This window comes from Massilia sp. IC2-278 (genome assembly GCF_020708045.1).
Classification (GTDB): Bacteria; Pseudomonadota; Gammaproteobacteria; order Burkholderiales; family Burkholderiaceae_D; genus Telluria.
In genome coordinates, this window is the sequence record NZ_JAJFES010000007.1 from 1 (window position 1) to 55,341 (window position 55,341).

The following is a 55,341-nucleotide window of genomic DNA, read 5'->3' on the forward strand; positions in this document are numbered from 1 at the left end:
CGCTTTGCTCGCCAGAGCGTAACCGTGCTACGGCCTGGCGCTTGAACTCGTCGGAAAAGGTGGCCCGCTGTTTAGGTGTCGAGTCCGATGAAGCGGGAACGATCTCCCGCTTCGATGGCAACTGCTTATTTGTCATGTAAATCCTCCAGGGACATATTGTCCACTATTTGGATGTCCATGAATCCCGGACCCTCTCAACCTGACCCCGGCTTGTCAATCCGACGCGAAGAAATCGGTATCGAGCACGAGTTCGCGCAGCGGCTGGCACTTGCGGTCGGCCAGGCTGGCCTTGGCGCGCAGGCGCGCGGCTTCGTCGGGGTTGCCGTTCTTTTCGGCCAGGTCGGCCAGCTGCCCGAGGATCAGGATGCGCTCCTCGATCGCCCTGACCGTCGACCACAAGCGCTGGTCGACCGACGTGTTGACGTCGCTGAGCAGCGACTGGAAGGAATAGGCGTGCCCGGTGTGGCAGCGGAAACGCACGACGCGCCCTTCCTCGATCTGCGCCAGGCCGCCCCCGCACTCGGGGCAGGTATAGGCCGACGCTGTGCCGATCGCCATGATGCCGGCCTCCATGCCCTTCTCCCCACGCGCAATCGCGTTCTCGATCTCGGCGCCCTGCCGCGGTGGCTCTTCCGCTTCCGGCGGCTGCGGCAGCGCTTCGCCCGCCGCCTGCGCAATCCTTGCCGCCAATGCGTCGATCGTGCCCACGAAATCGACATCCACATGCTCGATGGCGCTGTCGGGCATCGACCGGTGCTGGGCTTCTTCCGGGTCCTGCACCAGCGCCAGGCCGTTCCGGTCCTTGATCTGCCATAGCCCCGCGGTGCCGTCGTCCAGGCTGCCGGTCAGCACGACGCCGATCACGCGCTGCCCGAACGCCAGCGCCGCCGAGCGGAACAGCACGTCGGCCGCGGGCCGCGAGCGGCATTCCCTTGGACCGCGGGTGATGCGGATACATTCCCGTTCCAGCATCAGGTGGCGGTCGGGCGGTGCGATGGACACCGTGTCGGGGAGGATGAGCTGGCGGTCGGTAGCGAAGGCGACCGGCATCGGCGTCGTCGCCTGCAGGATACGGTTCAGCTGGCTCGGGTATTGCGGGGACAGATGCAGGACGACGAAGTAACTGATGGATAAACCGGCCGGCAGCCGGGCGAACAGCGTGCGCAGCGCGTCGATGCCGCCGGCCGAGGCGCCGATGACGACGATGTGGCGTCGCTCCTGGTTCAACAGCGCGTCCATGTCGGTCTCCCTTTACGATGTACACCCAGTGTAGGGCAAGTCGGGGCGGCAGGACGCAGGCCTGACCCCGCCCTGCAGGCCTGGAACCCAGCAGTACGGAGCGCCGGATATTTACCGTTTACAATATCGGACCATTTTCCCCTGACCACTATGCCGATCCCGTTTGCCGCGCGCCCCAGCAGTTCCTCCTTTGCCATACTGATCCGCGCGATGCTGGTGGCATGGCTGGCGTCGTGCCTGCTCGCACAGGCTGCGCCGGCGCCGGTACGCATTGGCCTCGACGCCGAGTTCGGCCTCGACAACAGCACCTCGGCCCAGGCCGTGGAACTGGGCCTGCGCACCGCCATCGGCGAGATCAACCGCGCCGGCGGCGTGCTCGGCGGCCGGCCGCTGGAACTCGTGACCAGGGACCACCGCTCGATTCCCGCACGCGGCATCCGCAACATCGAGGAATTCGCGCGCACGCCGGACCTGATCGCCGTGTTCGGCGGACGCTTCAGCCCGGTGGTCATCGAGGAATTGCCGACCCTGAAGGCAACCAAGACCCTGTTCATGGCGGCCTGGTCGTCGGCCGACATGATCGTCGACAACGGCATGCGCCCGAATTACGTGTACCGCCTGTCGCTGCGCGACAGCCTGGCCATGCCCAAGCTGCTGGCCACGGCGCGCAAGCGTGGCCTGCGCAAGGTCGGCCTGCTGCTGACGAACACGTCCTGGGGCCGCAGCAACCTGGCGGCGGCCGAGAAGTTCGTCGATTCGAACAAGGACATCCGCATCGTCCAGACCGCCTGGTACAACTGGCGCGACCAGACCCTGGTGGCGCGCTACAAGGCGCTGCGCGCTGCCGGCGCCCAGGCCATCGTGCTGGTGGCGAACGACGACGAGGCGGCGGTGCTGGTGCGCGAAGTGGCCGCCCTGCCGCCGGCCGAGCGCATGCCCATCCTCAGCCACTGGGGCGTGACCGGCGGCGAATTCACCCGCCAGGCCGGCCCGGCCCTGCACCAGGTGGACTTTTCCGTGATCCAGACCTTTTCCTTTTTTAATGCCGACAAGAAGCCGCTGGCGCGCTTCATGAGCGCCCTGGCGACGGTATCGAAAATCCGCCGCATCGAGGACATCGACGGGCCGGTGGGCGTGGCCCATGCCTACGACATGATGCACATCCTGGCCAGGGCGATCGACCTGGCCGGCACCACCGACCGCAAGGCCGTGCGCGACGCGCTGGAAAAAGTGCGCGACTACCGCGGCCTGATCAAGCACTACGCCCCGCCCTTCTCGCCCACGCGCCATGAAGCGCTGGGCGAACGCGAACTCCTGATGGCGCGCTACCGGAAAGACGGCGTGCTGGTGCCGACAAGCGATTGACCATGTGGACCACGCTCCAGGCCGGCAGCCTCACGCGGCGCTTTGCGATTGCATCGGCGATCCTGACCGCCGTGGCCGTGCTGCTGGTGGCGGCCGCGTCGCTGTGGCTGGTGAACCGCCAGCATGCCGCCGCGGTGGAGCTGCTGCAACAGCGCGAAACCGCGTTCAACGCGCGCACCGTCGGCAACACGCTGGCCACGCTGGCTTCGCGCATGAAGGACGTGGCCGACAGCCCGATCCTGGCCACCGGCCTGGTCGACAGCGCGGGGCGCGAAACCTACCTGGCGCCCTTCCTGAACAGCCTGCGCCAGATCAACGGCATTCCGGTGCAGGTGCTGTTCACCGATTTCGAAGGCAAGCCGATCGCGGGGAACGGCTTCGAGCGTTTCGATAGCGAGCAGCTGGCCTGGCTGCGCACGCGCATCGACGCCGGCGAAGAAAGCGCGGCCATTTTCGACCGCCCCGGCGGCCCGGAACTGGTCGGCGTCAACCTGTTGCGCTATTCGCGCACGAACACGCCCGAAGGCGCGCTGGTCTACAAGATCCGCCTGCAGGACCTGCGCCCGATCGCCTCGTCGGTGCTGGCCTGGGAGGCGCAGCCCGGCACCCATGCGGGCGAAGTGCCGGTGCCGGCGCCGGAGGCATTCCGGCACCTCGGGCTGATGATGAAGATCGACGTGTCCGACGTCGGCCAGCCGCTGGAAACGCCGTGGACGCAGTACGGCCTGATCGGCGGCATGACGCTGGCGTTTGCCGTCATCGTGTTCCTGCTCGGCTCGCGCCTCTCGCTCGGCCTGACCCAGGACCTGCGCCAGCTCGAACAGTTTGCCGGCAAGCTCGGCGAAGAAGGCATCGGCGCGGCGCGCGCCGAACTGGCCGGCAGCAGCGAAACCATCACCCTGGCGCGCTCGATCAACCGCATGCTCGACGGCCTGCACCGGCAACAGGCGCGCCTGGAACGCGAGCACCAGCGCAAGGACGAGTTCCTGGCCATGCTGGCCCACGAGCTGCGCAACCCGCTGGCGCCGATCAGCAGCGCCGCCCAGCTGCTGCGCGTGCTGTTCGCCGACGTCCCGCGCATCAAGGATGTCAGCGGCGTCATCAGCCGCCAGGTCGCGCACATGACGCACCTGGTCGACGATCTGCTGGACGTGTCGCGCGTCACGCGCGGCCTGGTCACCATCAACCAGACCACGGTGGAACTGGGCGCCGTGCTGCGCGAAGCGGCCGAGCAGATCAAGCCCGTGATCGACGCGCGCAAGCACAGCCTAGTGCTGGAAATCGCGCCCGAAGCACTCCCTGTGTGCGGCGACCGCACCCGCCTGGTCCAGGTGGCGGCCAACCTGCTCAACAACGCGGCCAAGTACACGCCCGACGGCGGGGTGCTGCACGTGTCCCTGGCGCGCCAGGACGGCATGGCGGTCTTGCGGGTGCGCGACAACGGCATCGGCATCGGCGCCGACCTGCTGCCGGTGGTGTTCGATCTGTTCACCCAGGCCGAGCGCACGCCGGACCGCGCCCAGGGCGGGCTCGGGCTGGGGCTGGCATTGGTCCAGAAGCTGGTCGAGCTGCATGGCGGCGCGGTCGAAGCGCACAGCGCGGGCCAGGGCCAGGGCAGCACCTTCACGGTGCGCCTGCCGCTGCTGGCGGCGTCCGAGAGCGCGCTGACCGCGCCGGCCGCCGCCGCCGCTCCGGCCTCCCTCGGCCCCCTGCGCATCCTGGTGGTCGACGACAACGTCGACGCCGCGCAGACCCTGGGCATGTTGCTGGAAACAGCCGGGCACAAGGTGACGGTCGAGCATTCGGCGCAGAGAGCGCTGGCGCGGGCCGGAAAGGGACGATTCGACATCATCCTGCTCGACATCGGCCTGCCCGACATGAGCGGGCACGAACTGGCCGGCGCCCTGCAGCAATTGCCGAACTGCGCCGGCTGCGCGCTGGTGGCGGTGAGCGGCTACGGCCAGGAACAGGACCGCCGCCTGTCGCGCGAAGCCGGCTTCGACGCCCACCTGGTGAAACCGGTGCCGCCAGACCTGCTGGTCGACACCATCGCACGCGTGGCAAATGCAAACAGCCCCCGCTGTTAATCCTTGAGCGCGGAAATATAGGCTGGCATCTCGGAAATCGTGTTGTGCCCTGCCCCGCCGATCACGGTCATGGTCGCCACGCCACGTGGGAAGCGTGCCAGCAATTGCCGCGTACTGCTCGCCGGGATGATCTCGTCGTGTTCGGCCGCCAGCAGCAGGGTCGGCGCCGTCACGCGCGGTGCGTAGCGCCAGGATTCGTACTTGTCGCGGAGTAACCAGCGCACCGGAAAATACGGGAAATGCGCGGCGGCGATCTCCTGCAGGCTGTCGTAGGGCGTTACCAGAATAAGTTTTTTCACCGGGCGCCGGCTCGCCACCTGCACCGCGATACCGCTGCCCAGGCTGCGCCCGATCAGCGTTACCTCGCCGTGCTCGGCCACTATCCGGTCGAACAGCGCCAGCGCATCCGCCACATTCGCCTTTTCGCTCGGCTTGCCCGTGCTGCCCAGATAGCCGCGGTAGTGCAGCAGGTACAGTGCGTGCCGGGGAAAGGCCTCGTCCAGCAAGGGCAGGCTCATCGTTACATCCTCGGCATTGCCGCCGAAGTACATCACGGCGCGGTTCCCGGGCCGGGGCCGTTCCGACACCTTCACCTCGGCGCCGGGCACCGCCAGTGTCGCGGTACGTGGCGCCGGGAACATCGGCGTAGCGGGCGGATAATAGATGAAGGAAGCCTGCATCCAATACAGCGCGAGGCAGGCGGCGCCGTACGCGCCGAGGGCAATCAGTAGGAGGAGTCCGACCATTCTTTGCATGCGGCGCTTCCATGGATGCCTGGGCCTGCGCCGCGCCCGGGGCGCGGGGCCGGCAGGCGTTTCAACCGGCCAGGCTGCTCAATCGTCGTCATGATCGGTCACCCACTGCGACAGATCGTCGACCGGCTGTGGCAACCTGCCCTCCAGCCACTCGGCCGCCAGCGCAGGCGTGAATGCCGGATGGGTATTCTCGATGACCCAGGCCAGGAAATCTGCCGGCCCGCCATTCATGTAGGGTGGCGCCGATACAGGCATGAAGCGGCTCGGCAGCGGCTCGTTGAGCGACAGGTAATTCAGTACGTGGCCGAATTCCTGGACGACATGCCAGGCCAGGGGATGCGCGATATCGATGCCGAACTTCACCCACCACTGCCCATCGGGATCGATGTCGCACCCGATGCCGGGCGTAATGCCAGGCACCTTCGCCAGGAAGGCCAATAGCGTTTCGAAGCGCGGATCGTGCTGTTTGCCCTGCATCGTCTAGCCCTCCCTGACCTTGGTCAGCAGCTTGGTCGTCGACCGGTCATGCTCGAAATCGATCGCCACCGCCTGCCCGCCATAGGCCAGCACGGCCTGCCCTTCCGGAATCGCGCTCATCACGTAGTCTCCGCCCTTGGCATAGATGTCCGGACGCGCTTCCAGCACCGTTTCCAGCGCCGTGTCTTCGTCGAACTCCACCACCAGGCTCACCGATTCCAGCGCGGCCAATACCGCCAGCCGGTCGTTCAGGGTATTCAGCGGGCGGTCGTCGCCCTTGCCCAGGCGCTTGACCGAGGCATCGGTATTCGCGGCCACCACCAGCGAGGCGCCCAGCTCGCGCGCCTGCGCCAGGTAGGTCACGTGCCCGCGGTGCAGGATGTCGAAGACGCCGTTGGTCAGCACCACGGGTTTCGGCAGCGCGGCCACGCGCGCCTTGAGCTCGGCGCGCGAGCAGATCTTGTTTTCAAAATTCGGCATACGGGTCAGTCAGGTTGGATTTGCAGGGTCTTCGGGTTCTTCTTCGAGCGCCATCGACAGCGTCGGCGACTTGGCGCCGCCTTCTTCGCCCGGCTCGCGGCGGTCACCCGAGAGCTTGATCTGCAGGCGCAGGCCGTTGGCCGAATCGGCATTGCGCAGCGCTTCGTCGTAGCTGATGTAGCCCTTGTTGTAGAGCTCGTACAGCGCCTGGTCGAAGGTGCACATGCCGAGTTCGCGCGACTTCTGCATGATCTCCTTGATGCTGTGGAAGTTCCCCTTCAGGATCATCTCGCTGATGGTCGGGGTGTTCAGCAGGATTTCGATGGCGGCCTTGCGGCCCTTGCCGTCCTCGGTGCGCACCAGGCGCTGCGAGACGATGGCGCGCAGATTGGCCGAGAGGTCCATCAGCAGCTGGTTGCGCCGCTCTTCCGGGAAGAAGTTGATAATCCGGTCCATGGTCTGGTTGGCGTTGTTCGCGTGCAGCGTGCCCAGGCACAGGTGGCCGGTTTCGGCAAACGCGATCGCGTGCTCCATGGTCTCGGTGTCGCGGATTTCGCCGATCAAAATCACGTCCGGCGCCTGGCGCAGCGTGTTCTTCAGGGCGTTGTGCCAGGAATGGGTGTCGACGCCGACTTCGCGGTGCGTCACCAGGCAGCTCTTGTTCTTGTGGACGTACTCGACCGGGTCTTCCACCGTGATGATGTGGCCGGCCGAATTGCTGTTGCGGTAGTCGATCATCGCCGCCAGCGTGGTCGACTTGCCGGAACCGGTGCCGCCGACCACCAGCACCAGGCCGCGCTTGGTCATCACGACGTCCTTCAGCACCTCGGGCAGTTCCAGCTTCTCGAAGTTCGGGATTTCCGAGGCAATGGTGCGCACGACCATGCCCACGCTCTGCTGTTGCACGAACACGTTGACGCGGAAGCGGCAGACGCCAGGCAGCGAGATCGCGAAGTTGCACTCCATCTCGGCCTCGAACTCGGCGCGCTGGCGCTCGTTCATCAGCGACAGGGCCAGTGCGCGCGTGACTTCGCTCGACAAGCGCTGCTGGCTCATCGGCTTCATGCTGCCCTGGTGCTTCATGCTGGGCGGGAAGTCGGCGGAAATGAAGAGATCGGAGCCGCCCTGCTGGAACATGACAGTGAGCAGCTTGTGGATATAGGCCTGGGCTTCCGCCGGGCCGAAGGGATTGGTCATGCTTGCCTTTCAGATCTGGGCGAGAAAGCGTAAATACGATATCCACCCGCCCGACAATTATATCGACTAAGATTACCGGTAAAATACACTTTCTGTGGCTGACTTCGCCACTTTGGCAGGATATTCATTGCAGACCTGCAATTCGACTACCATACGCCCATGACACTTACCGAGCTGAAATACATCGTCGCCGTCGCCCGCGCCAAACACTTCGGGCACGCCGCCGAATCCTGTTTCGTGGCGCAACCCACCCTGTCGGTCGCCATCAAGAAGCTCGAGGACGAGCTAGGCGTCACGCTGTTCGAACGCGGCGGGTCCGAGGTTTCGGTCACGCCGGTCGGCGCCCAGATCGTGGCCCAGGCCGAGCGCGTGCTCGAGCAGACCGCGGCGATCAAGGAGCTGGCCAAGCAGAACAAGGACCCGCTGGCCGGCCCGCTGCGCCTGGGCGTGATCTACACCATCGGACCCTACCTGCTGCCGCCGCTGGTGAAGAACCTGATCGACAACGTACCGCAGATGCCGCTCGTGCTGCAGGAGAACTTCACGGTCAAGCTGCTGGAACTGCTGCGCCAGGGCGAGCTCGACGCCGCCATCATGGCCCTGCCCCTGCCCGACCATGGCATGCAGATGCAAACCCTGTACGACGAACCGTTTGTGGTTGCCATGCCGCGCACCCACCCCTGGGCAAAGCGCAAGGAAATCGCGGCCGACGACCTGAAGGCCGAGACCATGCTGCTGCTGGGCAGCGGCCACTGCTTCCGCGACCAGGTGCTGGAAGTCTGCCCGGAAATGGCGCGCTTCTCGTCGCCAGGGAACGGCATGCAGCGCACCTTCGAGGGTTCGTCGCTGGAAACGATCCGCCATATGGTGGCCAGCGGGATTGGATTGACGGTACTGCCGCGCGCCTCGGTGCGCGACATGGAAGACCCGAACGGCATGCTGACGTTCGTGCCGTTTTCAAAGCCGGCGCCATCGCGGCGCGTGGTGATCGTGTGGCGCAAGAGTTTTACGCGGCGGGCGGCGATCGATGCGATCGTGAATGCGGTGGCGGAGTGCGACTTGCCGGGGGTGGATATGCTGGCGCTCGACAAGGCGGCTTGACCATTGATGGGCCTGCCGTTGTAGGGTGGGCCGGGCCGCGCTAGGCACCCGTGTCCACGCGGTGCAACGGTTGCATGTCGAGTCTCATGCCTCGTCTGTTCAACCGGTGAGACCGCGTGGACACGGGTGTCCACCCTACCCCCTCCGGCAAGCCGCGCGGAACAGTGCCAGCCGTGTTCCGTTCCAAACCCGTTAAAATCGCGGTCTTGTACACAACAAGACCGCGATTTCCATGAATAAGCTGGCGCTTTATTTTCGGCTGGTCCGCGCCGACAAGCCGATCGGTATTCTTCTCCTGCTCTGGCCCACCCTCTGGGCGCTATGGATGGCGGCCGGCGGCACGCCGCCCTGGCATGTGGTCCTGATCTTCGTCCTCGGCACCGCCCTGATGCGCTCGGCCGGCTGCGCCATCAACGACTATGCCGACCGCGACTTCGACCGCCACGTCAAGCGCACCGTCGACCGCCCGGTCACCAGCGGCCGCATCAAGGCCTGGGAAGCGGTGATGGTCGCCGCCGTGCTGGCCATCGTCTCCTTCCTGCTGATCCTGCCGCTGAACACGCTGACCAAGCAGCTGTCCGTGGTGGCCGTGATCGTGGCCGGCACCTACCCCTACTTCAAGCGTTTCTTCGCCATTCCCCAGGCCTACCTCGGCATCGCCTTCGGCTTCGGCATCCCGATGGCATTCGCCGCCATCCAGGGCCAGGTGCCGGCGGTGGCCTGGTGGCTGCTGGCGGCGAACGTGTTCTGGGCCGTGGCCTACGACACCGAATACGCGATGGTCGACCGCGACGACGATTTGAAGATCGGCATGCGCACCTCGGCCATTACTTTTGGGCGCTACGACGTGGCCGCCGTCATGCTGTGCTATGGCGTGGCCCTGTCGATCGACCTGGTCTGCGGCTGGCTGCTGGGCCTGCGCTGGTGGTTCGTCGGCGGCGTGGCGGTGGCGGCCGGCATGGCGCTGTACCACTACACCCTGATCCGCAACCGCGACCGCATGCGCTGCTTCGCCGCCTTCCGCCACAACAATTGGTTGGGTGCGGCCCTTTTTGCCGGTGTCGCGTTAGACTATGCATTAGGATAATATTGTCCGAAATACAAATCTCCGTTCTGCCGGCAAGGCAGCGGCCAATCACTCCCTATTACGAGGCTAAAACATGATGGAAAAAATCCCGACCCAGACCGGCGCCCGCGACCAGCTCCTGGCCGACCTGAAGACCGTGATCCTGGACGCGGAAGCCTGGCTGCGCCACGGCGGCTCGCTGACCGGTGAACAGCTCGAAGCGGCCAAGGCCAAGTTCGAGGGTGCGCTGACCAGCGCCAAGGAAGGCCTGGCCAACCTGGAAGTCGTCGAGAAATCGAAAGCGGCTGCGAAAGCGACCGACACCTACGTCAAGGACAATCCCTGGAAAGCCGTGGGCATCGGCGCCGTCGCCGGCGTCATCCTGGGCCTGCTGATCAACCGCCGTTGATGGCGGTCACCGAGACGCTGGGCCGGATCGGCGCCACGCTGCTGGCGATGGTGCGCACGCGCCTGGCACTGGCGGCTGTCGAGGCGCAGGAAGAAGCGCAGCGCGTGCTGGGCTTTGCGGCCTGGACCCTGTTCGCGGCTTTCCTGGGCGCCGGCGCCTTCATGCTCGTGGCGCTGTTCGTGATCGTGCTGTTCTGGGATACCCACCGCCTGCTGGCGATCGGCGGCATGGCCGGCCTGTTCGCCCTGGCGGCGGTGTTGATCCTGGCACGGGTGCGTGCGGCGTTTGCTGCGCGTCCACCGATGATGGCGGCCACGCTGGCGGAACTGAACAAGGACATCGCCTTCATCAAGGGCACGGGAGCGGCGCATGAACAGTGAAAAGACGCCACTGGCGGTGCGCCGTGCGCATTTGATTGCCGAATGCGCGCAGCAGCGCGAGGGTATCGCCTACGAGCTGAATCTGCTGAAGGCGCCGGTCGAACGGCTGGGCGGCGTCGGGCAGTCGCTGATGGCCAACCGCAAGGTACTGCTGGCCGGCGGCGGCGTCGCGCTCGGGATGCTGATCGCGCGGCCGAAGCCGGTGCTGGCGCTGGCGGCGACCGGCGTATCGGCGTGGAAGATCGTGCAGAATGTGCTGCCGCGTGTAATGCCGGTGGTGCAGCGGGTGATGCCGCAGGTGATGCCGATCATTCGCGAGCGGTTCGGCAACCGGTTTTAACAGGCGTTCAGGCAGGTGGGTACGAGTACCCACCCTACAACGCCCGCATCTCGAAACGGCGGATTAATCCGCCCCCAACTCATCCCCTAATTCACGCCCGCGCGCCGCTGCGGCCTGCATGGCCGCCATGATCGCCGGCTTCACCCCCGCCGCTTCCATGCTGGTAATGGCCGCATGCGTCGTGCCTCCTTTCGAGGTCACGCGCTGGCGCAGCACGTCCAGCGACTCATTTGACTGCGCCGCCAGCTCCGCCGCCCCGGCAAACGTGGCCAGCGCCAGCGCCTTGCCCTGCTCCGCATTCAGTCCCATCTCCACGGCCGCCGCCTGCATCGCTTCCAGGAAGTAGAACACGTAGGCCGGCCCGCTGCCGGACACCGCCGTCACCGGATCGATCAGCGCTTCGTCGTCCAGCCACACGGTCTGGCCGACCGCGCGCATCACGCTGTCGGCCGCGGCGCGCTGGGCCTCGTTCACGCCGGGCGTGGCCACCATGCCAGTGATGCCCATGCCGATCAGCGCCGGCGTGTTCGGCATGGTGCGCACGATGGCGCCATAGCCGCCCAGCCAGCGCGACAGGTCCACGCTGCGGATGCCCGCCGCGATCGACAGCACCAGCGGCTCCCTGCCCAGCTGCGGCGCCAGCGCCGCCGCCACGTCGCGCATCTGCTGCGGCTTCACCGCCAGCACGACCACGTCGCAGGCGCCGACGGCATCGTCGATCGACGTGGCGGTAGTCGCGCCGAACTGCGACGCCAGCTTTTCCAGCGCCTGCGCATTCGGATCGACCACGTGCACCTGCGCGCCGGCGCCCAGTTCCTTGACCAGCCCGGCGACCAGTGCCGTGGCCATGTTCCCGCCGCCGATGAAAGCGATCTTCATTCCGAATCCTTGTGATAAGTACGTGTGCCAAAAATGGCGCTGCCGACGCGTACGATGGTCGCGCCTTCCAGGATCGCCGCCGCCATGTCGCCCGACATGCCCATCGACAGCGTGTCGACCGGTACGCCATCCGCGCGCAAGGCTTCGCCGAGCTTGCGCAGCCTGGCAAAGGCTGCGCGCTGCAGGGCCGGGTCGGTTTGCGGTTCCGGGATCGCCATCAGCCCGCGCAGGCGCAGGTTCGGCAGGGCCGCGGCCTGGCGCGCGAGTTCCGGCAATTCGTCCGGCGTGGCACCGCTCTTGGTGGCTTCGCCGCTGATGTTTACCTGCAGGCAGATGTTCAATGGCCCCAGCTCCGGCGGGCGCTGCTCAGACAGCCGCTGCGCGATCTTCAGGCGGTCCACCGTGTGCACCCAGCTGAAACTGGTGGCGATCGGTCTTGTCTTGTTGCTCTGGATCGGGCCGATGAAATGCCACTCTACAGGCGTATCCGGTTGCGCGCGCGCCACGGCGGCGATTTTTTCCACGCCTTCCTGCAGATAGTTTTCGCCGAATGCGCGTTGTCCGGCTGCCATCGCTTCGAGCACCGCTTCCGCCGGAAACGTCTTCGAGACAGCCAGCAGCTGGACCATGGAACGGGCCCGGTTGGCGTCCTTGACGGCGGCGGCGATTGTCGCTTCGACAGCTTGCAAGTTATCGGCGATTGTGACCATAATCTTTTCTCTGGGCAATATTCGGGACATGCGAGCACGCTGGCCGAAGCTGCGCCCCTCACGGCACAGGATTATAAATGGACATCTCCGAATTACTCGCCTTCTCGGTCAAGAACAAAGCCTCCGACCTCCACCTCTCCGCCGGCCTGCCGCCGATGATCCGCGTCCATGGCGACGTGCGCCGCATTAATTTGCCGCCGCTCGAGCACAAGGACGTGCACGCCATGATCTATGACATCATGAACGACGGCCAGCGCAAGCAGTACGAAGAGGTGCTGGAGTGCGACTTCTCGTTCGCCATTCCCGGCCTGGCGCGCTTCCGCGTCAATGCCTTCAACCAGGAACGCGGCGCCTCGGCCGTGCTGCGCACGATTCCCTCGAAGATCCTGTCGCTGGAAGAACTGAACGCGCCGAAGATCTTCGGCGAACTGGCCCTGAAGCCGCGCGGCCTGGTTTTGGTGACCGGCCCCACCGGCTCGGGCAAGTCGACGACGCTGGCGGCGATGGTGAACCACCTGAACGAAAACGAGTACGGCCACATCCTGACCATCGAGGACCCGATCGAGTTCGTGCATGAATCGAAGAAGTGCCTGATCAACCAGCGCGAAGTCGGCCCGCACACCCTCTCCTTCAACAACGCACTGCGCTCGGCCCTGCGCGAAGACCCGGACGCTATCCTGGTCGGCGAACTGCGCGACCTCGAGACGATCCGTCTCGCTTTGTCGGCCGCCGAAACCGGCCACCTGGTGTTCGGCACCCTGCACACCTCGTCGGCTGCGAAGACCATCGACCGTATCGTCGACGTCTTCCCGGCCGAGGAAAAAGAGATGGTGCGCGCGATGCTGTCGGAGTCCCTGCAGGCCGTGATTTCGCAGACCCTGCTGAAAACCAAGGACGGCTCGGGCCGCGTGGCCGCGCACGAGATCATGCTCGGCACCCCGGCTATCCGCAACCTGATCCGCGAAGCCAAGATCGCCCAGATGTATTCGAGCATCCAGACCGGCAGCAACGTCGGCATGCAGACCCTGGACCAGAACCTGACCGACCTGGTGCGCCGGAATATCATTTCGAGCAGCGCCGCCCGTTCGGCTGCGAAGATTCCAGAAAACTTCCCGGGATAAGCGATGGAACGCGACCAGGCCTCAAAATTCATGTTCGACCTGCTGCGCCTGATGGTCAGCAAGGGCGGCTCCGACCTCTTCATCACCGCCGGCTTCCCGCCCGCGATCAAGATCGACGGCCGCATGACGCCGGTCTCCAGCCAGCCGCTGACGGCCGCGCACACGGCCGACCTGGCGCGTTCGATCATGAACGACAAGCAGACCGCCGGCTTCGAGCTGACCCGCGAAGCCAACTTCGCGATCAGCCCGGGCGACCTGGGGCGCTTCCGCGTTTCGGCGTTCGTGCAGATGAGCAGCGTCGGCATGGTGCTGCGGACCATCACCACGCAGATCCCGAAGTTCGAGGACCTCGGCCTGCCCGAGGTGCTGAAGGACGTGATCATGGCCAAGCGCGGCCTGGTGATCATGGTCGGCGCCACCGGCTCCGGTAAATCGACGACGCTGGCGGCGATGGTCGGCTACCGCAACGAGAACAGCTACGGCCACATCATCACCATCGAGGACCCGGTCGAATTCGTCCACCCGCACAAGAACTGCGTGATCACCCAGCGCGAAGTGGGCGTGGACACCGACAGCTTCGAGGCGGCCCTGAAGAACTCCCTGCGCCAGGCGCCGGACGTGATCCAGATCGGCGAAATCCGCGACCGCGACACCATGGAGCACGCGATCGCCTTTGCCGAAACCGGCCACCTGTGCCTGGCCACCCTGCACGCCAACAGCGCCAACCAGGCGCTCGACCGCATCATCAACTTCTTCCCGGAAGAGCGGCGGCAGCAGCTGCTGATGGACCTGTCGCTGAACCTGCGCGGCCTGGTGTCGCAGCGCCTGATTCCGAAAAAGGAAGACAAGGGACGGGTGGTGGCGATGGAGATCATGCTGAACTCGCCACTGATCTCAGACCTCGTGTTCAAGGGCGAAGTCCATGAGATCAAGGAGATCATGAAGAAGTCGCGCGAGCTGGGCATGCAGACCTTCGACCAGGCGCTGTTCGATCTCTACGAGCTTGACAAGATTTCGTATGAAGACGCACTGCGCAATGCGGATTCGGTAAACGACCTGCGCCTGACGATCAAGCTCAATAGCAAGCACGCGAAGAACCGCGATTTCTCGGCTGGGACCGAGCACCTGGGGCTGGTGTAATTCGCAGGGTGGACGGAAACCCGTCCACCCTGCCCCGACATGTTGGTATCATCCCGACATGAACGTTTTCGACTTCTCCGCCACCGCCCTCGACGGCACGCCCGTCGATTTGTCGCGCTTCCGCGGCCAGGTTCTTTTGATCGTCAACACCGCCAGCGGCTGCGGCTTCACGCCCCAATACGCCGGCCTGGAAACGATGCACCGCGACTTCGCCGAGCGCGGTTTCGAGGTGCTGGGCTTCCCCTGCAACCAGTTCAAGAACCAGGAACCCGGCACCGAAGCCGAGATCGGCCAGTTCTGCGAGCGTAACTTCGGCGTCAGCTTCCCGCTGTTCGCCAAGATCGACGTCAACGGCGCCAACGCCCATCCCCTGTTCCGCCACCTGAAGCGCGAGGCGCCCGGCATCCTGGGCACCGAGCTCGTGAAGTGGAACTTCACCAAGTTCCTGGTGAACCGCGACGGCAAGGTCGTCAAGCGCTACGCGCCCAAGACCAAACCGGAAGAGATCAGGAGCGACATCGAGCAGTTGCTGGCCCGCTGAATCGCCCCTGCGCGCTCAGCGTTTGTCGAACCACGCCATGAAGGCGTCGAATTCCTTTTGCGCCTCCGGCATCGGCCGGCCATCCGGCACCAGGCTGTGGCCCGCCAGCGGTATGCGCCGCATCGTCACGTCCCTGCCCTGCACCCGCAGCTGGGTGTACAGCACCTCGGTCGACAGGATCGGCACACTGTTGTCCTGCATGCCGGCGGCGATGTAGACGCGCGCCTTCGAGTGCGCCAGGTTGTCCATCGTGGACTGCGCAAAGAAGCTGCTCCAGCGCAGGTAGGGATGGCCCCAGGCGTACTTGGTGGTGCTCTTCGGGTCGGCGGCGATGGCGCCGTAGGTGGCGTCGAGTTCCTGCAGGCGCAGCGCCTTGACCTCGTCGCTGTCGGTCGAGCGGTGGATGTTGGCGGCGAAGTCGAACAACTGCGACGGTCCGTTCGCGCCCAGCAGCACGACGTCGGTGACCTCGGGCAGCGCACGCGCCAGGCCGGCCGCCATCGGCGCCCCTTCGGAGCTGCCGATCACCAGCACGCGGCGCGCATCGACCTCGGGCCGGCGCAAGGCATGGTGCACGGCGGTTGTGAGCGTTGCGAGCCAGGTCTCGTAGGAGAAGTGGGCGTTGAATTCGCCGGCGCAACCGATGGCCGAGCCGAACGGGCCTTCCTGCGGTTGGTCGGACTGATAGGGCTTGTCGACCGCCATCACGGCGTAGCGGCCTTGCTGGGCCAGGGGCAGCCAGGAATAGATGGTCGAGGCGGGCTTGTCGGTGCCCAGGTTCATGAACGGCGGCACGCAGCCGGAGCCCTGGATGTAGAGGACCAGCGGGGCCTTGTGCGTGGGCTTGGAGAGGTAGTAGCGCACTGGCGGGCCGGATTCGGCCGGCAGGGTCAGGCGTGTGATGGAGAGGGACTTGAAGTCGAGGGACTCTTCCTGGGCGCCGGTGTCGGCGGCCAGTGCGCTGCCGGTGAGCAGCAGGCCAGCCAGGAAGGTGATGGAACGTTGAACTGCACTTGCGAGCATGGCGTCTCCAATATGGAATCGATCCGTGATGGTGCCATGGGAAGCAGGCTCCGAATCTAACGAAATTTCACCGACTCCGCGGCAGCGACCGTATGGTGGGCCGGGCCGCGCTAGGCACTCCGTGCCCACGCGGTTACGTGCGCTTCCTTTTTGCGTTAGCGGTGATGTGCCGCTCGAAACGCCAAGCCAGGCCCGTGGCCGTTGCATGCTTTGCGGGCGACACTTTCGCGCCGCTGGCTACGGACACGTGCGTACCGCGTGGGCACGGAGTGCCCACCCTACGGTCATGGCCGCAGGCCACACGAGAAGGCCGCAGGCCACATGCAAAGGCCGCAGGCCGTATCGCCATCAAGGACGATTGCACAGCCGCAGGCCATACCCGCGCCACAGCCCCAGGCCCAGCCTTAACGCACCGGCGAAAACCGGATCGCCTGCCCGCCACCCGGCGCCAGCTGCAGCTGCAGCACGTCCTTCGCCGTCACCCTGCGCTGCTCGACCACCAGGTCGAAGCGACGCTCGCTGCGGTAGTCGGCGGCGTCGCCGTCGCGGTAAATCTCGGCCACGTAGGTCTTGCCCGCATCCAGGAAGCTCAATGGCAGGGCCAGCGCGCGCTTCTCGCCGTCGGTCACGGCGCCCACGTACCAGTCCTGCGAATTACGGTCCTTGCGGGCGATGGTCACGTACTCGCCCACGGCGCCATTGACCACGCGGGTATCGGCCCAGTCGGTCGGCACGTCGCGGATGAACTTGAAGGCGGCCGGGTACTTCTCGTAGTTTTCCGGCAGGTCGGCCGCCATTGCCAGCGGCGAGTAGATCACCACGAAGTTGGCCAGCTGCTTGGCCTGGGTCGAGTTGAAGACCTTGCCTTCCGCGCCCACCAGGCTCAGGACGCCCGGCGTGTAGTCCATCGGGCCGCTCAGCATGCGCGTGAACACCAGCTTGGCTTCGTGGTCGACCGCGTTCGGCGGGTTGCCCCAGGCGTTGTACTCGACGCCGCGCGCGCCTTCGCGCGAGACCCAGTTCGGATAGGTGCGGCGCAGGCCGGTGTCCTTTACCGGTTCGTGGGTGTCGACCGCGATGCGGTATTTCGCTGCCTCGGTCACCGCCTTCAGGAAGTGGCGCACGCCCAGCTGCGAGTCGTAGTGCCCGTAACGCAGCTTGCCGTCCTCGCCCATGAACTGCATGGAACCGGCTTCGTGCACATAGCCCGACTTCACGCTGTCCACGCCGTGCTTCGCATACAGTTTGTAGGCCGCGTCCATCTGCTTTTCGTAGGCCGGCAGGTTGCCGCCAGTCTCGTGGTGGCCGACCAGGCGCACGCCCTTCGATTTCGCATACGCGGCCAGGCCCGGCAAATCGAAGTCGGGGTAGGACTCGGTGAAGCTGAAGTCGGCGCCGCCATGGCCCCAGTCGCTTTCCCAGCCCTTGTTCCAGCCTTCGACCAGCACGCCGCGGAAACCGTATTTCGCCGCGAAGTCGATGTAGCGCTTGGTATTCGCCGTGTTCGCGGCATGCTTCGGACCGGCGTTCCAGGTGCCCGACTGCAGGTGCATCTCCCACCACACACCGACGAATTTCGACGGCTTGACCCAGGACACGTCGCCCAGCTTGTTCGGCTCGTTCAGGTTCAGGACCAGGTCGGACATGTAGAGGCCCGCCGCGTTGTCGGCGATCTGCATGGTGCGCCATGGCGTGGTGAAGGCGCCGTGGCGCACGACGGCCGGGCCGTTCGGCGAGGCCACCAGTTGCGCGCGCAGCTTCTGGCCATCGACCTTGCGCAGCCACATCGAGGCGTAGTCGACCAGGGCCGCTTCGTGGAAGGCGATGTGGGTGCCGTCCTCGAGACGCACGGTCAGCGGCGTGTTGGCGGTGCCGATTTCCGAGAGCGGCGAGGTGCGGATTTCTTCTTCCAGGCCCGGCAGCTCACCGGCCGGAATCCACCAGGCGGTGCCCTTCTGGGCGACGGCGAATTCGGTCAGCTCGTCGATGATCTCGGTGTCGCGCAGTTGCGGCTGGTCCGGGAATTCGTAGCGGAAGCCGATGCCGTCGTCATAGATGCGGAACACGATGGCCAGGCGGCGGTTGCCGCGGTTCTTCTGCTCGACCTCGACACGCAGCTCGCGGTAATGGTTGCGTACGAACTGGCGCTCGCCCCAGGGCTGTTCCCAGGTCGAATCGTGCAGACTGGCCGTTTGCTTGAGCAGCGCAAAGCCGCCGTCCAGCTTTGGCGCGTTCGCCAGGTTGAAGCCCAGGCGCGACAGGCCGATGACCTGCTTGCCGTTGCGCTTCACCGCATAGCCGAGCTTGCCGCCATTCTCGATCTGGACTTCGACGTCGAGCACCTGGCCCGGTGAAGCGGCTTTGGCGATGACTTGTTGGGCCCAGGCGTTGACGCTGAGTGCGAAAGTTGCCGCCAGAATGGCGGCGCTGCGGCGAAGCTGCATCGGTAGTCTCCTTGTCTTCTCTTCCGGCCGGAAGTAGCAAAACTACGCTACTAACCGGGATATTTAAGGAATGATAAGACAAATAATGTAATTCGACTACCAATGGATGAGCTGTCCCCGCAGCGGTGCCTGCCTATGCCAGGCCTACCGTGGCGCTGCGCGGCAGGTGCTGGCGAATCCAGTGCGTGGTATCGGCCAGCACGTCTTCCTTGCCGTAATCGTTGAGCAGGTCGTGGTAATGGCCTTCGTACATCTTGAGGGTCTTGTCCGGGGAACCGGCGTGTTCATAGAAAAACTGGCTGCCTGCCGGCACGGTGGCCTTGTCGACGGTGCCGTGCATGATGAAGACCGGCAGCGTGATCTGGTCGAAGGATTTCTCCAGGCGGTCGTCGGCGCGCACCAGCGCGGCCACGGTGCTGGCCGGCTGCACTTCGCCGGCAATCAGGGGATCGCTGTTCAGGGCGCGCACCGCTTCCGGGTCGCGCGAAAAATCCTCGTTGTGCAGCTTCAGCACCTTCGCATGCGGCGCGATATGGCTCAGGCCCTTGATCAGCGACAGCGCGATGCCGGGCGCCGGCACCTTGAAGGCGAAGCTTTCGCAGATGAAGCCGTCGAGCTCGGCCTGGTGTTCCAGCGTGTAGACACAGGACACCACGCCGCCGGCCGAGTGGCCGAGCAAAAATACGGGCAGGCCGGATTCGCGCGTTTTGGCCAGGTCGACCAGGGTCGCCAGGTCGCCCACGTATTCGTCGATATCCTCGATATAGAAGCGCTCGCCGCTCGACTTGCCGCGCCCGCGCAGGTCGAGCGCGTAGACCACGAAGCCGCTGCCGGCCAACTGGCGCGCCGTCCATTCGTACTGGCCGCTATGGGAATTGACGCCGTGGCAGATCACCACCAGGGCGCTGGGCGGGCCGGGCGGATGCCAGCTGCGGAAGAAAATCTGGTTGCCGTCCTTGCCATTGACGGTCTCTTCGCTCGACTCGATAGCCATGACAACTCCCTGAAGGTAAAGCGGCGCGCGTGCCGCTAGACCCTCAGAGTAGACCGATATTGCGCGTTTGCCGTCAACCTGCGTGCGATGCCTGATGTAGCACAATAAATAGCGATTCAAAGCGGCGATTCAAACACGGACGCGCACGGCAAAAAGCCCGCCGAGGCGGGCTTCTTCCTGGCAGACAGGATTACTGCTGGGTGGTCGGCGTTGCCGGAGTCGGTGCGGCCTGGGTATCGATCGGGGTCATCGGGTTGGTCGGCGGCACGGTCGAGGCCGGCGCCGGCGACATGCCGGTTTCGGTCGGCGCGGTGGTCGGCGGCGTCATCGGTGCCGGCGAGGTCATCGGGGTCGAGCTTGGGGTCGGCGCCATGTCGCTGCCGCTCTGGGTGGTTGCCGAGGTCGAGCTCGAACCGGTGGCGGTATTCGTCGACGAGCCGGCCGTGGCCGTGTTGTCGGTCTGGGTCGTGCCCGAGGCCGTTGCCTTGCCGCTGTCGGACTTGGCGCTGTCCTTATGCGACTGGTGCTTGGCCTGCTTGTCCGACTTGGCCTGCTTCTCGGATTTCTTGCTGGTCGTATCCGCCTGGGCAACGACCGTGTCGTTCTTGGCGTCGGCCTTGACGGTCGACTTCAGATCCTTGTTGTCCACCAACACAGCGGTTTTTGCATCCATTTTCTCTGCGTTGACTTTCGCAACGGGCGTCGCTGGCGACTGGGCAAAGGCAGCACTTGCGAACAGACCGGCGATCAGGGTAGCGATGGTTTTTTTCATGATGCAGCTCCTCTTGGTAGTTTGTCGGTTGACTTGATTGTCACTCCACCAAGAACGGCGTGGCGCACGGGACTGTTGACAGCTTTAACATTCGCTTACAACGCTGGCATTTGCTTACATGTCGCGCAACGCCTGTTGACTGGCAACACCACAAACGGGCTTATGCCACGTTCAGCCCCATCGCCCGCACCAGCTCGGCCGCCTGGCGCGGCGAGATCGTCGCGCCGAGGAACAGTTTCGCATTCGTCAGCTTCAGTCCGCCCAGGTCGGCTTCGCGCAGGTCGGCGCCGTCGAAGCGCGTGTCCCGGATGTGGGCGTCGCGCAGGCCACCGCCTTCGAACACGGCGTCGCGGAAGTCGCAGCCCGACAAGTCGGCATCGGCAAAGTCCAGGCCGACCAGCTTCATCTTGCGGAAGGACATGCGGCGCAGGTCGGCGCCGACCAGCAGGGTATCCTCGAAGGACAGGCCGAGGTAGCTCACTTCCTCGAAGTTGGCGCCGGTGAGCTTGCAGCTGCGAAAGCTGGCCGACGCCAGTTTCGCGCGGCGCCAGCTACTGTTGTTCAGGTCGCAGGAAGCGAAGCGGGCATCGACCAGGTCGGCGGATTCGAAATCGGCCTGCCCGGCGCGGCAGCGCTGCCATTGCGTGCGCGCCAGCCTGGCGGCATACAGCGAGGTTTCGGCCAGCTGGCAGTGGCGGAATACCGCGTCCTGCAGGTTCAGGCGCGACAGGTCGGCGCCGGAAAAATCGCAGTTGTCGAAGACGAGGATGGCGTCGTCGAGCAGGAGCTGCTCGACGCGGGCGCGGTCCGGCGTTTCGCCGGTAATGGTGATGGTTGGTCGTGACATGGAGCGCGGCGTGGGTCGGCTGGGTTGCTGGAACCCGGCAGCATACACGCTCGCCGCGCCTGCCGGAACGGCGTTTGAAGCGGCGCTCTACGCGCCGCTCAGCGGGTTTCGATGCTGGCCGTGCCGTGGATCACGCAGCCGCGGTTGACGTTCTCGAGGAAGCGGATCGCCTCGCCCATCGACAGGCTGGAGGGCAGCAGGCGATTCAGCCCGGCTTCCTCACTGATACGGTCCAGGCCGTAGGCGATGCTGCGCGAGACCTCGCGCGCCGGCTTGCCGTCGCTGTTGTAGAGCGCGTCGTAGACGCCGACCTCTTCCCACAGGGGCACGAAGCCGGGGCTGGTGGAATCCTCGAACACGACGGCGGGCGCGGCGCCGCCCTCTTCGCGCACGAGGCGAAATACAAAACTCATGGCTGTCCCTGGTGAATCATGGATGGGGACGGATGCTAACACGAAAAAAAAGACCAGGCCGGAGCCTGGTCTTTCGTCAAACCGGCTGCTTCAGCCGATCAGAAGGTGTAGCTTGCTGCCACGCCGAGGGTACGCAGTTGCGGCGAGGTGGTGGCCCAGCCTTCGCGCCATGCGATCGGACGCGCTTCGTTGAACACGTTGTAGACATACAGGTTCAGCTTGACGTGCGGGATGCCCGAGTAAGCCAGGGTGTAGTCGACGGTCGTGTTGTGGTCGACGCGTGCGCAGTCAGCCAGGTACTCGGCGGCCACGCGCTGGGTGGCGCAGTAGGTCGGCGACGAGACGCTGTTGTTGCTGTAGCCGCTGGCGTAGTTCCAGGTCACGCCGTGGTCGAAGTCGCCCTGCTTCACGTACAGGCGGGCCTTGACGGTCATGCGGCTGCCGAAGTCGTAGGTGCCGACATAGTCGGGACCATACGAATTGTCGGTGACGCTGAAGTCCTGGTATTTCAGCACGTAGGTGCCGTCCAGCTTCACGCGCCAGTCCATGCCCGAGAACTTGAAGCGGCCGGTTGCGTCGAAGTCGAGGCCGGACACGCGGGTGCGGCCGCTGTTGACGTACGGGTTGTAGACCATGCCCAGCTGGCCAACGCCGCCGTAGTTGACGGTGTTGCTTGGGTTGTACTTGCGTACCAGGGCCAGGAACTCGTTGTCGGCGATGCTGTTGTCGATACGGATCAGCTGGCCTTCCGGCAGGTCGGCTTCGCCGCGCAGGATGTCGGTGGTCGAACGGGTACCGATCTCGTTACGGCGCTCGATGAAGTAGTAATCGATCGCGGTGGTCCAGTTCTTGATCGGCTCCCACACCAGGCCCGCGGTCAGCGAGCGCGAGGTTTCCGGCTTCAGGTCCGGGTTCGACGACACGAAGCTAGGCAGGTTGGCCGAGCATTCCGAATTGCGGAAGCTGTTGCCCTGCGCCTTGTCGGTGGTGGTGGCGCCGGCCGCGTTCTGGATCATGTTGTTCAGCTGGGTCGCGATCGGGCAGCGGCGCGGATCGTTGACGCCGGTGGCAACCGAGCTGCGGCCAAGGCCGTTACCGGTCTCGACGACGTTCGGTGCACGGAAGCCGCCGGTTGCGGTGGCGCGCAGCAGCAGGCTGTCGGTGGCGTTCCAGCGCAGGCCGAGCTTCGGCGACAGGTGGGCGTCGGCGTTCTGGCTCTTGTCGGCGCGAACCGCAGCGTCCAGCGAGACGGTCTTGGTCAGCGGCACGTTGGCTTCGGTGAACAGGGCGTACTGGCTGATCGAGTCGTCGACCTGCAGGCCGAACACGCCGATCAGTTCGCCGCGCAGGACGTTCTCCGAGCTCTTCATCCAGTAGCTGTTCTTGCGGATGTCGGTACCGAATGCCACTTGCACAGGACCGGCCGGCAGTTGGGCCACGGTGCCGGTGATGCTGGCATCGAAGAACTTGGTGTCGGATTCGCCTTCGGTGGTACGGACCGGGAACATCGAGTCGAGCACGGCGTAGTCGTTCTGCTGGCCGAACTTGTAGGTGCCGTTCACGATGGCGTTGGTATAGCCGGCGGCGCTGGCGTTGCGGGTCGCCTTGGTTGCCGAAGACTTCATCCAGCCGCCGGCCGCATTCCAGTCCCACTCGCCCACCGAGCCGCTCAGGGTCAGCATGATGCGGTGCTGGTCCGATTCGGTGCGGTTGAAGTTGAAGCCTTCGCCGGTGTCCATCAGGCGGGTGCGGAACTCGAGTGGGGTCGGGTCCGGATTGTTCGGGTGGCCGACCGGCAGCTTCGGATAGAAGAACGGGCCCACCATACGGTTTTCACGCACGTTGTACCAGATGCTCGACGAGGTCGTCGGCTGCAGGGCAAATGGCGCCACGATGTAGTCGCTGGTCGCGCCGGCAGTGGTGACTTCGAAGTTGGCGTCGATGTCCTTGCCGATGCGGAAGTGCGTGTTGCTGGCGATGGCGTGACGCTTGTTGTCGGTGGTCAGGCCGGTGTACGGATTGATGTCGAACTTGCACAGGCCGTCTGCCGGATCGATCGATTCGGCCGGGCAGCCAGGCGCGCGCGTGATGGCGTTGGAGCCGCGGTAGTAGTTACCGGTCGGCGAGTACGAGCTTGGCGCGTCGTAGGTCGAGCGGCCCGGGGTCAGGCGGTGCCAGGCCGGGTAGTATTCCTTCAGGTCGTCCTGGGAATAACCGTCGCGCTTATAGGCTTCGGCGGTGATGTAGGTGTTGAAGCCGTTCTCTTCGATGTCGCCGAAGCCGACGATGGCCGACAGGTTGCGGCTGCGGTTGTCCTTGAAGTGCTGGCCTTCCTGGTAGCCGCCACGGATCTTGGCGCCCTGGAAGTCCTTGCGCAGGATGATGTTGACCACGCCGGCGATGGCGTCGGAGCCGTAGCGTGCCGATGCGCCTTCCTTCAGGATCTCGATGCGCTCGATGGCGTCGCTGGCGATCGCGTCCAGGTTGGTGAAGTTTTCCTGTGCGCCGTCGGCCAGGCCGTACTGCGCGATGCGGCGGCCGTTGACCAGCACCAGGGTGCTGACCTTGCCCAGGCCGCGCATGCTGACTGCCGACGCGCCGGTGGCGAAGCTGCCCGAGCTGGAGGTAGCCGAGTTCAGGTTGGTGTCGATGGAAGCGGTGCTGGTCAGGATGCCCAGGGCCGTCATCTGGCCGGTTTTCTCGATGTCGTCACGGTTCAGGATCTGGACCGAGCCGGCGGTTTCCGCTTCGGTACGCTTGATGCTCGAACCGGTCACGACCACGCGCTGCATCTGGGCAGCTGGTTCAGCCGACGTTGCGGCTTGTTGCGCGATAGCAAAGGCAGGGAAAGCCATGGTCAGGGCGACGGCAATGGCGCTTTTATTCAAAGTACTTTTATGCTTCACAACGACTCCAGGTGTTGAACTTATTTTAATATTCGACTCCCCTAGCAAGCCGTGTACTACGGTCCTGGCTGGGGGTGCGCATAAACACTTTTGCATAACATTGCTGCGTTGCAAAGGATTAAAGATGAGTTTTCTGGCTGGCAGTCAAATAAGCTTACTTTTGTCGCGTATTTGATACATTCTGTTACTGTTCACAATCGCCATTTCGCGCTGACCGTCACATATTCGTTTTCCACACATGTTTATGCAGATTTATTGCGAAATGTCGACTAGGCGGCTTCAAATTTGTACATATGCCACTTCAGACTTCGGAGATCGAATGTTTCCGGAAGATGACAAAAGGCGGGCAGCAACGTGCCGCCGCCCTTCCAAAAGGGGCCTGTCGACGCAAGGAGACGGCGCAGCCGATGCCTGCCTGGCTGGCAGGCCGGCTGGCCAAAGAGGAAGAAATGGCAGCCGTCAGGCAGCCGCTGGAGGCTCGGCCAGTACCTGGTCCAGCAGCTCGATCCAGTGCGACACCGGTGTACCGGTGCCAGCCTGCAGGTGGCTCACGCAGCCGACATTCGCCGAGACGATTTCAGGCGCCCCGGTCGCCTCCAGGTTGGCCAGCTTGCGGCTCCTGAGCTCGTGCGCGATCTCGGGATGCAGCACCGAATAGGTGCCGGCCGAGCCGCAGCACAGGTGGCTGTCGGCGCACAGCACCACGTCGATGCCGGCGGCGCGCAGCACGCTTTCGACCTTGCCGCGGATCTGCTGGCCGTGCTGCAGCGTGCAGGGCGGATGGAAGGCCACGCGCCGGCCGCCCTCCTGTTCCACCTGCAGCGCCAGCTGGGCTTCGAACTGGGGCAGGATCTCGGACAGGTCGCGCGTCAGCAGCGAGATGCGCGCCGCTTTCGCCGCATAGGCCGGATCGTGGGCCAGCAGGTGGCCGTATTCCTTGACCGTCACGCCGCAGCCCGAGGCCGTCATCACGATCGCCTCCACCTGCTCGACGTAGGGCCACCAGGCGTCGATATTCCTGCGCATGTCGTCCAGCCCGCCGGCCTGGTCGTTCATGTGGTAGCGCACCGCGCCGCAGCAGCCGGCCCTGGGCGCCGCCAGCAGCTGCACGCCGACGGCGTCGAGCACGCGCGCGGCGGCGGCGTTGATGTTCGGCGCCATGGCCGGCTGCACGCAGCCGTCGAGCACCAGCATCTTGCGCGCATGGCTGCGCGTGGGCCAGCGCCCGGCCGCGGGCGCCGGCTGCAGCTTGTCCTGCAGATGTTTCGGCAGCAGCGGCCGCGCCAGCGACCCGGTACGGTGCGCCAGCTTGAACACGCTTGTCCGCGGCAGGAATTCCTTCAGGGTGTTGCGCTTGATGCGGTTACCCAGGGTGCGCGGCACGCGTTCTTCCACCACGCGGCGGCCGATGTCGACCAGGCGCCCGTATTTCACGCCCGACGGACAGGTCGATTCGCAGTTGCGGCAGGTGAGGCAGCGGTCCAGGTGCAGCTGGGTCTTGCGCGTCGGCTCCGCCCCTTCCAGCACCTGCTTGATGAGATAGATGCGCCCGCGCGGGCCATCGAGTTCGTCGCCCAGCAGCTGGTAAGTGGGGCAAGTGGCGGTGCAGAAGCCGCAGTGCACGCAGGCGCGCAGGATGGCTTCGGCCTCGTCGCCGTCCGGCGTGCCCTTGATGAAATCGGCGAGATTGGTTTGCATGGTCTAATACATCCGTCCCGGATTGAAGATGTGCGCGGGGTCGAAGCTGGCCTTCAGGCGCTCGTGAATACGCGCCACGGCCGGCGCCAGCGGCTGGAATACGCCCACGCGCTTGTCGCCGCCGCGGAACAGGGTCGCGTGGCCGCCGGCGGCTTTCACCGTGGCGCGGATGGCTTCGGCGGCGTCGCTGCCTGCCCGCAGCCAGCGCTGCGCCCCGCCCCACTCGATCAGCTGCTCGCCCGTCAGCACGACCGCGCCGGTGGTGGACGGCAGCGACAGGCGCCACAGCGCGTCGTTGCCATCGCCATCGCCGACGCCCGCAAAGAAGGCATGCCGCTGTTCGCGCAGCGATGCCCAGAAGGCCGCGCAGTCCGGCAGCACCTGCCCGCCCAGCGCGCGTACCGCCGCATCCACCGCCGCCTGGGCGCCCGACAGCCGCAGCGCCAGCACGCCGGCATGCCAGCAACTGGCGGACACCGGCAGCGGCTGGCCGCCCCATTCGTTCAGTTTGCGAATCGCCTCGATCTCGTTCATCTCGAAGCGCAGCGTGGTCTCGGCAAAGGGACACGGCAGCACCTTCACCGAAGCCTGTGTGATCAGCCCCAGCGTGCCGAGCGACCCGGCGAGCAGGCGCGAGACGTCGTAGCCGGCCACGTTCTTCATCACCTGGCCGCCGAAGCGCAGCAGCTCGCCCTGCCCGTCCAGCAGCTCGGCGCCGAGCACGAAGTCGCGCAGGGCGCCGCTGTTGGCGCGGCGCGGGCCGGACAGGCCCGCAGCGATCGCGCCGCCAAAGGTCGCATTGTCGCCAAAGTGCGGCGGCTCAAAGGCAAGCATCTGGTTCTGCTCGGCCAGCACGGCCTCGATCTCGGCGAGCGGCGTGCCGCAGCGCGCCGTGATCACCAGTTCGGTCGGCTCGTAGTCGACGATGCCGGTGTGCCCGCGCGTGTCGAGGATCTCGCCTTCGAATGACTGGCCGTACCAGTCCTTGGTGCCGCCGCCGCGGATGCGCAGTGTGGTGCCGCTTGCCGCAGCCGCGCGCACCTGTTCCCTGAATGTCTCGATCATCTGTGTGTTCTTAAAAGCGCGGCAAGTCGGGGAAAGGCAGCACGCCGCCGCTCACGCGCATCTTGCCGAATTCGGCGCAGCGGTGCGGTGTGGGGATGGCCTTGTCGGGATTGAGCAGCATGGGCGCGTCAAACGCGCGTTTCACCGCGAAGAAGGCATCGAGTTCGAGCCGCCCGAACTGCACGCACATCGAATTGATCTTCTCCATGCCGACCCCGTGTTCACCGGTGATCGTGCCGCCGACTTCCACGCACAGCGCCAGGATCGCGGCGCCAAAGGCTTCGGCACGTTCGAATTCGCCCGGCTTGTTCGCATCGAACAAAATCAGCGGGTGCAGGTTGCCGTCGCCGGCATGGAACACGTTGGCGCAGCGCAGGCCGAAGGTCGTTTCCATGCCCTCGATCCCGGTCAGCACCTGGGCCAGGTTCTTGCGCGGGATGGTGCCGTCCATGCAGTAGTAATCCGGCGAGATGCGCCCCGCCGCCGGAAAGGCGTTCTTGCGCCCAGACCAGAAGCGCATGCGCTCGGCCTCGCTTTGCGACACCGCGATGGCGCTGGCGCCGGCCGCCTGCAGCACCGCCGTCATGCGCTCGATTTCCTCGGCCACCTCCAGCGGCGTGCCGTCGGCCTCGCACAGCAGGATGGCGGCGGCGTCGGTGTCGTAGCCGGCGCGCACGAACGGTTCGACCATGCGCGAAGAGGTGCGGTCCATCATCTCCAGCCCGGCCGGGATGATGCCGGCCGCGATCACGCTGGCGACCGCGTTGCCGCCGGTGACCACGTCGTCAAAACTGGCCATGATGACTTGCGCCGCGGCGGGCTTCGGCACCAGCTTCACCGTTACTTCCAGCACGATGCCGAGCATGCCTTCGGAGCCGATGAAGACGGCCAGCAGATCCAGGCCCGGCGCATCGAGCGCTTCGCCGCCGAGCTCGATGACATCGCCGTCGATGGTGGCCACGCGCACGCGCAGCACGTTGTGCACGGTGAGGCCGTACTTCAGGCAGTGCACGCCGCCCGAATTTTCCGCCACGTTGCCGCCGATGGTGCAGGCGATTTGCGAGGACGGGTCGGGCGCGTAGTACAAGCCGTATTGCGCCGCCGCCTCCGAAATGGCGAGGTTGCGCACGCCCGGCTGGACGATGGCGGTACGCGCATAGGCATCGACCTTGACGATGCGGTTCAGGCGCGCGGTGGAGACGACCACGCCGTCATGGATCGGCAGCGCCCCGCCCGACAAACCGGTGCCGGCGCCGCGCGGCACGATCGGCACCTTCAATTCACGGCAGACGGCGAGGATGGCCAGCACCTCGGCCTCGTTCGCTGGCAGCGTGACGATCATCGGCAGCTGGCGGTAGGCGGCCAGGCCGTCGCATTCGTAGGGGCGCGTGTCTTCGGGATCGTGCAGGACCGCGCGTTCCGGCAGCCTGGCGCGCAGGGCTGCGGCGACCTGCTCGCGACGTTCCGGTGGGGCGACAAGAGGGGCTTGGAGAGGGGCGGACATGCTGAGATTGTAAGCACAATCACATCGTTTTGTCGTATCCTCGGGCTATCTTTTTTTATGGTCTGGACATAATCATGGGCAATCGACTTTCTAAAATCGCCACACGCACCGGCGACGACGGCAGCACCGGCCTCGGCGACGGCAGCCGTACCGGCAAGGACAGCGCACGCATTCACGCGCTGGGCGAAGTCGACGAACTCAATTCCTTCGTCGGCCTGCTGCTGTGCGAAGACATGCCGGCGGACACGCGCGAAGAACTGGTCTCGATCCAGCACGATCTGTTCGACCTGGGCGGCGAGCTGTGCATTCCCGGCTACCAGATGATCAAGGACGAACACGTGGCGCGCCTAGACGGTCTGCTGGAAAAATACAATGCCGACCTGCCGATCCTGAAGGAGTTCATCCTGCCGGCCGGCTCGCGCGCGGCCTCGACCGCCCACGTCTGCCGCACCGTGTGCCGCCGCGCCGAACGCGCCATCGTCGCGCTGTCGAAAGAGGACACGATCAATCCGCAGCCGCGTCAATACGTGAACCGTTTATCCGATTTGATGTTCGTGCTGGCGCGCGTGCTGAACCGCTTTGCCGGCGGCAGCGACGTGCTGTGGAACCACGAGCGCAAGCGCGGCTGATCAAGGGATTTGCATGGCGGGCGAGCACGTCTTCAAACTGCGTTTCTACATGGCCGGTGCAAACTGGCCGACCAATCCTTTCCAGTACCGGGGCAAGGGCACGATCGAGATCGGCCAGGACTTCGTGATCCTGCGCGGCAGCCGGCATCGCTCGTTCCGCATGCCGCTGCGCGAGGAACAGCGCCTGCGCATGGTCGACATCGTGGACGTCTATGCCAGCGGCAGCGACGTCACCTTCACGCTGCTCGGCGTGAAGGAAGACCTGACGATCGGCTTCAGCGTGGAAGACGCAGCCACCGCCGACCGCATCGTCGCCCTGCTGCCCACGCGCCAGACACCGGCCCACGCGCAAGCGCACGCCGAGCAGGAGGTCTTCCACGACCGCATCGATTACTGGAGCCCGTCCACGCCGGTGATCTGGGGGCTGCTGGTGGCGAACATCGGCATCTTCGTGCTGATGTGGCTGGCCCGCCAGCGCTACCAGACCTTCCTCGACGGGCCGCTGCGCCAGCTGTTCGCATTGCATCCCGATGTCTCGGCGCTGCTGCACTCCCAGCAGCTGGTCGAATGGGGCTCGAATTACGGCCCGCGGACCCTGAAAGGCGAATGGTGGCGCCTGTTCACCTCGATGTTCCTGCACGGGAGCATCTGGCACATCGGCTTCAACATGCTGGCGCTGTGGCAGGTGGGGCAAGTCACCGAACGCATCTTCGGCAGCGCGCGCTTCGCCGGGCTGTACGTCCTGGCCGGCCTGTCGGGCAGCCTGGCCAGCGTGCTGTGGAATCCGCATGTGAACAGCGTCGGCGCATCCGGCGCGATCTTCGGCATCATCGGCGGTTTGCTCGCCTTTTTGGGACGCAAGGACAGCGGCGTGCCACCCACGGTGGTGGCCGACCTGCGCGGCTCGATGGTTCCGTTCCTGCTGTTCAGTCTGTGGATGGGCTTCATTTATCCGCACACCGACAACGCGGCGCATATCGGCGGTTTGATCGGCGGCTGGCTGGCGGGGCATTTGCTGGCACGGTCGATTCACTTGCCGGAGCGCGCATAAGGATGGCGGACCAGACTTCTACATTGCTCTGACGGCGGCAGGGTCGTACGCTGAGCCTTACCAATCGTCTGCTATCGGCCAGAAGCGGACATTGCATTGGCTGCATCACTCATGAATTCATCGACTTATGGCTAACACTAATTGGCGCGTGACTGAACTCAAGCATTACGCAAACGATATCAATTGGCTGACGGCTGACGAGGCTTTTCGCGCAAATTCGCTAGCAACGTTGTACGCCGCTAAGACTCATTTGGGCCTGGATACCTCGACTGTCGCTGAGATCAAGCGGATTATCTTTGGAGACGACGTGCCGGCGGCGAGGGAATGGCTGGGAGCGCACGTGAACGCTGCAGACCAACTGGTCGTGGTGTTCGACGAAACAAATTGCTTTCGCTGCGACGCTGAATTCTTTCTAAAAAATTGGCAGGACGTTTTTGTGCCCTCACGCGATGACGCAGTAATCTACTCGACCGTGAGCCCGCTCGTCGTGTTTTTGTGTCATGAGAATGAGTTTGAAACGGGTCAACGGATTGTGTACGGTTGAGCGTCGTTGTCGTGGCCACGCGCGTCCGCTTTGGGTCGGTTGCGGTCCTCGGTAATGGTTTGCTTTTTTTTCTGCTTTGGCAGCGTGCTATGCTGAATTCAACGGCCGCAATCGGCCAGAAGCGGGCGCTAATCTGCTGCACGAAAAAGCTATTTGGCGGAGGCGAAGCACTGCATTGACAACATTTATTTGAGGAGGTATTGATGCGATCAATCAGTGTGGCGGCAGTTTTTCTGCTCTCACTTCTTAATGCGGGCGCTGCGCTTGCCCAGAAGACGATCCTGCTCGGTACAATCGACAAACTAGAGTTCGTAAAGGAAGGCACGGAATATTGCCCCGTAACCTGCCCGAATCTCGTCGAGATCAAGGAAGATGGCACTAGGCGAATATGCTTATCGCGCCATGGGGATTGTCAACTCGTCAGCCTACGGGTGATCGAGGTCCTGGCGGGCACCTCCCCCGGCCCTACCGTCGTAGGCAAGTCAAAGCTGGGCGAATTCGGCCGACCGACGATACCGATGGAAACGCGGCAGGTTGTCGCGGAAATCGACGAGCAGGGATATGCGAGCTATATCGGTGCGACCTATTCCAACGATGGCGTCTTGTTGCAACCGAAGTCCTGGGCCAAGGTCGATGGAATCGACCTGGTACCAATGAAAAATGAACACGGGGTAGTACCGTTAGAACTATTACGTCAGCGCTTGCGCGAGAAACGCTAGCGCCGCCTTTTCTTGATTAAATTGGAAGTACGCTTCGCAACGCTAGCCGGGGATCTAAGATGCAGCCGCGTCGACAGGGACGTCGAAAACGAGGACGGTCATCAAAAACTCGCGGTTGCGGTCGCCATTCTGATGAAAAATATAGCGGTAGCCGGAGGAGTGGGGCCAATTGACGACGCGTTTTAAATTGGGGTGCAACTCGCATACATCCTTGACTCCTTCCAGCACCGTCGACGTCGCTGTACCGCGATTAAACACCAAGATAGCGGTTTTGCTGTCCCGCCATGCCGTATAGCCGAGCAGTTGATCGATTGCCTCGCGAAATTTTTTCGGCCCCTTCCAAAATTTGCATTCAGCGATAAATGCATTTCGAGCACCTTCGCGAAGGAGGATGTCGGTCTTGCCATTCAGATTGAACGTTTCTCCTGTTGCCCTGCCCTCGAACTGTCCGTTAAGTTGGACCAGGAAATGCTGGCGTAGTGCCTCTTCGTCCATGGTGCTAAATGCACTCGGACTACGTTCCATCACCAAGGTCATCTGCTGGATGACATTTAGGGCGTGCTCGTACTGGTCCATGGCCCAAGTAGGCTCTGGCTCAAACGGTGCAGCAGTGGCGACAGGCAAGGTCGGTAATGCTTTTTTACGCACCGTTGGGATCGTGTAAGTCGTCGGCGCGTCGGCCCGAGTACGTACCGGTATTCCCAAGTTTGTCAGGCGCTGGGTATTGGCGAGCAGACGACGCCGGCGCTCGCTAATCGCAGTGTCGGCCGCACCTTGGAGACGCGCGTTGTGGGCAAAGATTTGGGTTGCCTGCCAATTGAGATACTGCTCAATTTCAGCAATAGTCGCATCGAGATCGTTCTTGATGTCGCGAGTGACGTCGTCCGCGATGTCATAGGTAAAAATTATTTCTTGACCGGTGACCTCTGCGATCGGTGACCTGGCCGTGTATGTGCTGGGCTGCGCCTTTAGCAAGGGTGCCTCGCCTGTGAACGGCAAGTGCACGACAATCTTCTGCCCGGGACGATAGAAGGGGCGATTGCGGTCCTCGATCCACCGGTTATGGTCCTGGCTGACGTCAACTTGAGTTTCTGTTGCTTCAACCGACATCTGGTCGCGTTGCAGTTTCACTTGCTCGACGCTGAACTTTTCGACAAGATAAGCGATCAGGTCGTCATGGGCGGTATTGAGAAAATGCTCTGCTGGGATGCTGTCGACGGTAGTGCACAGTTCGTGCAGAGTGGTATCGAGCTGACGCTGAAGGTCGGTATCTGCAAAAAGATGGTTGTATCGATTGCCGGATCTGCGCATCAATCACTCACGAAAGTAGGGTCGAAAATAACGGTGCTGTTTGCCGATTCTAGCACTTCATACTTGTAGCTCTGCAATCACTAAGCTGGAACTGCGGCTTAACTTTGGCGTCCACAATTGTGGCGGATGCGTGCAAGTTGCTGAATGCAAGGTTTGACGAGCCTAACCGGACACATGAACGTCCGCTTCAGGTCGAATCTCGCCACTCGCGTTGCCCATGACATCTTCTCGTCGATAAGCTGATATCGTTTTGCGACAGGCAAGACCTCCCGAAATTGATCTTTTGTCTGGAGTAACCTGAAGGCTAACGTCAATAAGCTATTACTTTCCTCGGCCTTCTACATACCTTCACCATGCGCCACCTTGCCATATTCCTGTTTATCCTCGCCACATTGGTCTCATCGAATGTGCATGCCGTTCCAGGTTCGCACTGCGCCAACGATGACTTCCTGCTGCATCGGGATACCCTCAAGATTGCCAAGGTGACCTTGCCGGTGTTCGCACACTTCTGCTACCGCGACGATAGCGGCGACCACGTGGTATACCTGACCGAAAGCGGCGACCGGCGCTACTATGGTAAAACCTTGTCGACTAAAATCGGCGCGCACTTGTTCACGATACATGCTGGGCCAACCCTGACGGCCAAGGGCACGGTCAGCGATAGCGCACCGATAGAGATGGCCGGCGTGCAGTGGTGGACCAAGCTGACCGAGTTAAACGATATCGACGGCGACGGGCTGGTTGATCCGATCCTGGTGTACCGCTTCTACGCTAGTAATGAGGGAAAGATCGTGAATGATGCTTTCGAAGGGCGGCTGAAGATCATCGCTTTTCACCGCGACACCAAGGCCGCCATCCGGGCAATCACGGGCGACCTCGACCTGCAACGCTCGACCACAGCCAGCGCCCCCTACTTCAAACTGCCGCCCGCCCTGCAAATGCACCTGGTGCGCAAGATGAGCCGAATGTATGACGAAGACATGTTTGGCTTCGACAATAGTCATGCCTTTAAGCCTTTGAAGTAATTTTTAAGTACGCAAGCTGCTACGCTGACGTGAACGGCTAGAATCGGCCAGAAGCGGACATAGAGTCAGCACAATGAATGGTCGACTGAATTTCGGAGCCCTTAGAATGAAATCGCGTGGAAGACCCCTGCAGTATGCGTGCTTCGTTTGCAAGAAAAGCTTCAAGCGTCCACAGCTTTCCGGCTCGATCAACCGTTTTATGACGAGTGAACAAGCTATTGGACAGCAAAAGGAATCTCGACGCCTCGAAGACTCTCGGCAGTACAAGTGCCCAGACTGTGGTTGCCTAGCTCACTTCATGGGCATTGACTTCAAAGCGCCGAAAAGAGTGGATATTAAACAGTGGCAAGCGGTTGAAGAATTTATACGATCTGGAAAACTCTACAACCGGCAACCGAGGTCCGCTTAGGGTCGAAAAAGGACGCTACAACAAGGTCTGCAACCGGCCAATAGTGGACGCAGTGACATCGGGTCTGCATGCCAACACGGAGATAACGCGCGCCCCGTCCCGACTAACTCAATAGCGCTATCCGCAATCAATGAGAGCTTGGGTAACCGGGCAGAAAGCCAGGGCTCCATAAAATTCCTATGAATCCTTCTGTCGCAGGACGGCTCGAGCAACAACATTTAAAAGTAGCACGATCAAGGTCACTAGCAGTGCACTACCCCAAGCAAGCCGGCGCCAATCGTCATATGGACTCATGGCGTAACGGAGTATCAGGACTGGAAGATTAGCCATCAGACCGTTCATGTCAGTACTATAGAATTGATTACTCAACGCCGTGAAAAGTAGCGGCGCCGTCTCACCTGACACTCGAGCTAATGCCAGCAGCACACCAGTAATGATCCCTGCTTTAACAGCACGAAGACGTACCAGCATCGCAACCTTCCAACGTGGAGCACCTAAGGCAAACGCTGCCTCACGTAAACTGCTGGGAACGAGGCGCAGCATGTTATCTGTCGTGCGGACCACAACAGGAACTGCTATGAGAGCCAAGGCAAGGGACCCAGCATAACCAGAGAAATGCCCAACATTAGCGACGACCAATGCATAGACAAACAGGCCGATTGCAATTGAAGGTGCTGACAACATAATATCGACAACAAACCTGGTGACTGCTGCAAATTTGTTGCCTTCACCATATTCAGACAGATACATCCCGGCCATAATTCCAATCGGAGTGCTTATAAGGGTAGAAAGACCCACCATTAAAAAACTACCGACTATGGCATTTCGCACCCCTCCGGGGCTGCCCGGAGCTGGGCTATCCAAGGTGAAGAAGTCAACTGACAATAGCGCACCAAAACCTTCGATCAGAAGCGTAGAAAGAATCCATAGCAAAAAGGTGAGGCCAACCATCATGGCGGCAACTGACGATGCTATTCCGATGCGATGAGCTATTATCCGTTTAGTGTAAACTGAATTTTTCATGTCTTGGTTTTTCGAATTGCAGAGAGCTAGGCCCGCCAATTAAATTGGGAATGCAGCCTCTTTGAATCAAAATTACACGACTGCATTCAACAAGGAATGGCAAGGCCGGTAGCGAAACTCGATTGAAGGCGACTCGGCCGAATGCAAATGGTTGGCTGCAAAGCTGACAATATTCAAAATGTTGGCGGTCGAGTCTAATTGGGATTTGTGACAGCATCATGATGATGATGCTGTCAGTGATGAGCTTTCAGGCGTACGAAGGCGATGCCGCCTTCAGCCCCTTCAGGACATCGTTGAACAGCGTGCGTTGCTGAGCCAATCAGGCAAAGTTTTCCCGAGTCTGGGCTGCACTGGAGGAGTGCGATTGATTTGAAATGCTATACAAGTCACCGCATTAACCGTTCTCTTAGGCAAGGAAGAGGTTTTGTTAGACGTACTTATCACTTGCTCGAAGCGCCGCAAGAATAGCCGAGTCTGCCGGACATCATGCTTCGCCCGGATGGCTTAGCATGAAGGCATGAAAACCGACCGCAAGACCCTCTTCCTCGAAGGCTCGATTCCGCGTGCGCTCGTCACGCTGGCGATCCCGATCATGCTTGCCAACCTGCTGCAGACCGGCTACCAGCTGACTGACGCTTTCTGGGTTGGCCGCCTTGGCGCATCGGCGGTGGCGGCGATTTCGGTCAGCTTCCCGGTCACCTTCCTGGTGATCGCGCTCGGCTCCGGCCTGGCCATGGCCGGTGCCACCATGGCCGCGCAATACGTCGGTGCCGGGCGCCAGGACATGGTGAATCACGTGGCGGCGCAGACCATGCTGATGGTGGTGATCACTTCGATCGTGTTCGGCGCGATCGGCTTCGTGCTGGCCCCTACCCTGCTGCGTTTGCTCGGCGTGGCGCCCGAGGTGTACAGCGGCGCGCTCGGCTTCCTGCGCGTGTCGTTCGTGGGCATCCTGTTCGTGTTCATGTACGCGATGTTCCAGGCGCTGATGCGCGGCGTCGGCCAGACCCGGATTCCCTTGATGATCGTGGCAGGCACCGTGGTGCTGAACTTCGTGCTCGATCCGCTCTTCATCTTCGGCTGGGGGCCGATCCCCGGCCAGGGCGTGATGGGCGCGGCGTATGCGACGCTGATCACGCAGGCGCTCGCCGCGGGCCTGGGCATGCTGGTGTTCCTGCGCGGGCGCCATGGCATTGCGCTGGCGTGGCGCGGCTTCAAGCCCGATCCGGTGTATCTGAAGCGTGCCTTCTTTCTCGGCCTGCCGGGGTCGGTGGAGCTGTCGACGCGCGCGCTGGGGCTGATGGTGATGTCCTTCCTGGTGGCCAGCTTCGGCACGCTGTCGATCGCCACCTATGGCGTCGGCTCGAACATCCTGCAGGTGATCACGATTCCGGTGATGGGCATCGCGATGGCGGTAGCGACCCTCGTTGGCCAGAACATCGGCGCGGGAAATACGGCGCGCGCCGAGCGCATCACCTGGCTCGGCACCTTTGCCAGCTTCGTCCTCCTGACGCTATTGGGCGGCGTCGCCTGGCTGTGCGCGCCATGGCTGGTGCGCTTCTTCATTCCCGACGACCCGGCGGTGATCGCCGGCGGTGCCCACTTTATCCGCATCATGTGCCTGGCCTGGGGCGGGATCGGCATCCAGCTGTGCATCGTGTCGGCCTTCCGCGCATCCGGGAATATGCTCAGTGCGATGATCATCGCGATGGTGTCGCAGTGGATGATCCAGTTCCCGTTGGCCTACGTGCTGGCGAAGCACACCACGCTTGGTGCGGATGGCTTGTGGTGGTCGTTCCCGGTGACGAACGTGGCGGTGGCGTTGGTGTCGGTGGCGTGGTTCGCGCGCGGCAGCTGGAAGACAGTGCGCCTGACCGAGGACGACAGGCAGGTGGCCGAGGTGGCCAAGGAGACGATGGTGGAGGAAGGCAGCCTGCGCTGAACTGCCGGCTGTCTGCCTTCCCTGGAAACAGCGCGCCTCAGGAAGCCGAGGAGGCCGACGTCTGCGGCAGGCTCTTGACGTTCTTCTTCAGGAAGAACAGTGCCGCAGCGATCGACGTAAAGAACACGGCCACGCCGACCGGGTCGACGCGCACATCCACGGTAACTCTCACATCCACATTTTTCACAGGCTCCTCCATGATCGATCTCCGATAAATTAATAAAACTATATCAAAAATCCGGATGATCATCCTTGGGGCCGTGTGTAGCGGATCACGCCTGCCGGCGCCCGGCGTGACGAAACAGGCGGACCACACTCCCGGGCGCGCCAGAGCCGAAGAATTCGGCCAGGTTCCGTGCGGATGCGGCGGCGACTTCTGCGCTACGGGAAAACAGCGCGGATTCGTAAGCAGCCAGCGCGGCGTCGAGATCAGCCGGATGACGAATGATCGCCCTGGCCAGTTGCGCGCCGTCGTACAGCGCCAGGTTGGCTCCCTCACCCGCAAATGGCGACATCAGATGCGCGGCGTCGCCGACCAGGGTCACGCCGGCAACCCTGTCCCAGCGTAATCCCGCCGGCAAGGCGTGGATCGGGCGCAGGATGGGCGCGACCTGGCTTTCGCGCACGAAGACAGTCAGCGACGGCGCCCACCCCGCGAATTCCTGCGCAATGCGCGCGAGGCCGGGCCGCGCATCGGTGAAGTCGATCGAGCGCAGCCACGCCTCCGGCTTGTCCAGGGCCGCATAGCCGCGCACGGTGCCGTCGGCGTGGCGGTGCAGCATGATGCCTTTGCCGGGGGCGACGGCCATGAGCGTACCGCTTCCGATCGCGTCGATGGCGGCCTGGTGGCGAGGCGCGGCGTCGAGCAGCCCGATCTCGACGAAACAGATCCCGGAATAGGCGGGCCTGGCATCGGTCAGCAGCGGCCGTACACGCGACCAGGCGCCGTCCGCGCCCACGATGAGATCCGCCGTGATCGACGTGCCATCGGCAAAGCGCGCCTGCGGCTGCGAGCGCCCGCCGGCGACCGAGGTGAGCTTGCGGTTCCATTCGACGGCACCCGCGGGAAGCGCGGCCAGCAGCATGTCGCGCAGCGCGCCCCGTTCGACTTCGGGCCGGCAGGCGCCATGGCTGCCGGGCCTGTCGAACAGGACGGCGCCATGCCGGTCGACTATCCGCTTGGCGTCTTCGGCGGGAAGGACGAGTGAAGTGAAGGCGTCGCGCAAGCCGGCGTCTTCCAGCGCGCGCTGGCCGCTGTGTTCGTGGATATCGAGCAGGCCGCCTTGTGTGCGCGCACCCGGGCCGGCGTCGGCTTCGTAGATCGTGGCGGCGATGCCGTTCACATGCAGGACCCGGGCCAACACGAGGCCACCCAATCCTGCACCGATAATTGCAATTTTCCTGTTCATCCAGCGCTCCTGATGCCTCAGCGTGTTGCTGACGGCATTCGTAAATCCGACGGCATGTCGGATGGTTAAGGGAGACGCTGGTCAACGTGCATGGCACGCGCTTGACGTGTATTCGGCAGCCCGACGAGTGTGTTCGCCATGTGTGGACTGCCGTTTTTCGCGATCCGGCAATGATAAACCAGGCCGGGACACCATGGGCTGCAGCTTTACTCTTGCAGCCTACTTCACCAGCACCTTGTAGCTCCACGGCGCCATGTCGAAGCTCGTTGCCGCATCCACGCGCACCGTTTCGCCGGTGGCGAAGTCGCGGTAGCTGCCGTGGTGCAGGTCTTTGCTGAAGCTGGCCTTGACCTGTTCTCCCGACAGGTTCAGCGCGACGAAGACCTTGTCCTTGGCATTGGCGCGCACGAAGCTGAAGATCTGCTTCGGCGCGGCGTTCGGCACCTGCACCATCTGCGCACCGAATTCACCGTTCCACAAGGCCGTGTTGGACTTCTTCAGCGAGATCAGCTTGCGGTACAGGTCTGCATACGGTGACGGCTTCCACTCGATCGGATCGCGCTCGAAGAATTCCAGGCGCTTGCGGTTGCCGGCTTCCTGGCCGTTGTAGATCATCGGCATGCCTTCGCTCACAAAACTGAACACGATCGCCGCGTCGACCGCCGGGCCGAAGATATCGAACTCGGTACCCTCCCAGGTGTTCTTGTCGTGGTTGGTCGTGTACAGCAGGCGGTAGGCCTGGCGCGGGTAGAACTTCTGGCCCCAGGCGTAATAGGTGTACAGGCCGGTGGCGTCGCGCTTGCCCTTGGCGACGTCGTGCAGCGCGTCCCACCAGGTCCAGGCATAGCTGGCATCAAAGGCCACGCGGTGCATGTCGCGGCTTTCCCATTCGGCCAGCATGAACACCGGCTTCACGGCGCGCAACTCACGGCTGGCGTTGTCCCAGAAGTCCTGCGGCACCAGGCCGGCGGCGTCCACGCGGTAGCCGTCGATGCCGGTCTCGCGCACCCAGTACAGCATCGATTCGGTCATGTAGCGGCGCAGGGCCGGCTTGCTGTAATCGAGGTCGATGATGTCGTCCCAGTCGAACCAGGGCGTCGGGCGCGGCTTGCCGCTGCTGTCGTTGGCGTACCAGTCCGGATGGCTGCTGCGCAGGACGCTGTCCCAGGAGGTGTGGTTGCCGACCCAGTCGATGATGACACGCATGCCCAGCTTGTGCGCGCCGTCGACAAAGGCGCGGAAGTCCTGCAGGGTGCCGAATTCCGGGTTCACGGCGCGGTAGTCGCGCACCGCGTACGGGCTGCCGAGCGTACCCTTGCGCTTGAGCTCACCGATCGGGTGGATCGGCATCAGCCACAGGATGTCGACGCCGAGTTCCTTCAGGCGCGGCAGTTGGGCGGTGGCGGCCTTGAAACTGCCCTCCGGCGTGAACTGGCGCGTGTTGATCTGGTAGATGGTGGCGTTCCTGGTCCAGTCGGCGTGCTGGAACTGGACGTATTCCTGCGGCGTATAAGGATCGGCGGCATGGGCGGCGATGCCGAAGCCGGCTGCGCACAAGGCCAGGGTCAGGCGGGCAAACGTATGCTTCATGAAGTATTCCCAAGTAATAAAGACCTGTTCGTTGTCCAGGCCAGAAAAGACCGCGACGGCGCAGTCAAGGTGCAGGTTCAGTCGTGACAGGCAGAAGGCCAGGTTGCGAACTTTGTTGATGCAGCCCCATCTGCCAGCCAATCGAGCGCCAGGCGATGGACAGACACGCCCTCGACGCTGATGTCGCAGCATGATTCGCGTTCGCCGGAGGCATATGCGCTTGCGAGACGGGCGGCGGCGTCGCAGTCGCCATCGTTGATCAGGCTGGTAACCAGGGTGACGGCATAGGCTCCACGTTCCAGCTGATTGGTATGTTGGGCGACCAATGACGAGAAATCCGAGGCTTGCAGGACTTCCGTCAGGAGTGCTTGCTGGGTCACGACGACTGCCATCAAGGAGATTGCTGCATCGCCCGGCGTAAGACAGGACTGTTCAAGCACCTCCTCATACATGGGCAGTCCCGGGCAGGTAAAGGCGCCGTTTGCGCGGAACGAAAGCGGTTCGCCCGCATTCCCGGGCATCCCCAGGATATCCCATAGAATCGGGTCCAGCGCCATGGGTTTGACGCAGTGCGTGACGTGCGTTTTTCCATCGTAAAGCGATACCGTTATACGAACCTCATGAAAAAAATCGCCGGCCTGCCTGAACAGCACCGCGCCACTTTTCCTCCACCCGGTTCCTTTGATCGCAGGACCGAGAGCGACCAGGACCGCTTTCTCGAAAGCCCGCCATTGCCTGGCACTGCCCTGCACGATTTTTCCGTTCTCGCTGCTGGAAATTGCTGTTCTCCTTACGTTTTCCGTCATCCGGCCCTCACTGTTGCGAAAGCAGACATTCCAGACTGCCTTGAGTATATAGCAACTGTTTGATCAGGCCGCTATGAAACGCCCTGGAACAACTGGTCTTGTGCCGTCGTCTCGACAAGATAGTCGATAAACACCCTCACCTTCAGCGGCAGGAAGCGGTTCTCCAGGTAGACAGCGTATAGCTGGTCGCCTGAAAAGCCCTTTGGCGTCAGTTCGGGCAGCAGCTGCACGGCGGCGCCGCTGCGCAGGTCCTCGCCAACCACATACGTCGGCAGCAACGCAATGCCGCCGCCGCGCAGCATGGCCAGGTGCAGGGCCACGCTGCTGTTGGCGGCCAGGGCGCTGTCCACGTTCACATTCACGGTGCCACCAGCGTCGTCGAACTGCCAGGTCACCGGCGCACCGGAGGCGCCGAACGTCAGGCAGCGGTGCATTGCAAGGTCCTCGGTGCTCTGTGGCGTGCCGTGCTGTTCCAGGTAAGCCGGCGCCGCAGCCAGCACGTAGCGGATGCCTGCTATCGGCCGCGCCACCACGCTCAGCATGTCGATGCGCGACGCCAGGCGCAGGGCGACGTCGATGTTTTCCTCGACCAGGTCGACGTAGCGGTCGGTCAGGCTGAGCACCACGCGGATGTCCGGGTAGCGCTCCATGAAGGCGGGCAGCAGGCCGGCCAGGCAGGTAGTGCCGAAGGCCATCGAGGCGCTCACGCGCAGGGTGCCGCCCGGGCCGGTCTGCAAACCGGCGGCGGTGGCTTCCAGCGCGCGCGCTTCTTCCAGCATGCGCACGGCGTTCCCGTAGATGGCGCTGCCCGCTTCGGTGAGGCCCAGTTTGCGTGTCGAGCGGTTCAGCAGCCTGGCGTGCAGCTTCCTTTCCAGGTTCGCGACCTGCTTGCTGATGTTGGCCTTGGTCGTGCCCATCTGGCGCGCGGCTTCGGAAAAGGAACCGGTGTCGACGACCCGGACAAAGGCCCAGACATCGGAAAAGTCGCGCGGCTGCATCTCGGTCATCGTATCGTCCTTGGAAACAATCAGTTGCCCAGCCAATGGATTGTATCGCAGCAGTATTCAGCCTAAGCTGGGAAGATCAACCACTGGAGAACACGATGACCACGCTCAGGCTTGCCCCTCCTGCCGTTTCCGTACTGGCCCGCATCACCGGCCTGGCCCTGCCCCTGCTCTTCATTGCGATGTGGAGTTCCGGCTATGTGGTCGGCAAGCTGGCCGTGCCGTATGCCGGGCCGTTCACGCTGCTGGCGATCCGCTTCGGGCTGGCCTCATCCGTGCTGCTGATCGTGGCGCTGGCGGCGCGCGCGCCCTGGCCGGCGAACCGCAGGCAGTTCGGGCACCTGGTGGTGGTAGGCTTCCTGATCCAGGCGCTGCAGTTCTCGGGCCTGTACACGGCGCTGAAGTTGGGCGTGTCGGCGGGTGAATCGGCGCTGATCGTCGGCACCATGCCGGTGTTCACGGCGCTCGGGGCGGCGTTCGTGTTCGGCGAACGGCTGGGTGCAAAACAGTGGCTGGGAATGGCGGGCGGCGTGATGGGCGTGGTGCTGGTGGTGTGGCACAAGCTGGGCACCGGAAGCGCTGGCGTCGGGGCCTATGCGGCGGCCGTGGTGGCGCTGGCCGGGGTCACGCTCGGCACGCTGTACCAGAAGAAGTTCTGCGCGGGGATGGACTTGCGCACTGGCGGCTTCGTGCAGCTGGCGGTGGCGACGCTGGTGGCGCTGCCCGTGTCGCTGTCCGTGGAAGGCTTCGACGTGCGCTGGACGCCGGCGATGCTGTTTGCGTCGGGCTGGCTGGCGGTCGTGAATTCGATCGGCGCGACCAGCCTGCTGTTCCTCATGATGCGCAAGGGGGAAGCGAGCAAGGTGGCCAGCCTGTTCTACCTGATCCCGGGCGTGACGGCGCTGATGGCCTTTGCGCTGCTGGGCGAGACCTTGAGCGCGATGACGCTGGCCGGCTTCCTGGCGACGGCTGGTGCGGTGTACCTGTGCACCCGCGCGCGTTGACAGGGCCGTTCGGATCGTGCCCCGCCGGCATCAAGGAATCGGGCCCGTTCCGCTCCAGCTGTTGCACCAGTTCTTGCAAGAGGTCAGGCGCGGTACGCAATACCGTGGCGGGTGAGCACCGCTCGTCATGCAGTCGATGAATTCGGCCTCGCATTCATCGATGCAGGTATTGTAGTCAACCTGGGCATAGGCATAGGAAGCACTCAGGCCGAGTGCAAACAGGAACAGGCGTATCTTGTTTTTCAATGTGATTCTCCCTTGGCGATCAGGACGAAGTGCTGCGCACGGCGGCCGCCGTCCGGTACGGCCGCCGGCTTTCCTTGCTGCGCAAAACAGGTCAAGGAATGTCGCCGGTGCCGTCCCAGCCGTCGCACATCGCGGCGCACATGCTCATGCGGTGCCCGCAATAGTTGAGGGTGAAGTTACCGCGCGACAGGCAATCCTCGTACTGGTCCCAGCAGGTCTGGAAGCAGGTGTTGTAGTCGGTGTCGGCATGGGCATAGGAAGCACTCAGGCCAAGTGCGAACAGGAACAGGCCAATTTTCTTTTTCAATTCGATTCTCCCTTGGGATCGAGACAAAACAAGGCGCGGCTACCCGCCATGAGGTGCGGCTGCCGCCGTTTTCCTGCTGTGGAAAGCGGGTCAAGGAATCGGGCCGTTACCGTCCCAGCCGTCGCACATCGCGGAGCAGACGCTCATGCGGCTCTGGCAGTAGTTGGGGGTGAAGTAGCCGCGCGACATGCAGTCGACGTACTTGGCGTGGCAATCCAGGATGCACGCCGTGTCATCGTAGGCATAGGCATAGGAAGCACTCAGGCCGAGTGCGAACAGGAACAGGCCGAATTTCTTTTTCAATGCAATTCTCCCTTGGCGATCAAAGACGATTTGCTGCGCGCGGCGGCTGTTGTCTGGGACGGCCGCCGGCTTTCCTGTGGTGCGGAAACCGGGCCTGTTTATTGTTGGCTTTGCGACAAAGTTATCGTGGATTGGGGGGCGGACGAACTAGTAGAGTTGAGAGGTGGATGGGTACAGTGGCCGAATACACGTTTCGACATTCAGACGTGCTATACCGCGTGGGCACGAGTGCCTTGCGCGGCCCGGCCCACCCTACTCCTTCGCCGACGTACGTGACTTCGGTTTGGTAGGGTGGACACCTGTGTCCACGCGGTCGTACACGTGCACACCGCACTATCGGCAAAAAAAACGGCGCCCAAGGCGCCGCTTCTTCATCGAGCCGAATAAAGCTCAGCTCTTCACCGCCACCAGCCGCGGCTCGCCCGCGATACCGAAGCGCGCGCGAATCGAGGCCGCGATGCCCTTGGCATCCAGCCCCACCGACGCCAGCAGCGCCGCCGGATCGCCCTGGTCGATGAATTTATCAGGCAGACCGAGGATCAGCAGCGGCTTGACGATGCCCGCTGCCGCCATCGCCTCGGCCACGGCCGCACCGGCGCCGCCCATGACCGCGCCCTCTTCCACCGTCACCAGGTAGTCGTGCTCCGCCGCCAGCTGCTTGACCAGCTCGACGTCGAGCGGCTTCACGAAGCGCATGTTGGCGACCGTGGCATCGAGTTCGCCGGCCGCGCCCATGCTCGGCGCCACCATCGAGCCGAACGCCAGGATGGCCACGCCCTTGCCTTGGCGCTGGACTTCGCCCTTGCCGATCTCGATCGAGGTCAGCTCTTCCTGAATCGCCGCACCGATACCGGCGCCGCGCGGATAACGCACCGCCGCCGGACCCGGGTAGTGGTAAGCGGTGGTCAGCATCTGGCGGCATTCGTTCTCGTTCGACGCCGCCATGACCACCATGTTCGGGATGCAGCGCAGGTAGGCCAGGTCGTAGTTACCCGCGTGGGTTGCGCCATCGGCGCCGACCAGGCCGGCGCGGTCCAGGGCAAACGTCACGTCCAGGTTCTGCAGCGCCACGTCGTGGATCAGCTGGTCGTAGGCGCGCTGCAGGAAGGTGGAATAAATCGCGACCACCGGCTTCATGCCTTCGGTGGCGAGACCGGCGCCGAAGGTCACCGAGTGCTGCTCGGCGATGCCGACGTCGAAATAACGCTCCGGGTACTGAGCATGGAAGCGCACCATGCCCGAGCCCTCGCGCATCGCCGGCGTAATGCCGACCAGGCGCGAATCGACGGCTGCCATGTCGCACAGCCAGTTGCCGAAGACTTCGGTGTAGGTGATCTTGCTTGGGGCGGTAGCCGGCTTGATGCCCTCGGTCGGGTTGAACTTGCCGGTGCCGTGGTACAGGATCGGCTCGGCCTCGGCCAGCTTGTAGCCCTGGCCCTTCTTGGTCACCACGTGCAGGAACTGCGGGCCCTTGAGCTTCTTGATGTTTTCCAGCGTCGGGATCAGCGAATCCAGGTCATGCCCGTCGATCGGGCCGATGTAGTTGAAGCCGAATTCCTCGAACATCGTGGCCGGGACCACCATGCCCTTCGCGTGTTCTTCCAGGCGGCTCGCCAGTTCGCGCAGCGGGCCTGGCAGCACGGTCTTGCCGACGCTCTTGGCGGCGGCGTAGAACTGGCCGCTCATCAGGCGCGCCAGGTAGCGGTTCAGCGCGCCCACCGGCGGTGAGATCGACATGTCGTTGTCGTTCAGGACCACCAGCAGATTGCAGTCTTCCTCGACGCCGGCATTGTTCAGGGCCTCGAAGGCCATACCGGCCGTCATCGAGCCGTCGCCGATCACGGCGATCGCGTGGCGCTGCTCGCCTTTCAATTTGGCGGCGGCGGCCATGCCGAGTGCGGCCGAGATCGAGGTCGACGAGTGGGCGGTGCCGAAGGTGTCGTATTCGCTTTCGTCGCGCTTCGGGAAGCCCGACAGGCCGTTCAGCTGGCGCAGCGTGGGCATGCGCTCGCGGCGGCCGGTGAGGATCTTGTGCGAATAGGTCTGGTGGCCCACGTCCCACACGATGCGGTCGTGCGGCGTCTCGAACACGTAGTGCAGCGCAATGGTCAGCTCCACGGTGCCGAGGTTCGACGACAAATGGCCGCCGGTCTTGGAGACCGAGTCGAGCAGATACTGGCGCAGCTCGCCGGCCAGCGGGGTCAGTTGCGTGCGCGGGAGCTTGCGCAGGTCCGACGGGTCGTTGATGGTGTCTAACAGGTTCATTTAGGCCTTCCGCTGCACGATCAGGTCCGCGAGTTCGCGCAGCCGCTGTGCTTGTTCTCCGAATGGCGCCAGCGCATCGTGCGCCTCGCGCCGCAATTGTTCGGCCAGCGCCTTCGAGGGCTCCAGTCCGAGGATCGACACATACGTCGGCTTGTTGTCGGCCGCATCCTTGCCGGCGGTCTTGCCGAGCGTGGCCGAGTCGGCCGTCGCATCCAGTACATCGTCGACCACCTGGAACGCCAGCCCCACTGCCTTGGAGTAGGCCTTCAGGGCTTCGAGTTCCGTCGGGTTCAAGTCCTTGCCGCACAGCGCGCCGAGCAGGACCGATGCGCGCAAGAGTGCGCCGGTCTTCAGCTGGTGCATGCGTTCGAGCTGTTCCAGGCTCAGGGACAAGCCGACGCTGTCGAGGTCGATGGCCTGGCCGCCGCACATGCCGGCGGAACCGGCAGCTTCGGCCAGCAGGCGCAGCATGCCAACCAGGCGCGCCGGCGGAAGCGCATCGTCGCCGGCCAGCACTTCGAAGGCGCGCGCCTGCAGCGTGTCCCCCACCAGCAGCGCGGTCGCTTCGTCATAGGCCACGTGGACCGTCGGCTTACCGCGGCGCAGGGCGTCGTCGTCCATGCAAGGCATGTCGTCGTGTACCAGCGAATACACGTGGATCATCTCCAGTGCGCAGGCGGCGCGCGCCAGCGAGGCGGCATCGGCGCCGAACAAGGCACCGCTGGCATACACCAGCAGCGGACGCACGCGCTTGCCGCCGCCGAGCGCGGTGTAGCGCATGGCTTCGTGCAGCTTGGTGGGTTGGGCATCGGCGGCCGGCAGGAAGCGCGACAGCGCGTCTTCGACATCGGCCTGGACGCCTGCCATCCAGTCGGCGAATGGCGCCGCGCTCATTGCGCGCCCTCGTCGCCGCTGAAGGGTTTCAGCATGTCGCCTTCCAGCACCTTGACCTGGGATTCCACCTTGTCGAGCTGGGCGGCGCAGTATTTCACGAGTTCGGAACCGCGTGCATAGGCGACCACCGAAGCTTCCAGCGGCAATTGCCCTGCTTCCATCTGCGAGACGAGCTGGGCCAGTTCGGCCATTGCCGCTTCGAAGGACTCCGGTGCTCCCACGTTTACATTATTTGCCATAGTTACTTGTTGTGTTTGGGCCAGCGATCCCGGAACAGCGCAAGGGGTGCGCCATGGGGAAGCCTAATCGCGTATTTTAGAACAATCCTTACCCCAGAGGGGTCCGCGCGAATGCTGAGCTAATTGCACGACCGTTCACATTTTAACGCACCCACCCTGCACACCATGAAAACGATGCCTTTCCGGCAATTCCTGTGCCCCTGCGCACCACAACCGCGTGCCGGTCCGAGACTGTAGAGCTCGTTCCACGGTATAATCGCCGGTTCTGTCCGAAATACCGTATTTCCGCACACTAAATACTGGTCTTTGGATTCTTTCTCTTCTTTAGGTCTCAAATAGGGGGGGTTGGGATGTCCGATCTGGCTACCCACGCCAAGCTGGCGCGCTCGTGCGCTCAGCTTCCGGTAAATGTTTACTTTGACGATGCGCTGCTGCAGCGCGAGATCCAGCAACTGTTTCGGCAGGGGCCGCGTTACGTCGGCCATGAACTGATGGTGCCGGAGATGGGCGACTTCGCCACCCTGGCATCCGAAAACGAAGGCCGCATGCTGGTGCGTAACGCCAACGGCATCGAGGTGCTGTCCAACGTCTGCCGGCACCGCCAGGCGCTGATGTTCAATGGCCGCGGCAACGCCAACAACATCGTGTGCCCGTTGCACCGCTGGACCTACGATTTGAAGGGCGAACTGATCGGCGCGCCGCACTTCGCCGAAACGCCCTGCCTGAATCTGTCGAAGACCACGCTGCAAAGCTGGAACGGCCTGCTGTTCGAGCAGAACGGCTACGACGTGATGGACAAGCTCAAGGAGATGTCGGTCTCGAAGGACCTCGATTTCTCGGGCTATTTGTTCGACCACGTCGAGATCCACGACGTCGACTACAACTGGAAGACTTTTATCGAGGTCTACCTGGAGGATTACCACGTCGAGCCCTTCCACCCGGGCCTTGGCAATTTCGTGTCCTGCGACGACCTGAAATGGGAATTCGGCCGCGACTTCAGCGTGCAGACCGTGGGCGTGAACCGCGGCCTGCAAAAGGCCGGCTCTCCGACCTATAAAAAGTGGCAGGAAGCCGTGCTCAAGTTCAACGGCGGCAAGGAACCGAAGCAAGGCGCGATCTGGCTCACGCTCTACCCGAACATCATGGTCGAGTGGTATCCGAACGTGCTGGTGGTGTCGACCCTGTGGCCGCTCGGCCCGCAAAAGACCCGCAACGTGGTCGAGTTCTACTACCCGGAAGAGATCGCCCTGTTCGAGCGCGAACTGGTGGAAGCCGAACGCGCCGCCTACATGGAAACCTGCATCGAGGACGACGAAATCGCCCAGCGCATGGATGCCGGCCGCCGCATCCTGATGGAGCGCGGCGTCAACGAAGTGGGGCCTTACCAGTCGCCGATGGAAGACGGCATGCAGCACTTCCATGAGTGGTACCGCAGCAAGATCGATCTGTAACAGCTGGGGTCAGGTCTGACATTCGGACACGGCCTCAGCTGTAATGCTCAGTTGTAACGTAGTACAACCCAGGAATGTAATGCCTTCACTCTGGATGCTGTTCGCCAGCTTTGCGTTTGCCGCCATGGGCGCGGGCGTGAAGCTGGCTTCCGAGTTCTACACCACCTCCGAACTCCTCTTCTACCGCGGCCTGATCGGCGCCGTCATCCTCTTCATGATCGTGCGCCATCGCGGCGGCACCTTCCGCACTCCCTTCCCGAAAGCCCATTTGTGGCGCAGCGCGGTCGGCGTCACGTCGCTGTGGCTGTGGTTCTTCGCCATTTCAAAACTGCCGCTGGCCACCGCCATGACCCTGAACTACATGGCGCCGATCTGGATCGCGGCCTGGATGTTCCTGATGGGCTGGTGGACCAAGACCAAGCACGCCGAATGGCCGCTGGTGCTGGCCGTGGGCGCCAGCTTCTTCGGCGTCACGCTGGTGCTGCAGCCGGCCGTGGAATCGAACCAGTGGCTGGGCGGGCTGGCCGGTCTCTGTTCGTCGGTCATCTCGGCGATGGCCTACATGCAGGTGCGCAAACTCGGCCAGATGGGCGAGCCGGAGTACCGCGTGGTGTTTTATTTTTCGGCGACGACCGCGGTGGCTGGCTTCGTCGGCGTGGTCAGCGGCGATGGCGCGGGCGCAGGGTTAAACTTCACGCCCTTCCATAGCCACACGCTGTACGGCGGCCTGCTGCTGCTGGCGATCGGCGGTGCGGCCCTGATGGCGCAGATGGCCATGACCCGCGCCTACCGCGTCGGCAAGGTGCTGGTGGTGGCGAACCTGCAGTACACCGGCATCGTGTTTTCCAGCATGTGGGGCCTGCTGCTCTGGGGCGACCGCTTCGATTGGCACGTGTGGCTGGGCATAGCCGTGATCCTGGCGTCCGGCATTGCGGCGACGTTCTACAATACGCGCAGCACGGCGCGCGGCGCCGTCACCGAAAAAACGGATCCCATCGCCAGCGAACTGTGAGGCCTGCCATGTACACGACCCTGATTTCCGCCGCCGACCTGGCCGCACATATCGATGCACCTGACTGGGTGATCGTCGATTGCCGGCATGACCTCGTCAACCTGGCGTATGGGCGTGAAGCCTATGCGGCCGGGCATTTGCCGGGCGCCGTGTTCGCGAACATGGAGACGGAGCTGTCGGGGCCGAAGCGTGGCGAGGATGGCGTGTTCAAGGGGCGGCATCCGCTGCCGTCGAAGGAAGCGCTGGTCGAGGTCTTGCGTGGCTGGGGCGTAAATAGCGGCACCCAGGTCGTGGCCTACGACGCGCATGGCGGCATGTACGCGGCGCGTTTGTGGTGGCTGCTGCGCTGGATTGGACACGAGGCGGCGGCGGTGCTCGATGGCGGACTGCCGGCGTGGCAGGCGCTTGGGCAGCCGGTCGTCACCGAGGTTGTCAGCAAGCCGCATGGGTCGGTCGAAGTGGGTGCACCGTTCGTGCCGACGGTGACGGTGGCCGAGGTGCTGGAGAATATCGAGAGCGCGAAACGCACGGTCGTGGATGCGCGCGCGGCGGACCGCTTCCGCGGCGAGAACGAAACGATCGATCCGGTGGGCGGGCATATTCCGGGGGCGAAGAACCGCTTCTTCAAGGACAACCTGCAGCCGGATGGACGCTTCAAGGCGGCCGAGCAACTGCGCGAGGAATTCGGCGCGGTGATCGGCGCGCCGGCGGATGCGATCATGCAGTGCGGGTCGGGGGTGACGGCGTGTCACAACCTGCTGGCGCTGGAGGTGGCGGGATTGAAAGGCGCGGCCTTGTATCCGGGGTCGTGGAGTGAGTGGAGCAGCGATCCTTCTCGACCGGTGGCAACGGACTCATGATCCGTAGGGTGGACACCTGTGTCCACGCGGTCGTACCTTCGCGCTCCCTACCGCTTCGCGAAGCGCTTCGACTCTCTGCCGTTCTACAGCGTGGACTCGGGAGTCCACCCTACCAACCCCGTCGAAACCGTAGGGTGGGTTCTCGAACCCACCGGGCGTATTCTCGGTTCACACATGGTGGGTTCAAGAACCCACCCTACGCGCGTTTGAACAGGCCAGGATACAGCTCGACCAGGCCGTCGTCATCGACCCGCAGGTCCGCCCTGAAATCGCTGCCCAGGCTCTCGAAGCGATACGCATTCATCCCCAGCCGCGTGTACGCCTGCGGCGCCCTCTCCACTTTCAGCTCGGGAATCCACACCCAGGCCACGTCGATGACCTGCCGCTCGCCGAGCGAGTCGCCCAGGCGGCGGACCGGTAGCGTGTTGGTAAAGCAGCTGGCCGTCAGGTCGATGTCGATGCAGCCGGCCAGCGCCTCGATGACCGCGCCATCCCCGCCGCGCCACTGCCCGTCGCCATCGGCAAACAATTCCAGGTGCCCGCCGCCGGCCACATCGACGATGGCATGCCGCACGCGCCAGGCAGCGTCGCAGGCGATGCGGTAGCTGGCGCCGTAGTCTTCGCCGTAGCGCCCGCCGATCACCACGCCCTGCGCGATCACGCCTTCGTTCGTCTGTCGGAGTACCAGGTGTTCGAGACCGGAGCCGGTCTCGGGAATCCAACGATAGCTTTTCATGGCAAGCCCCTCGCATCAAGTGCGGCCGGGCCTGCCTCAATGCGTCAGCGCCCGGTCAGGAAGAGCACAATGATAACGCCAAGTCCAATCAACAGCACCTGCGGCACCGATTCCTTGACGGTTGCGCGGCGCTGCATCTGCGGCATCAGGTCGCTCACGGCAATGTAGATGAAGCCCGACGAAGCGAACACCAGCACATACGGAATCAGCCCGCTGGCGCGGTCGAGCGTGAAGTAGCCGAGCAGGCCGCCGGCCACGGCGAGCAGGCTGCACAGGAGATTGAACACATACGCACGCATGCGCGAGAAGCCGGCATTGAGCAGCACGATGAAGTCGCCGATCTCGGTCGGGATCTCGTGCGCGACGATCGCCAGCGCGGTGACGATGCCCAGCTCCGGATTGGCCAGGAAGGCGGCCGCGATCAGGATGCCGTCGGTGAAGTTGTGCATGCCGTCGCCGATCAGGATCATCCAGCCCGACTTGCCGGCCTCCCTGGCGTCGTGGCCGTGCGCGTGGTGGTGGCCGTCGCCCTCGTGGTGGTGCGAGTGGCGCAGCAGCGCCAGCTTTTCCAGCATGAAGAAGGTGAGCAAGCCCGCCAGCAGGGTCGCGAACAGCTTCTGCGGACTCGCGTCGGAATCGAAGGCTTCCGGCAAGGCATGCAGCAGCGACGTCGACAGCATGATGCCGACGGACAGGCTCACCAGCCGCTCCACCATTTTGGAGAGCAGCGTGAAGGAGAACAAAGCCGCGGCCGAGATGCTGACGACGCCGGCGATCAGGGTCGCCAGCAGGATGTGGATGAGAATCGGGTCGATTTGAAGCCTCTTGTTCTGGACGTGCTGCGCGTAGCAAACCGGACATTGTACCCGCACAGGCCGCTACGCGCCTTTCCGACGCCCGAACTCAGGCCACGCCGTGCTTGGCAAACCAGTTCAGCGCGCGCTTCCAGCCATCCTTGGCATCGGCTTCGTTGTAGCTCGGGCGGTAATCCGCATGGAAGGCGTGGCCCGAATTCTGGAACACGACGATCTCGGAGCGGCTGTTGCCCTTGGCCAGTTCGGTCTTCATGCGCTCGACCGATTCCAGCGGAATGCCGGTGTCCTTGCCGCCGTACAGGCCCAGCACCGGCACCTTCAGGCCTTGCGCCACGTCGACCGGGTGCTTCGGCGAATTGGCGGTGGCGTCGCCCGTCAGGCGGCCATACCAGGCCACACCGGCCTTGACCTTCGGGTTGTGCGCCGCGTACAGCCAGGTGATGCGGCCGCCCCAGCAGAAACCCGTGATGCCCAGGCGCTCGATGTCGCCGCCGCGCTGCCTGGCCCAGTTGACCACCGTGTCGAGGTCGGACATGACCTGGGCGTCCGGTGTTTTCGAGATGATGTCCTTCATCAGGTCGGCGATATTCGCGACCTTGGTCGGGTCGCCCTGGCGTACGAACAGGTCCGGCGCGATGGCCAGGTAGCCGGCTTTGGCGAAGCGGCGCGCCACGTCCTTGATGTGCTCGTGCACGCCGAAGATTTCCGAGATCACCAGCACCACCGGCAGGTTCGAGCGGCCTTCCGGCTGGGCGCGGTAGACCGGCACGTCCTGGCCGTTGATGACGATGATGTGGTCGCCGGCGGACAGGCCGCTCGTATCGGTCTGGATCATGGATTGCGCCATGACCGGCAGGGTGGCGGCGGCGAAACCGCTGCCGACGGCTGCCTTCAGGAACACGCGGCGGTCGACGCCGTCTTCGAACGCGGTCTTGGCAACCAGGCTGTCGCCGTCTTGTACGAGGTCCTTCATGTGCATCCCCTTCGGTCATGAGTTGTAAGGCTGACTATCTTACAGTGACATGGATGCGCGTGCATGCCCGAGCGTGCTCGTGTCCGGAAGAGCGTCCCGGGCAGCTCTCCTACCGGATCTCGTCGCGCAGGGCGCGGCCGATGTCGGTCATGACCCCGTGCGCGCACACCTCGGTCAGCCCGCCGGCGATCCGGTGCGCCACGCCGCCCGCTTCCGCCGTGACGATGAAGCCGACCCGCGCCGCGACCCGCCGCTTGTGGTTGGCCAGCATGGCCACCGAATTCGTCATCGCATTCGCCGCTGCCGCCGCGCCCACGACCATCGGGCTGCCGGCGGCCACGTAGCCGGTGAGCGGAATGTCGAGCGTGTTGTCGAAGGCATTCTTGATCACCAGGCGATGGATGTCTTCATGGCGCAGGAACTGCTTCGTCTGCAGCACCGTGATGCCTTCGGCATTCACCAGCAGCCCGGTGTCGTAGGCATGCCGCCCTTCGGCGCCCTTGCGCAGGATCCAGCGGCTGAGCCAGCGGTAGCACAGGAACCAGGCATAGAAGAACAGCCCGGCCATGACCAGCGTGAGCAGGCCGCCGATCAGCTTGACGAAGCCCTCGCCGAACATGGACAGCAGGCCGAGAACGACCGAACCGAAGATGCCGCCGACGATGGCCACCGCGGCGTATGCGGGAAACGCGGCCAGGAACAGGCGCGCGAAGGAAAAGCCCGCGTCCGGGGACGTGGCCGGCACGATGCGGAAGGTCACGCCGTCGGGGCCGACGGTCTTGGTATACGAAGCGTCGATCTTGGCCATGGTCGCTCTTGGGTTAATGGACAGAGGACATCACGCCTTCGGCGTGCAGCTTGGCGGATTGACGAGGCCGGCGCTGAGCAGGTTGCCGCCGTTCAAGGTGCAGGCAAACTCCTTCTTGTTGTTAGTGCGCACGGTGACATAGGTATTGGTGCCATCGGTACGGCGGTTGACCAGGGTCAGCGATGCGGGATCGTGGCCGAGGGTGCCCGCCACCTTGGACTTGATCGATTCGTCGGACAGGAAGTTGGTCTTCTCGGCCACGGTCGAGCAGCCCGCGAGCGTGATGGACAGGACGGCGCACGCGGCGGCAAGCGGGAAGGTAGGCAAACGCATTCAGGACTCCATGGTCGAGGTAAGGAAGAAAGAAGCGCTCATTATTCGTTACCACGAATACAAGTTCCATAGACCGAATGTCCTATCGACAAAACTCGAAACAGTGCACTCAGGTGGCCGTTTTACCAGGAAGCTTGCGCCTCGCTAGGAGGGACCAGGGAGCCCTCGTCTATAGTCGGCGAGCTCTCGCGCCCGCCTGGCGCGCCCCTTCCCAACAGGAGAATTCCACATGAAAAGTCTTGCTCGCCTCGCCGGCGTCGCCGCCGTCCTTGCCTCGGTCCTGGCCCAGCCCGCACTCGCGCAAACCGGCGCCAGCGGCACCATCAGCCTGGATGGCTACGAACTGGTCGACCTCGACGAATTCGACGATGTCACGCCCTGGCTGACCTGGGAGAACGGCGTCGGCGGCGCCATGCAGGCCAGCGCCGGCGCCGGCATCTGGGGCACGGCGGACTATGCCTGGGACCGTGCGCGCTTCCACTTCATCCTGTCGCCGAACACGGGCGTGACCTTCTTCGCCAACGCGCACCTGGCCACCTTTGGCGCGGGCACGCGTGCGGCGGCAGAGCTGCTGGTCACGGTGGGCAGCGAAGCCGGGCGCCCGGACGAAGCCTGGGTGTGGGAAGGCGACAGTGCCGAGGCGCGGCTCGCCAGCTCGGCCGGCAGCTTCGGGCCGGGGG

The 55,341-nt window shown here is 63.6% G+C and carries 55 protein-coding genes (1 of these 55 only partly in view); 21 read left to right on the plus strand and 34 right to left on the minus strand.

Features of this window, described 5'->3' with window-relative positions:
- Window positions 1–213: 213 nt before the first annotated feature.
- Complete coding sequence (locus tag LK540_RS14730; RefSeq protein ID WP_229438056.1) at window positions 214–1,239, minus strand: chemotaxis protein CheB; 1,026 nt, start codon at window positions 1,237–1,239, stop codon at window positions 214–216.
- Between the two features lie 150 nt (window positions 1,240–1,389).
- Here LK540_RS14730 and LK540_RS14735 point away from each other — a divergent pair, with 150 nt between their 5' ends.
- Together LK540_RS14735 and LK540_RS14740 are read left to right on the plus strand one after the other, a co-directional pair.
- Window positions 1,390–2,604: an ABC transporter substrate-binding protein gene (locus LK540_RS14735; RefSeq protein WP_229438057.1), complete on the plus strand. Its 1,215-nt coding sequence runs from the start codon at window positions 1,390–1,392 to the stop codon at window positions 2,602–2,604.
- A gap of 2 nt (window positions 2,605–2,606) precedes the next feature.
- Complete coding sequence (locus LK540_RS14740) at window positions 2,607–4,691, plus strand: ATP-binding protein (protein ID WP_229438058.1); 2,085 nt, start codon at window positions 2,607–2,609, stop codon at window positions 4,689–4,691.
- On the opposite strand, the gene LK540_RS14745 is transcribed toward LK540_RS14740, so the two are convergent.
- The 4 genes from LK540_RS14745 to LK540_RS14760 form a co-directional block, all read right to left on the minus strand.
- Entirely contained in the window at window positions 4,688–5,437 is a 750-nt protein-coding gene (locus tag LK540_RS14745) for an alpha/beta hydrolase (protein ID WP_229438059.1), read from the minus strand. The genes LK540_RS14740 and LK540_RS14745 overlap by 4 nt on opposite strands.
- Window positions 5,438–5,524: 87 nt before the next feature.
- Window positions 5,525–5,923, minus strand: a complete 399-nt coding sequence (locus tag LK540_RS14750) for a hypothetical protein (protein ID WP_229438060.1) — start codon at window positions 5,921–5,923, stop codon at window positions 5,525–5,527.
- A gap of 3 nt (window positions 5,924–5,926) precedes the next feature.
- Entirely contained in the window at window positions 5,927–6,403 is a 477-nt protein-coding gene (locus LK540_RS14755; protein WP_229438061.1) for an adenylyltransferase/cytidyltransferase family protein, read from the minus strand.
- Window positions 6,404–6,412: 9 nt separating this feature from the next.
- Window positions 6,413–7,600, minus strand: coding sequence for a PilT/PilU family type 4a pilus ATPase (locus tag LK540_RS14760; RefSeq protein ID WP_267498800.1), 1,188 nt, complete (start codon window positions 7,598–7,600; stop codon window positions 6,413–6,415).
- A 159-nt stretch (window positions 7,601–7,759) separates the two neighbouring features.
- On the opposite strand from LK540_RS14760, the gene LK540_RS14765 reads away from it, so the two are divergent.
- The 5 genes from LK540_RS14765 (at window position 7,760) to LK540_RS14785 (ending at window position 10,896) form a co-directional block, all read left to right on the plus strand.
- Window positions 7,760–8,701, plus strand: a complete 942-nt coding sequence (locus LK540_RS14765) for a hydrogen peroxide-inducible genes activator (RefSeq protein WP_229438062.1) — start codon at window positions 7,760–7,762, stop codon at window positions 8,699–8,701.
- 232 nt (window positions 8,702–8,933) lie between these two features.
- Window positions 8,934–9,788, plus strand: coding sequence for a 4-hydroxybenzoate octaprenyltransferase (gene ubiA, locus LK540_RS14770; protein WP_229438063.1), 855 nt, complete (start codon window positions 8,934–8,936; stop codon window positions 9,786–9,788).
- A gap of 73 nt (window positions 9,789–9,861) precedes the next feature.
- On the plus strand, window positions 9,862–10,176 hold the full coding sequence (locus LK540_RS14775; protein ID WP_229438064.1) for a YqjD family protein: 315 nt from the start codon (window positions 9,862–9,864) through the stop codon (window positions 10,174–10,176).
- Window positions 10,176–10,556, plus strand: coding sequence for a phage holin family protein (locus LK540_RS14780; RefSeq protein WP_229438065.1), 381 nt, complete (start codon window positions 10,176–10,178; stop codon window positions 10,554–10,556). Before LK540_RS14775 ends, LK540_RS14780 begins: the two co-directional genes overlap by 1 nt.
- Window positions 10,546–10,896 carry a YqjK family protein gene (locus LK540_RS14785; protein ID WP_229438066.1) on the plus strand — a complete coding sequence of 117 codons (351 nt, stop codon included), beginning with the start codon at window positions 10,546–10,548 and terminating at the stop codon, window positions 10,894–10,896. Before LK540_RS14780 ends, LK540_RS14785 begins: the two co-directional genes overlap by 11 nt.
- A gap of 63 nt (window positions 10,897–10,959) precedes the next feature.
- Here the strand turns inward: LK540_RS14785 and proC are convergent, their stop codons facing one another.
- Together proC and LK540_RS14795 are read right to left on the minus strand one after the other, a co-directional pair.
- Complete coding sequence (proC, locus tag LK540_RS14790; RefSeq protein ID WP_229438067.1) at window positions 10,960–11,775, minus strand: pyrroline-5-carboxylate reductase; 816 nt, start codon at window positions 11,773–11,775, stop codon at window positions 10,960–10,962.
- Entirely contained in the window at window positions 11,772–12,485 is a 714-nt protein-coding gene (locus tag LK540_RS14795) for a YggS family pyridoxal phosphate-dependent enzyme (protein WP_229438068.1), read from the minus strand. Before LK540_RS14795 ends, proC begins: the two co-directional genes overlap by 4 nt.
- A gap of 77 nt (window positions 12,486–12,562) precedes the next feature.
- Here LK540_RS14795 and LK540_RS14800 point away from each other — a divergent pair, with 77 nt between their 5' ends.
- The 3 genes from LK540_RS14800 to LK540_RS14810 are packed head-to-tail and all read left to right on the plus strand — an operon-like array spanning window position 12,563 to window position 15,287.
- Entirely contained in the window at window positions 12,563–13,606 is a 1,044-nt protein-coding gene (locus LK540_RS14800; protein WP_229438069.1) for a type IV pilus twitching motility protein PilT, read from the plus strand.
- Between the two features lie 3 nt (window positions 13,607–13,609).
- Complete coding sequence (locus tag LK540_RS14805; RefSeq protein ID WP_229438070.1) at window positions 13,610–14,746, plus strand: PilT/PilU family type 4a pilus ATPase; 1,137 nt, start codon at window positions 13,610–13,612, stop codon at window positions 14,744–14,746.
- A gap of 58 nt (window positions 14,747–14,804) precedes the next feature.
- The gene (locus tag LK540_RS14810) at window positions 14,805–15,287 is read left to right on the plus strand and encodes a glutathione peroxidase (protein WP_229438071.1); all 483 of its coding nucleotides are present in this window, start codon (window positions 14,805–14,807) and stop codon (window positions 15,285–15,287) included.
- A 15-nt stretch (window positions 15,288–15,302) separates the two neighbouring features.
- On the opposite strand, the gene LK540_RS14815 is transcribed toward LK540_RS14810, so the two are convergent.
- From LK540_RS14815 to LK540_RS14860, 10 genes are all read right to left on the minus strand, one after another.
- Window positions 15,303–16,310 carry a S9 family peptidase gene (locus LK540_RS14815; protein WP_229438072.1) on the minus strand — a complete coding sequence of 336 codons (1,008 nt, stop codon included), beginning with the start codon at window positions 16,308–16,310 and terminating at the stop codon, window positions 15,303–15,305.
- A 404-nt stretch (window positions 16,311–16,714) separates the two neighbouring features.
- On the minus strand, window positions 16,715–18,754 hold the full coding sequence (locus LK540_RS14820) for a glycoside hydrolase family 97 protein (protein WP_229438073.1): 2,040 nt from the start codon (window positions 18,752–18,754) through the stop codon (window positions 16,715–16,717).
- A gap of 133 nt (window positions 18,755–18,887) precedes the next feature.
- On the minus strand, window positions 18,888–19,748 hold the full coding sequence (locus LK540_RS14825; RefSeq protein ID WP_229438074.1) for an alpha/beta hydrolase: 861 nt from the start codon (window positions 19,746–19,748) through the stop codon (window positions 18,888–18,890).
- 190 nt (window positions 19,749–19,938) lie between these two features.
- On the minus strand, window positions 19,939–20,520 hold the full coding sequence (locus LK540_RS14830) for a hypothetical protein (protein WP_229438075.1): 582 nt from the start codon (window positions 20,518–20,520) through the stop codon (window positions 19,939–19,941).
- 160 nt (window positions 20,521–20,680) lie between these two features.
- Window positions 20,681–21,367 (minus strand): pentapeptide repeat-containing protein, encoded by a 687-nt coding sequence (locus LK540_RS14835; RefSeq protein WP_229438076.1) that lies wholly within the window; start codon window positions 21,365–21,367, stop codon window positions 20,681–20,683.
- A 98-nt stretch (window positions 21,368–21,465) separates the two neighbouring features.
- The gene (locus LK540_RS14840) at window positions 21,466–21,780 is read right to left on the minus strand and encodes a hypothetical protein (RefSeq protein WP_229438077.1); all 315 of its coding nucleotides are present in this window, start codon (window positions 21,778–21,780) and stop codon (window positions 21,466–21,468) included.
- Window positions 21,781–21,878: 98 nt separating this feature from the next.
- Complete coding sequence (locus tag LK540_RS14845) at window positions 21,879–24,668, minus strand: TonB-dependent siderophore receptor (RefSeq protein ID WP_229438078.1); 2,790 nt, start codon at window positions 24,666–24,668, stop codon at window positions 21,879–21,881.
- A gap of 477 nt (window positions 24,669–25,145) precedes the next feature.
- Window positions 25,146–26,384: a glycolate oxidase subunit GlcF gene (glcF, locus tag LK540_RS14850; protein ID WP_229438079.1), complete on the minus strand. Its 1,239-nt coding sequence runs from the start codon at window positions 26,382–26,384 to the stop codon at window positions 25,146–25,148.
- 3 nt (window positions 26,385–26,387) lie between these two features.
- Complete coding sequence (gene glcE / locus LK540_RS14855; RefSeq protein WP_229438080.1) at window positions 26,388–27,449, minus strand: glycolate oxidase subunit GlcE; 1,062 nt, start codon at window positions 27,447–27,449, stop codon at window positions 26,388–26,390.
- A 10-nt stretch (window positions 27,450–27,459) separates the two neighbouring features.
- Entirely contained in the window at window positions 27,460–28,953 is a 1,494-nt protein-coding gene (locus tag LK540_RS14860; protein WP_229438081.1) for an FAD-linked oxidase C-terminal domain-containing protein, read from the minus strand.
- A 74-nt stretch (window positions 28,954–29,027) separates the two neighbouring features.
- Here LK540_RS14860 and LK540_RS14865 point away from each other — a divergent pair, with 74 nt between their 5' ends.
- The 4 genes from LK540_RS14865 to LK540_RS14880 all read left to right on the plus strand — a co-directional run bounded on the left by LK540_RS14865 (window position 29,028) and on the right by LK540_RS14880 (window position 31,896).
- Window positions 29,028–29,582 carry a cob(I)yrinic acid a,c-diamide adenosyltransferase gene (locus LK540_RS14865; RefSeq protein WP_229438082.1) on the plus strand — a complete coding sequence of 185 codons (555 nt, stop codon included), beginning with the start codon at window positions 29,028–29,030 and terminating at the stop codon, window positions 29,580–29,582.
- A gap of 13 nt (window positions 29,583–29,595) precedes the next feature.
- On the plus strand, window positions 29,596–30,633 hold the full coding sequence (locus tag LK540_RS14870) for a rhomboid family intramembrane serine protease (protein WP_229438083.1): 1,038 nt from the start codon (window positions 29,596–29,598) through the stop codon (window positions 30,631–30,633).
- 148 nt (window positions 30,634–30,781) lie between these two features.
- Window positions 30,782–31,177, plus strand: a complete 396-nt coding sequence (locus LK540_RS14875) for a hypothetical protein (protein WP_229438084.1) — start codon at window positions 30,782–30,784, stop codon at window positions 31,175–31,177.
- A gap of 203 nt (window positions 31,178–31,380) precedes the next feature.
- Window positions 31,381–31,896, plus strand: a complete 516-nt coding sequence (locus tag LK540_RS14880) for a hypothetical protein (protein ID WP_229438085.1) — start codon at window positions 31,381–31,383, stop codon at window positions 31,894–31,896.
- 54 nt (window positions 31,897–31,950) lie between these two features.
- Here the strand turns inward: LK540_RS14880 and LK540_RS14885 are convergent, their stop codons facing one another.
- The gene (locus LK540_RS14885; protein ID WP_229438086.1) at window positions 31,951–33,207 is read right to left on the minus strand and encodes a hypothetical protein; all 1,257 of its coding nucleotides are present in this window, start codon (window positions 33,205–33,207) and stop codon (window positions 31,951–31,953) included.
- A gap of 353 nt (window positions 33,208–33,560) precedes the next feature.
- Here LK540_RS14885 and LK540_RS14890 point away from each other — a divergent pair, with 353 nt between their 5' ends.
- A complete protein-coding gene (locus LK540_RS14890) occupies window positions 33,561–34,232 on the plus strand; it encodes a hypothetical protein (protein WP_229438087.1) in 672 nt (223 codons plus the stop codon).
- Between the two features lie 586 nt (window positions 34,233–34,818).
- Here LK540_RS14890 and pstA read toward each other — a convergent pair.
- Window positions 34,819–35,664, minus strand: a complete 846-nt coding sequence (gene pstA / locus LK540_RS14895) for a phosphate ABC transporter permease PstA (RefSeq protein WP_229438088.1) — start codon at window positions 35,662–35,664, stop codon at window positions 34,819–34,821.
- A 517-nt stretch (window positions 35,665–36,181) separates the two neighbouring features.
- On the opposite strand from pstA, the gene LK540_RS14900 reads away from it, so the two are divergent.
- Window positions 36,182–37,606: an MATE family efflux transporter gene (locus LK540_RS14900; protein ID WP_229438089.1), complete on the plus strand. Its 1,425-nt coding sequence runs from the start codon at window positions 36,182–36,184 to the stop codon at window positions 37,604–37,606.
- Between the two features lie 37 nt (window positions 37,607–37,643).
- Here LK540_RS14900 and LK540_RS14905 read toward each other — a convergent pair whose 3' ends face one another.
- From LK540_RS14905 to LK540_RS14925, 5 genes are all read right to left on the minus strand, one after another.
- Window positions 37,644–37,793 carry a hypothetical protein gene (locus LK540_RS14905; RefSeq protein WP_229438090.1) on the minus strand — a complete coding sequence of 50 codons (150 nt, stop codon included), beginning with the start codon at window positions 37,791–37,793 and terminating at the stop codon, window positions 37,644–37,646.
- Between the two features lie 85 nt (window positions 37,794–37,878).
- The gene (locus LK540_RS14910; RefSeq protein WP_229438091.1) at window positions 37,879–39,015 is read right to left on the minus strand and encodes an NAD(P)/FAD-dependent oxidoreductase; all 1,137 of its coding nucleotides are present in this window, start codon (window positions 39,013–39,015) and stop codon (window positions 37,879–37,881) included.
- A 219-nt stretch (window positions 39,016–39,234) separates the two neighbouring features.
- Entirely contained in the window at window positions 39,235–40,605 is a 1,371-nt protein-coding gene (locus LK540_RS14915; protein WP_229438092.1) for an alpha-amylase family glycosyl hydrolase, read from the minus strand.
- 77 nt (window positions 40,606–40,682) lie between these two features.
- Complete coding sequence (locus LK540_RS14920; protein WP_229438093.1) at window positions 40,683–41,411, minus strand: hypothetical protein; 729 nt, start codon at window positions 41,409–41,411, stop codon at window positions 40,683–40,685.
- 71 nt (window positions 41,412–41,482) lie between these two features.
- On the minus strand, window positions 41,483–42,418 hold the full coding sequence (locus LK540_RS14925) for a LysR family transcriptional regulator (protein ID WP_229438094.1): 936 nt from the start codon (window positions 42,416–42,418) through the stop codon (window positions 41,483–41,485).
- Between the two features lie 95 nt (window positions 42,419–42,513).
- Between LK540_RS14925 and LK540_RS14930 the strand changes: the two genes are divergently transcribed.
- Window positions 42,514–43,419: a DMT family transporter gene (locus LK540_RS14930; protein WP_229438095.1), complete on the plus strand. Its 906-nt coding sequence runs from the start codon at window positions 42,514–42,516 to the stop codon at window positions 43,417–43,419.
- Between the two features lie 337 nt (window positions 43,420–43,756).
- On the opposite strand, the gene LK540_RS14935 is transcribed toward LK540_RS14930, so the two are convergent.
- The 5 genes from LK540_RS14935 to LK540_RS14955 all read right to left on the minus strand — a co-directional run bounded on the left by LK540_RS14935 (window position 43,757) and on the right by LK540_RS14955 (window position 47,697).
- The gene (locus LK540_RS14935; protein WP_229438096.1) at window positions 43,757–43,972 is read right to left on the minus strand and encodes a hypothetical protein; all 216 of its coding nucleotides are present in this window, start codon (window positions 43,970–43,972) and stop codon (window positions 43,757–43,759) included.
- 90 nt (window positions 43,973–44,062) lie between these two features.
- Window positions 44,063–44,275 (minus strand): hypothetical protein, encoded by a 213-nt coding sequence (locus tag LK540_RS14940; RefSeq protein WP_229438097.1) that lies wholly within the window; start codon window positions 44,273–44,275, stop codon window positions 44,063–44,065.
- 390 nt (window positions 44,276–44,665) lie between these two features.
- The gene (dxs, locus tag LK540_RS14945) at window positions 44,666–46,540 is read right to left on the minus strand and encodes a 1-deoxy-D-xylulose-5-phosphate synthase (protein ID WP_229438098.1); all 1,875 of its coding nucleotides are present in this window, start codon (window positions 46,538–46,540) and stop codon (window positions 44,666–44,668) included.
- The gene (locus LK540_RS14950; RefSeq protein ID WP_229438099.1) at window positions 46,541–47,434 is read right to left on the minus strand and encodes a polyprenyl synthetase family protein; all 894 of its coding nucleotides are present in this window, start codon (window positions 47,432–47,434) and stop codon (window positions 46,541–46,543) included.
- A complete protein-coding gene (locus tag LK540_RS14955) occupies window positions 47,431–47,697 on the minus strand; it encodes an exodeoxyribonuclease VII small subunit (RefSeq protein ID WP_267498803.1) in 267 nt (88 codons plus the stop codon). The genes LK540_RS14950 and LK540_RS14955 overlap by 4 nt, the downstream gene beginning before the upstream one ends.
- Window positions 47,698–48,023: 326 nt before the next feature.
- On the opposite strand from LK540_RS14955, the gene LK540_RS14960 reads away from it, so the two are divergent.
- The 3 genes from LK540_RS14960 to LK540_RS14970 all read left to right on the plus strand — a co-directional run bounded on the left by LK540_RS14960 (window position 48,024) and on the right by LK540_RS14970 (window position 50,996).
- Window positions 48,024–49,124 carry an aromatic ring-hydroxylating dioxygenase subunit alpha gene (locus LK540_RS14960; protein ID WP_229438101.1) on the plus strand — a complete coding sequence of 367 codons (1,101 nt, stop codon included), beginning with the start codon at window positions 48,024–48,026 and terminating at the stop codon, window positions 49,122–49,124.
- A gap of 79 nt (window positions 49,125–49,203) precedes the next feature.
- Window positions 49,204–50,136: a DMT family transporter gene (locus LK540_RS14965; RefSeq protein ID WP_229438102.1), complete on the plus strand. Its 933-nt coding sequence runs from the start codon at window positions 49,204–49,206 to the stop codon at window positions 50,134–50,136.
- A gap of 8 nt (window positions 50,137–50,144) precedes the next feature.
- Window positions 50,145–50,996, plus strand: coding sequence for a sulfurtransferase (locus LK540_RS14970; RefSeq protein WP_229438103.1), 852 nt, complete (start codon window positions 50,145–50,147; stop codon window positions 50,994–50,996).
- 196 nt (window positions 50,997–51,192) lie between these two features.
- On the opposite strand, the gene LK540_RS14975 is transcribed toward LK540_RS14970, so the two are convergent.
- The 5 genes from LK540_RS14975 to LK540_RS14995 all read right to left on the minus strand — a co-directional run bounded on the left by LK540_RS14975 (window position 51,193) and on the right by LK540_RS14995 (window position 54,661).
- On the minus strand, window positions 51,193–51,732 hold the full coding sequence (locus LK540_RS14975) for a putative glycolipid-binding domain-containing protein (RefSeq protein WP_229438104.1): 540 nt from the start codon (window positions 51,730–51,732) through the stop codon (window positions 51,193–51,195).
- A 44-nt stretch (window positions 51,733–51,776) separates the two neighbouring features.
- A complete protein-coding gene (locus LK540_RS14980; RefSeq protein WP_229438234.1) occupies window positions 51,777–52,511 on the minus strand; it encodes a ZIP family metal transporter in 735 nt (244 codons plus the stop codon).
- 124 nt (window positions 52,512–52,635) lie between these two features.
- Window positions 52,636–53,520 carry a dienelactone hydrolase family protein gene (locus LK540_RS14985; protein ID WP_229438105.1) on the minus strand — a complete coding sequence of 295 codons (885 nt, stop codon included), beginning with the start codon at window positions 53,518–53,520 and terminating at the stop codon, window positions 52,636–52,638.
- 109 nt (window positions 53,521–53,629) lie between these two features.
- Window positions 53,630–54,328, minus strand: a complete 699-nt coding sequence (locus LK540_RS14990; RefSeq protein WP_229438106.1) for a hypothetical protein — start codon at window positions 54,326–54,328, stop codon at window positions 53,630–53,632.
- Between the two features lie 30 nt (window positions 54,329–54,358).
- Window positions 54,359–54,661, minus strand: a complete 303-nt coding sequence (locus LK540_RS14995; RefSeq protein WP_229438107.1) for a hypothetical protein — start codon at window positions 54,659–54,661, stop codon at window positions 54,359–54,361.
- Window positions 54,662–54,890: 229 nt separating this feature from the next.
- Between LK540_RS14995 and LK540_RS15000 the strand changes: the two genes are divergently transcribed.
- Window positions 54,891–55,341, plus strand: partial view of a PEP-CTERM sorting domain-containing protein gene (locus tag LK540_RS15000; protein WP_229438108.1) — the 5' portion only. 134 nt of this gene lie beyond the right edge of the window; only the first 451 of its 585 coding nucleotides appear in the window; it begins with the start codon at window positions 54,891–54,893; its stop codon lies off the right edge, out of view.

What these genes read in the sequence shown, in the direction of transcription:
- LK540_RS14785 (WP_229438066.1), top strand. Translation starts at nt 10,546, where the DNA reads ATGAACAGTGAAAAGACGCCACTGGCGGTGCGCCGTGCGCATTTGATT.
- LK540_RS14735 (WP_229438057.1), top strand. Translation starts at nt 1,390, where the DNA reads ATGCCGATCCCGTTTGCCGCGCGCCCCAGCAGTTCCTCCTTTGCCATA.
- LK540_RS14965 (WP_229438102.1), top strand. Translation starts at nt 49,204, where the DNA reads ATGCCTTCACTCTGGATGCTGTTCGCCAGCTTTGCGTTTGCCGCCATG.
- LK540_RS14835 (WP_229438076.1), bottom strand. Translation starts at nt 21,367, where the DNA reads ATGTCACGACCAACCATCACCATTACCGGCGAAACGCCGGACCGCGCC.
- pstA (WP_229438088.1), bottom strand. Translation starts at nt 35,664, where the DNA reads ATGAAAAATTCAGTTTACACTAAACGGATAATAGCTCATCGCATCGGA.
- glcF (WP_229438079.1), bottom strand. Translation starts at nt 26,384, where the DNA reads ATGCAAACCAATCTCGCCGATTTCATCAAGGGCACGCCGGACGGCGAC.
- LK540_RS14755 (WP_229438061.1), bottom strand. Translation starts at nt 6,403, where the DNA reads ATGCCGAATTTTGAAAACAAGATCTGCTCGCGCGCCGAGCTCAAGGCG.
- LK540_RS14960 (WP_229438101.1), top strand. Translation starts at nt 48,024, where the DNA reads ATGTCCGATCTGGCTACCCACGCCAAGCTGGCGCGCTCGTGCGCTCAG.
- LK540_RS14765 (WP_229438062.1), top strand. Translation starts at nt 7,760, where the DNA reads ATGACACTTACCGAGCTGAAATACATCGTCGCCGTCGCCCGCGCCAAA.
- LK540_RS14910 (WP_229438091.1), bottom strand. Translation starts at nt 39,015, where the DNA reads ATGAACAGGAAAATTGCAATTATCGGTGCAGGATTGGGTGGCCTCGTG.
- dxs (WP_229438098.1), bottom strand. Translation starts at nt 46,540, where the DNA reads ATGAACCTGTTAGACACCATCAACGACCCGTCGGACCTGCGCAAGCTC.
- LK540_RS14985 (WP_229438105.1), bottom strand. Translation starts at nt 53,520, where the DNA reads ATGAAGGACCTCGTACAAGACGGCGACAGCCTGGTTGCCAAGACCGCG.
- LK540_RS14890 (WP_229438087.1), top strand. Translation starts at nt 33,561, where the DNA reads ATGCGCCACCTTGCCATATTCCTGTTTATCCTCGCCACATTGGTCTCA.
- LK540_RS14880 (WP_229438085.1), top strand. Translation starts at nt 31,381, where the DNA reads ATGCGATCAATCAGTGTGGCGGCAGTTTTTCTGCTCTCACTTCTTAAT.
- LK540_RS14865 (WP_229438082.1), top strand. Translation starts at nt 29,028, where the DNA reads ATGGGCAATCGACTTTCTAAAATCGCCACACGCACCGGCGACGACGGC.
- LK540_RS14740 (WP_229438058.1), top strand. Translation starts at nt 2,607, where the DNA reads ATGTGGACCACGCTCCAGGCCGGCAGCCTCACGCGGCGCTTTGCGATT.
- LK540_RS14780 (WP_229438065.1), top strand. Translation starts at nt 10,176, where the DNA reads ATGGCGGTCACCGAGACGCTGGGCCGGATCGGCGCCACGCTGCTGGCG.
- LK540_RS14750 (WP_229438060.1), bottom strand. Translation starts at nt 5,923, where the DNA reads ATGCAGGGCAAACAGCACGATCCGCGCTTCGAAACGCTATTGGCCTTC.
- LK540_RS14930 (WP_229438095.1), top strand. Translation starts at nt 42,514, where the DNA reads ATGACCACGCTCAGGCTTGCCCCTCCTGCCGTTTCCGTACTGGCCCGC.
- proC (WP_229438067.1), bottom strand. Translation starts at nt 11,775, where the DNA reads ATGAAGATCGCTTTCATCGGCGGCGGGAACATGGCCACGGCACTGGTC.
- LK540_RS14840 (WP_229438077.1), bottom strand. Translation starts at nt 21,780, where the DNA reads ATGAGTTTTGTATTTCGCCTCGTGCGCGAAGAGGGCGGCGCCGCGCCC.
- LK540_RS14900 (WP_229438089.1), top strand. Translation starts at nt 36,182, where the DNA reads ATGAAAACCGACCGCAAGACCCTCTTCCTCGAAGGCTCGATTCCGCGT.
- LK540_RS14950 (WP_229438099.1), bottom strand. Translation starts at nt 47,434, where the DNA reads ATGAGCGCGGCGCCATTCGCCGACTGGATGGCAGGCGTCCAGGCCGAT.
- LK540_RS14925 (WP_229438094.1), bottom strand. Translation starts at nt 42,418, where the DNA reads ATGACCGAGATGCAGCCGCGCGACTTTTCCGATGTCTGGGCCTTTGTC.
- LK540_RS14795 (WP_229438068.1), bottom strand. Translation starts at nt 12,485, where the DNA reads ATGGTCACAATCGCCGATAACTTGCAAGCTGTCGAAGCGACAATCGCC.
- LK540_RS14915 (WP_229438092.1), bottom strand. Translation starts at nt 40,605, where the DNA reads ATGAAGCATACGTTTGCCCGCCTGACCCTGGCCTTGTGCGCAGCCGGC.
- LK540_RS14920 (WP_229438093.1), bottom strand. Translation starts at nt 41,411, where the DNA reads ATGACGGAAAACGTAAGGAGAACAGCAATTTCCAGCAGCGAGAACGGA.
- LK540_RS14885 (WP_229438086.1), bottom strand. Translation starts at nt 33,207, where the DNA reads ATGCGCAGATCCGGCAATCGATACAACCATCTTTTTGCAGATACCGAC.
- LK540_RS14805 (WP_229438070.1), top strand. Translation starts at nt 13,610, where the DNA reads ATGGAACGCGACCAGGCCTCAAAATTCATGTTCGACCTGCTGCGCCTG.
- LK540_RS14975 (WP_229438104.1), bottom strand. Translation starts at nt 51,732, where the DNA reads ATGAAAAGCTATCGTTGGATTCCCGAGACCGGCTCCGGTCTCGAACAC.
- LK540_RS14970 (WP_229438103.1), top strand. Translation starts at nt 50,145, where the DNA reads ATGTACACGACCCTGATTTCCGCCGCCGACCTGGCCGCACATATCGAT.
- LK540_RS14815 (WP_229438072.1), bottom strand. Translation starts at nt 16,310, where the DNA reads ATGCTCGCAAGTGCAGTTCAACGTTCCATCACCTTCCTGGCTGGCCTG.
- LK540_RS14730 (WP_229438056.1), bottom strand. Translation starts at nt 1,239, where the DNA reads ATGGACGCGCTGTTGAACCAGGAGCGACGCCACATCGTCGTCATCGGC.
- LK540_RS14800 (WP_229438069.1), top strand. Translation starts at nt 12,563, where the DNA reads ATGGACATCTCCGAATTACTCGCCTTCTCGGTCAAGAACAAAGCCTCC.
- LK540_RS14995 (WP_229438107.1), bottom strand. Translation starts at nt 54,661, where the DNA reads ATGCGTTTGCCTACCTTCCCGCTTGCCGCCGCGTGCGCCGTCCTGTCC.
- ubiA (WP_229438063.1), top strand. Translation starts at nt 8,934, where the DNA reads ATGAATAAGCTGGCGCTTTATTTTCGGCTGGTCCGCGCCGACAAGCCG.
- LK540_RS14810 (WP_229438071.1), top strand. Translation starts at nt 14,805, where the DNA reads ATGAACGTTTTCGACTTCTCCGCCACCGCCCTCGACGGCACGCCCGTC.
- LK540_RS14760 (WP_267498800.1), bottom strand. Translation starts at nt 7,600, where the DNA reads ATGACCAATCCCTTCGGCCCGGCGGAAGCCCAGGCCTATATCCACAAG.
- LK540_RS14825 (WP_229438074.1), bottom strand. Translation starts at nt 19,748, where the DNA reads ATGGCTATCGAGTCGAGCGAAGAGACCGTCAATGGCAAGGACGGCAAC.
- LK540_RS14820 (WP_229438073.1), bottom strand. Translation starts at nt 18,754, where the DNA reads ATGCAGCTTCGCCGCAGCGCCGCCATTCTGGCGGCAACTTTCGCACTC.
- LK540_RS14860 (WP_229438081.1), bottom strand. Translation starts at nt 28,953, where the DNA reads ATGTCCGCCCCTCTCCAAGCCCCTCTTGTCGCCCCACCGGAACGTCGC.
- glcE (WP_229438080.1), bottom strand. Translation starts at nt 27,449, where the DNA reads ATGATCGAGACATTCAGGGAACAGGTGCGCGCGGCTGCGGCAAGCGGC.
- LK540_RS14990 (WP_229438106.1), bottom strand. Translation starts at nt 54,328, where the DNA reads ATGGCCAAGATCGACGCTTCGTATACCAAGACCGTCGGCCCCGACGGC.
- LK540_RS14745 (WP_229438059.1), bottom strand. Translation starts at nt 5,437, where the DNA reads ATGGTCGGACTCCTCCTACTGATTGCCCTCGGCGCGTACGGCGCCGCC.
- LK540_RS14830 (WP_229438075.1), bottom strand. Translation starts at nt 20,520, where the DNA reads ATGAAAAAAACCATCGCTACCCTGATCGCCGGTCTGTTCGCAAGTGCT.
- LK540_RS14870 (WP_229438083.1), top strand. Translation starts at nt 29,596, where the DNA reads ATGGCGGGCGAGCACGTCTTCAAACTGCGTTTCTACATGGCCGGTGCA.
- LK540_RS14775 (WP_229438064.1), top strand. Translation starts at nt 9,862, where the DNA reads ATGATGGAAAAAATCCCGACCCAGACCGGCGCCCGCGACCAGCTCCTG.